The organism is Aneurinibacillus uraniidurans (genome assembly GCF_028471905.1).
GTDB lineage: Bacteria > Bacillota > Bacilli > Aneurinibacillales > Aneurinibacillaceae > Aneurinibacillus > Aneurinibacillus uraniidurans.
Map to the genome: position 1 here is coordinate 3,245,001 of NZ_CP116902.1, position 57,671 is coordinate 3,302,671.

Genomic DNA, 57,671 nt, shown 5'->3' on the forward strand with positions numbered 1-57,671 from the left:
CCGCGAGGGGCCCGCGTCCAATCAGTGCTCTACCTCCAGTACAGGCATCCGAGGCTAGCCCTAAAGCTATTTCGGGGAGAACCAGCTATCTCCGAGTTCGATTGGAATTTCTCCGCTACCCACACCTCATCCCCGCACTTTTCAACGTGCGTGGGTTCGGGCCTCCAGTGCGTGTTACCGCACCTTCACCCTGGACATGGGTAGATCACACGGTTTCGGGTCTACGACCACGTACTCATTCGCCCTATTCAGACTCGCTTTCGCTACGGCTCCGGCCTATCCGCCTTAACCTCGCACGTAATCGTAACTCGCCGGTTCATTCTACAAAAGGCACGCCGTCACACATTAATTGTGCTCCGACTAGTTGTAGGCACACGGTTTCAGGTTCTCTTTCACTCCCCTCCCGGGGTGCTTTTCACCTTTCCCTCACGGTACTGGTTCACTATCGGTCGCTAGGGAGTATTTAGCCTTGGGAGATGGTCCTCCCGGATTCAGACGGGGTTTCACGTGTCCCGCCCTACTCAGGGTACGTCTCGGAGAGACAGTCATTTCGACTACAGGGTTGTTACCTTCTCTGACGGGCCTTTCCAGACCGCTTCATCTATGACTGTCTTTTGTAACTCCATGTGAGACGCCCTACAACCCCAGAAGGCGAACCTTCTGGTTTGGGCTACTCCGCGTTCGCTCGCCGCTACTGACGGAATCACTATTGTTTTCTCTTCCTCAGGGTACTTAGATGTTTCAGTTCCCCTGGTATGCCTCTCCCTGTCCTATGGATTCAGACAGGAGTACTACCCCATTACGAGTAGTGGGTTTCCCCATTCGGACATCTTCGGATCAAAGCTCGCTTACAGCTCCCCGAAGCATTTCGTCGTTCGCCACGTCCTTCATCGGCTCCTAGCGCCAAGGCATCCACCGTGCGCCCTTTGTAGCTTAACCAAAATTGGTTTCACCTTAAAGGTCTTACATTTGGATATAAATCCTTAGCTTACGTTTGTTTCGATTCAGTTTTCAAGGTGCGTTCTTATTCATCAGAATGAATGCATTTTTTGCGCCAGCCTTTTTGCGAAGCAAAACCAGCCAGCAAAAAATTGTATTCATTCAAGCCCGGCGACGTCCTACTCTCCCAGGGAGTTGCCCCCCAAGTACCATCGGCGCTAAAAGACTTAACTTCTGTGTTCGGGATGGGAACAGGTGTGACCCTTTTGCCATCGTCACCGGACATGGTGGAGGTAAGCGGGATCGAACCGCTGACCTCCTGCTTGCAAGGCAGGCGCTCTCCCAGCTGAGCTATACCCCCACATCTCATGTATAACATATGAAGTTTCCAAGTTGTTGTTCCTGGAAAACTGAACAGTGAAATCTCGACATGTGCAAAGTCTCCATAGAAAGGAGGTGATCCATCCGCACCTTCCGGTACGGATACCTTGTTACGACTTCACCCCAATCATCTACCCCACCTTCGGCGGCTGGCTCCTTGCGGTTACCTCACCGACTTCGGGTGTTGCAAACTCTCGTGGTGTGACGGGCGGTGTGTACAAGACCCGGGAACGTATTCACCGCGGCATGCTGATCCGCGATTACTAGCGATTCCGGCTTCATGCAGGCGAGTTGCAGCCTGCAATCCGAACTGAGAATGGTTTTCAGGGATTTGCTCACTCTCGCGAGTTGGCGGCCCGTTGTTCCATCCATTGTAGCACGTGTGTAGCCCAGGACATAAGGGGCATGATGATTTGACGTCATCCCCACCTTCCTCCGTCTTGTCGACGGCAGTCTCCCTAGAGTGCCCAACTAAATGCTGGCAACTAAGGACAAGGGTTGCGCTCGTTGCGGGACTTAACCCAACATCTCACGACACGAGCTGACGACAACCATGCACCACCTGTCACCTCTGCCCCGAAGGGAGCCTCTATCTCTAGAGATTTCAGAGGGATGTCAAGCCCTGGTAAGGTTCTTCGCGTTGCTTCGAATTAAACCACATGCTCCACCGCTTGTGCGGGTCCCCGTCAATTCCTTTGAGTTTCAGCCTTGCGGCCGTACTCCCCAGGCGGAGTGCTTATTGCGTTAGCTGCGGCACTGAGGATTGGAGTCCCCAACACCTAGCACTCATCGTTTACGGCGTGGACTACCAGGGTATCTAATCCTGTTTGCTCCCCACGCTTTCGCGCCTCAGCGTCAGTTACAGGCCAGAGAGCCGCCTTCGCCACGGGTGTTCCTCCACATCTCTACGCATTTCACCGCTACACGTGGAATTCCGCTCTCCTCTCCTGCACTCAAGTCTCCCAGTTTTAGGTGGCCCTCCACGGTTGAGCCGTGGGCTTTCACACCTAACTTAGAAAACCGCCTGCGCGCGCTTTACGCCCAATAATTCCGGACAACGCTTGCCCCCTACGTATTACCGCGGCTGCTGGCACGTAGTTAGCCGGGGCTTTCTCGTAAGGTACCGTCAGACCGGGAGGTCATCCCGGCGGTTCGTCCCTTACAACAGAACTTTACGATCCGAAAACCTTCTTCGTTCACGCGGCGTTGCTCCGTCAGACTTTCGTCCATTGCGGAAGATTCCCTACTGCTGCCTCCCGTAGGAGTCTGGGCCGTGTCTCAGTCCCAGTGTGGCCGATCACCCTCTCAGGTCGGCTACGCATCGTCGCCTTGGTAGGCCTCTACCCCACCAACTAGCTAATGCGCCGCAGGCCCATCCGACAGTGACTCATGGTCTTTCCCAACAAGGAGATGCCTCCTTGCTGCGTATCAGGTATTAGCACCGGTTTCCCGGAGTTATCCCTGTCTGTCGGGCAGGTTGCCTACGTGTTACTCACCCGTCCGCCGCTAACATCAGGAGTGCAAGCACTCCATCCGTCCGCTCGACTTGCATGTATTAGGCACGCCGCCAGCGTTCGTCCTGAGCCAGGATCAAACTCTCCAATAAAGTTGAAAAGATGATTCGCTGAGCTCGAAAGCTAGCTTAAAAATTAAATCGAAATTGATTGAACTCGCACACTCGAGTTTCACTGTTCAGTTTTCAAGGAACTTCGTTGTCATCCGCTTCATCTCAGCGGCGACTTTTATAATATATCACATAGAAAATAGGTGTGCAACTCTTTTTTTATTTTAAATTTATCTCTTTCTTACTCTTAATATTGAAAAAAGCTTACCCTCATTCCATTAAGGAATCAGAAAGTAAGCCTCTTAAAATAACTACTTCGCTTCTATTCGTTCTCTTGATGCAAAGTAGGCTCAACCGTTCCTTGCTTTTGATTTACATAACGGGCTGCTACAAACAAAAAGTCTGACAATCGGTTTAAATAGCGAATAACGATAGGGTTCACCTCTCCACTTGCCTGCACTAAAATCGCCTGTCTCTCCGCTCGGCGTGCCACCGTGCGAGCCAGATGAAAAGCTGCACCGGCAGGAGAACCTCCCGGAAGCACAAAATTCGTCAGTGGGGGTAACATCGCATCCCATTCATCAATTGTTTGCTCCAAAAAGGCTACATCACTCTCTTCAATTTTCCAGCCCACATCTTTCCCCGGGGGTGTAGCTAACTCCGCTCCAATATGGAACAGTTTTGTCTGAACTACATGAAAAACGTGATGAAACATTGCCCACTCCTCATCCCGTGGTACATACGACAACCCAAGGCCGATTGCAGAGTTTGCTTCATCACATGTTCCGTATGCCTCTACTCGCACATCTGTTTTCGGCACTCGAACTCCATATACAAGACTTGTTTCACCTTTATCGCCTGACTTCGTATAGATTTTCATACTAGCCCCCCTTATATGTAAAGAGTGTACGTATATTCAAAGAAAACTGCTCCAAAAATCTAAAAATCAGTAACCACGGCTTGCTTCAACCACATTCATCATCCCCTCTTGTTCCCCTTTATCCCAGAGAGCAAGATTATGATGTAAAATCTCTAACGCTCGTTCCATATACTTAGGGGAACGACCCGATACATGAGGGGTAACAATGCAGTTATCCAACTTCCAGAACGGAGAATCGACCGGTAGTGGTTCCTGCGAAAATACATCCAGTACCGCTAATGACAACCTATCGGCCTTAAGATGCTCCACAAGGGCCACCTCATCAATAACCGGCCCTCGCGCAATGTTAATTAGAACCGCAGACTCTTTCATCTGTTCCAGTTCCGCACGACCAATCAAATGATACGTCTCTTCCGTCAGCGGAACAACGACCACCACGTAGTCACATTGAGGCAGAACAAGCGAAAACTCAGACTGACGATACATCTGATCGCAATGTTCATTTGGTTTTCCGCTCCGGGTTACGCCAAGTACCTTCATGCCAAATACCTGCGCACGACGAGCAATCTCTTCTCCAATCGCTCCAACCCCGATAATACCAAGCGTCTTTCCATATAACTCCTCAACACGCAAGCTTCGATCCCAATCTGATGCCTGCTGCTTGACATACAATTCGTTCATCTTTCGTGTAGCCTGAAGCATAACTCCAATTGTATATTCCGCCATCGGAATTTTGTGAATGCCACTCGCATTTGTTACTTTTACCCCGCGCACTGCAAGCTCTGTAAGCGGCATCATATCGACCCCGGCACTAAGTACTTGAATCCAACGTAGCGAAGACATTGACGCAACTCGTTCTGGCGTTAGATCCTCCCCATACGTTATAAGCAACTCAGCGTCCTTGATCTCATCCCCAGCTTCCTCTATAGAAGAAAAAAAGAAAAACTGCTGATTCGCATATGTTGTTTGCAACCGCTCTTGATGGCGGATACTCATTTTCGCTGTTGAAACTACTTTCATGCCAGTCTCCCTCTCTTCTAGGACAGATGTTCCGCAACGAATGCCAGTGCTGCCTCCACATGACCATCGACTTTAACTTTTCGATATTCTTTAGCAAGCTTTCCGTCTTTATCAATAACAAAGGTCGAACGCTCAATGCCCATGTATTCTTTGCCAAAGTTCTTCTTTAATTTATATACGCCATACTGCTTGCACACATCCGCTTCCGTATCGCTCAGCAGCAGAAAAGGCAGACTATACTTATTAATAAATTTCTCGTGAGAAACAAGACTGTCCGTACTAATTCCTAAAATCACCGTGTTTTTTGCCGTAAATTCTTCGATTTTATCGCGGAAGTCACATGACTCACGCGTGCATCCTGGTGTATTATCCTTCGGGTAAAAATACAAAATAACATTTTTACCTACAAAATCACGCAGTGATACATGCTCCCCATTACTTGCTGGCAGCGTAAAATCCGGTGCTGCCTGTCCAACTACAAACTCAGCCATTCATTCGTCCTCCTCTATTTACATGTATGTAACCCTTCTCATCTTTCATCTTATCAACTTTTCTCAATAAAACAAAGCAAGGAGCCGGTTCAACTACGAACCAGCTCCTCGATATTGCTTTACCCCATAATTCCAAATGGTGATCCCGATCATAAAAAACACAACACCCATGACCGGCGTCAGCATCACGTACGTATAATATTCTTCTCGCTTCAAGAAATATGCCGCTGGATACACACCAACAAATGCAAATGGTAAAATCCAGGTCAGCAAGATGCGAATCGCCTTATTGTAAATATTAACCGGATACCGGCCGTAATTCTGTATGTTCCAGATCATCGGCGATATCCCTGTTTTAGAATCCGAGAAGAAGCCAATCGCTGCAATCCCTGTATAAACTCCCCCATACACAAGCGCACCGGAAGCAACTAACAACAAGAACATCAACGGATCGTACCAGGCAATGTCGAGTCCCATATCCGCACCCGCATACACCATGATGACAATGCCCGTCACTGCCCCGACAAGCGACTGCGGGTCCATCGTTTCAAGCATAACTTGAAACAAATTGTGAGCAGGCCGTGTCAGAACTCGGTCCATCTCCCCACGAATAATGTATCTCTCCTGAAACTCCCACAGGTTGAAAAACGTCGTAAATACAGCATACGGAACCAGAAAGAAACCATAAATAAAAATAATTTCATCGCGCGTCCAACCTTTGAGCACATTCGTATGCTGGAACACAACAAGAATAAAAACCAGATTCGTTGCCTGAAACACAAAATCGGATACGATTCCGTTCACAAAATCCATTCGGTATGCCAGGCGCATCTTGAAATACTGCTTCAAATAATCCCAGAACAGCGATAAATAAAACATGAACAGCTCTCCTTTCGTTTATCATTGTTATGCTTTCTTTTCTCGAAGTCAACATGCGAAACCCCGGTCTACTGTAGCAGACCGGGGTTTCGCATGTTTATTTGATCCCAAGTTTTTCAAGAAGTGGTTTCGTGGCAAACGGCTGAATATCCGACGTATAAATTCGCCATTCATTTGTTGTCGGATCTTTTTTCAGCATGGCTACCCCTTTAAAGTTCCCAACAGCCTTCCACTGATCTCCATCTTTTTTAGCCGTAAGTGTATATTCAACACCACCCACTTCTACAAGTGCAATCCGATTCCATTTACCAAGCACTTTTTCTGTTAGTTGCCCCGTTCTAGTAATGCTCAGCTCATATCCTTGTTCTCTTGCCTTACGCAGCAAAAGAACTTCTACATTTTGGAGCGCCTTATAGTAGCCTGCATACCGTGCGTCAACAATCTCTTTCAGGCGATTTGTGTCCACAGCAAGCAGCGCACGACTTTGTTCCTCCTCAATCGTCCTAATAAGATCAAGAAGTGCCTTATCTGTCGGTACCGCATTTTCTTCTAAATACAGAGCATTGTATAGCATCGTCATCGCTTCGGCGCGTGTGGCATATTCAAATGGCTTGAATACATTCCCGTTATAACCACTAATAATTCCTACTCGACTCGCCTTGTCAACCTCCCGATTTGCCCAGTATGTGCTTCCTACATCTTTAAAGTGCTTAGTCGTCCCTTCATCAAACGCAATCGTATACGCAAACGCCCGTACAATCAAAGCTGCAATCTCGCCACGCGTAATATACCGCTCCGGTCCAAACGATGATTTCGTAGTCCCGCTTACAATTCCAAGTGAACTCGCAATTGTAACGGAATTATAGTACCAGTCACCCGAGTCAACATCTGAAAAGTTTTTCGCTTCATGATCGGGGGACTTTTTTAACCCAAGCGTCTTTACGAGCAGTTCCACAAACTCAGCTCTCGTAATTTTGCGGTCCGGTCGAACGGTTACGGTGCCACTAGCATCTGTGTAACCATTTACATATCCGGCATGCATCATATCGTATATTTTGTTGCGTGCCCAATGCTTTGCAATATCTTCTGGAAGATAGCTATCTAGCACCTGCAATTCTTTTATTTCATGCTTTGGGGCCGCAGATGCAGGAATTGTTACACCTGCTCCAAGTACTGCACCTATAGTCAGCATCATCCCCCATTTTTTCACAGCCCGTTGTATGTCCATATTTCCATTGTTCCTTTCTTGAAATCCTAGCGCCTGCACGCATCATTTGTAAGAAATAATATATATATCCTACAATATCCATAGTTATAAAGGCGGTATGTACAAGTAACCTTATGCTATGCTCTATTGTAAAAGATACTCGAATATGGAACTATGGTTATATTTTAGTAATAAAATTTGATTTTTTTTAAAGTATAGGATCATTTAACCACCTTAACTAAACGAAGGGGTGTCTAGGCAATCATTTCATAAATGCCAATTAAAAATAATAAAACACCACCTATGATCCCTGAGTATTTCCCAAACCATGTACGTGCCATTACATACCCCACTTTAGAGCCGAAACCGATAAAAGCAAGAGAAAACAGGCCCGCAAACATGGTTGTAAGTAACGGAGATACACTAGTCGCACCTGCACCGATCCCAACTGCTAGATTGTTCATTGCCAGTGCTATACCTAATGCGACTGATTCCTTCACTGAAATGATATTGTTTTTATCAACATCAGCAGCGTACGGATTCCGAATCGGATCACTCGATGTCTCATGATTTAAAACTGGGATCTCCGTCCCCCACTTGCGCCAACTATCTACAATTGTCCAAAGACCAATTCCGGAAATTAACACCGCCCCCAGAACATTAGCCACAAGCCCTGACATATAGAAAGCAACAATCTCCCCAATTGTCATAGACAAATACGTTCCTACCATTGTAATTAAAGCAATAATTACATTCGACATAGTGGGTATCCTTGTAGAACGAACTCCAAAAGCGATGCCAATTGCCAGATTATCTAGGTTAGATGCAAATGCAATCGTTAACACTGAAAGCCAATGCATAAAGCCCCTCCCTTTCCGCTTACTAAACGTTCGCCTATCTAACAATATGTAATAATTCGAAAATCAGTGCCGACAGCACATTAAATTTAGTGGAAGAGTACACAGTTAGACAATAAAAACAACCGACCTGTCTCCAGGTCGGTTGTTTTTATTTGCCCCTGTGTTTTTCTTTCGCTTTTTGTACTCTGATCGCACGCTTTTTTTCTTTTATTTCTTCCCGTTTCAAGCGTGATGCGTGCTTACATTCTTTCTTACGATGATCTAGTTCAAGTTTCAACGCTTCCTGTGCTTTTGACGAAATCCCCTTATTCTGCATCTCTCTGGCAACGAGCCTTGCCATTCGTTTCGGATTTATACGTCGTTCCGTCTTTTTCTGCACTTCTGCGGTCCGAACTACTTGATCTAGTAATGACAACATTTTATGATTCACAAACTCTGCTACTTCAGCATCGTTTGGCTCTGAGCCAAATACATACTGAAACGCCTTTATTTTTCCATCACTACATTCTAATCAGGAAGTGGGAGAAAACTTTATTTTCGTTTAGTAGATTTTTTTTCTTCTTTTTCCTTTGTTTGCTTTAAAGTTTTTTTGTCTATATTATTCTCGATTTTTTTAATTGCATTTTCATTTTTTGTTCCATTTTGAAGGGCATTTTCTAATCCTTTTTTCTTTGCTTCTTGTGAATGTACATCCCCGATTTGCAATTCTTTAACAACCCCGTCTTTAACAATAACTTCTACATTTTTCCCTGTTAGCGAACCAACTGGTAACTCAATCGTTTTTTCTCCTGTTTGAATCACAATTTTTGTTCCATCAAAAGAAACGATTTTCCCTTGATATTTTTTTTCTACCGTTTGTGTAGTAGATAAAGGAGATGTCTGGGTATCCTTCGTGACAGTTGTTTGCTCAGTATTTTGTACCACTCCATCTGCATAAACCGCTGTACTAAAGAGCAAAGACATGGCCATAACGCTTGATGCCACCACTTTTTTCATATTCTTTCTCCCCCTTGTAACTAAACTTTATGTACCCTATACCTATCTTCGGTTTTTTTATAGAAAAATGTATGTATATTCACAAAACTACAAATGCAATGATTGCATTTCTTCTATACCCCGTTTGAGTCGTTTCCTCATTAACGTTACATCTTCCTTACTGTCCTTCCTGGACAAAAATAAAGGGACAGCTTAGCTGCCCCACCCGAAATTTCTTCTTATCATGTATATCTCCTGTCACCTATTGTCCACACTGACGACAACGGAGGTAATTCATATGAAGGAAATTCATTTTTTTCTATTATTGCTATTGGCCAGCCTTATCCTAGTTGCTTTCGCTTCTACAAGAGAACCAATAGCTATGACTGATATAAAGTCGTCTGATAGCTATCAATCAGCGAATCAGGTTACTGGTGCCGATACAGTTATTGTACATCTGCCGTAGATTCCAAAATAAAAGCCGATTAATCCACATTGTTTGGGCACAGACAACCTTATCCATCTTTTTTCATATCAGGCCACAGTTCATACTTAGGACGTGATAACTTTTACTTTGCAAAAGTGACTGTGTCTTCAATTTTTAAAAATAGAGACAATTGTTTATTAAATCCCTCCTTTTTTTCTAAAAAGGCAAGATATGCAATGGAATTTGGACCTACGCGAAAACTCATTAATCCCCTGCACTTTTCCTTCTCTATCTCTTCACTCCCTGCGATAAATACTGTGTTTCTGTTCTTAGATATCACAAAAGTACCATCAGGCTTATTCTGAATAGCTTCTATTAACTCTTTATCACTTTTACAAATAACGGTTGCGGATGGATTCTTTTTTTGAAAAGCTTCTGGGTCCTTCAGTATGATAGTGAGAGCTTTAAAAAATTGCCCGTCTTTTTCAACAAAATTTGCTGATGCTACCAAAGGATATTCGGCGTTATTTTCTTTGTTGAGGATAAATCCTGATTCAAACTCCATTTTTCCAACCTGTCCACTTGTTGCAGTAGCACCTTCCCCCATTGCCTTAAGCTCTCCTTTTGAAAGAGGTCTGTTACCTTCTGGAATCTTATAACTATACTTAGACTGATCTTTTCCTACCTCTTTTGTAATCCAAACTTCTTCATTTTTTTTCTGACTCTCAGTTACTGCCTTTGAACTTTCAGTAGAGGTACATCCTACCAAAAATATTAACATAGAAATAATCCCCAAAAATAAAAACCTTAATTTAGCCATTTTAGTAAACATCCCCCTTTTTAGTCACCTTATATAAATTACATGTAGCTAATTTTTCTCCTTCTCTAAAATATATTTTTTTACATATTTGTAATTTATATAATTATAGGGGGGGTGAGGACGATAACTGTACGTGACTATTTATCTAAAAAGAACAAAAAATATACTTTCATATAATAAAGGTGGTCAAAATGTGATCATTTGCTTATCTACACAAAAAAAGAAGAGAGAAACCCTTATATATCAAGGCTTTTCCCTCTTCATAAAAAACGATATAGTTATCCACCCTGTATGATCACATTCCTCCGAGCCTGCCACCACATTAGAGAAATCGGGATCAGAAGTACCACAACCCATACGCCCTGAATAAGCAGCGCATGATACAATTTCTCCCCAGTTAATGCGCCGGTGAATATGACACCCGGTACGTAACTAATCGCCTGAAACGGCAAGTACTGCAAAATATGTTGCGCCCACAGCGGATAAAAGCTGATCGGCAGAATCAAGCCAGAGAATAAATCCACAATTACCCTCTTTGCATGCATCAGCCCTTCGTTGTTATAAAAGAAAAACGTGAGCAATCCCGTAATCAAGTTAATCTGGGTGTTGATAATAAAACTAAACGCAAGACTAATCGCATACCAGCTCCAGATCGAAACATCTGCTGGAAAGCTAATCGGAAAAATGAAGCTGACAATCACCATACCTGGAACCGAAAAGAACACCAAACGAAAAATCCCTTCACCAAGTCCTTGCATCATTTTGACAACGAGATAATTGTAGGGCCGAATCATTTCAATGGCCACTTTACCTTCTTTAATGTCCTGCGCCATCTCTCGGTCAATGTTGTTGAAATAAAACGCACGGGCCATCCAGCTAATCGCCACATACGTCACCATCTGATGCGCAGTTAACCCGCCCATCGTAGATTGTCCGCCATAAATCGCATTCCACAGAAAGTAATAAGCGCCGATATTGATCGCATAAATAATGATGCCGCTGTAGTAATTCACACGGTACGCCAACATCGTCAAAAACCGGATGCGGATGATTTCCGCATACATGCTAAACATGATTGATCCCTTCCTGATAAATATTGCGCACAATCTCTTCCGTACTAACAGCTTCAACAGAGATATCTTTTACTTCATAGTGCGGAATAATTCGAGCCAGCAGATCCGATACAGCTAGATCCCCTTCACTAATCAGAGCCTGGAATCGCACATCATTTTCTTTTTCCCACACAACCGGAAGCGGTCCGGTTAACTGCTGCAATCGCACAACATCCGCCGGGTGAACGAATTCCATCACAATCCGTTTTTGATCCCCCCATGTTGTCCGAAGCTCATTCAGCCCACCATCATAAATAATCTTGCCGCTATCAAGCATCACAACCCGCGAGGACAACGCTTCAATATCAGACAGATCATGAGTCGTGAGCAAGATTGTTGTTCCATACGTTTCATTCATTTCTTTTAAGAAGTCACGGATGTTCAGTTTTACGAGCACATCAAGCCCGATCGTTGGCTCATCTAGAAACAGAAGCGGCGGATTGTGAATCAAGGCCGCCGCCAATTCACAGCGCATCCGCTGCCCAAGACTAAGCTTGCGCACCGGCTTCGTCAGCAGCTCATCAATATGAAGGACATCAATGACGTGGCCCATATGTTTTTTGTACTGCTCATCTGAGATGCGGTATACCTTTTTGAGCAGACTGAATGACTCCTGTACAGCAATATCCCACCAGAGCTGGCTGCGCTGGCCAAACACGACCCCAATCGTCTGCACGAATTTCTCCCGTTCCCGGTGAGGGTCCATGCCGTTTACACGCAAGTAACCGGATGTTGGCATAAGGATTCCTGTAAGCATCTTGATCGTAGTTGATTTTCCCGCTCCATTCTCTCCGATGTAGCCGACAATCTCACCGGGTTCAATCTGTAGATCAATGCCGTCTACTGCCCGCATCGTTTTATATTGACGGTTAAACAAATCACGGAACGCTCCGGAGAGGCCCGGACGGCTTGTATATGATTTAAACTCTTTTGTCAGTCCTTTGCTTTCAATTCGTAACATACAAACTCCCTTTCTCCTACAAATACTTACTGTGCGATAACACACTACTAGCTATCATACCGCTTTTACAACTTCTTTTCATTAGTGGTACAGTAGGAAGGACACATTCAACAAGGAGGAATTACTAGTGAATTTTACACGTTCTGAACAAATATACGACGACGCACTTGATGTTATTGTCGGCGGCGTGAATAGCCCGTCGCGCGCTTTTAAGGCAGTAGGCGGTGGTGCACCGGTTACGATGGAACGAGCGCAAGGTGCTTATTTCTGGGATGTTGACGGCAATAAATATATCGATTACCTTGCTGCATACGGTCCGATCATTACAGGGCATGCTCATCCGCATGTAACAGCAGCGATCACACATGCTGCCGAAAACGGGGTTCTGTACGGAACTCCAACTCCGTGGGAAACAATATTTGCCCGTAAAATACGCGAGGCAATCCCTTCAATGGAAAAGATCCGCTTCAACAACTCCGGTACAGAAGCCGTCATGACTACCATTCGCGTAGCCCGCGCTTACACAGGACGCAACAAGATCATGAAGTTCGCTGGCTGCTATCACGGCCATTCGGACCTTGTACTCGTCGCAGCAGGCTCTGGTCCTTCTACACTTGGTATTCCGGACAGCGCTGGCATCCCACAATCAATCGCAAGTGAAGTGATCACTGTTCCATTTAATGATGTTGCCGCTTTTAAAGATGCCATTGCGAAATGGGGCGCGGAAGTTGCTGCCGTACTCGTTGAACCTATCGTTGGTAACTTCGGCATCGTAGCACCGGAAGAAGGTTTCCTGGAGGAAGTGAAACGTATCACACATGAAGCTGGTGCTCTTGTCATTTTTGATGAGGTAATTACCGGCTTCCGCTTCTTATACGGTGGCGCACAAAACCTGCTTGGCATCGAACCCGATCTGACTGCACTTGGCAAAATCATCGGGGGCGGTCTTCCGATCGGTGCATATGGTGGCCGCAAAGAAATCATGGAGACAGTTGCACCGCTCGGTCCGGCTTATCAGGCAGGTACTCATGCTGGTAATCCAATCTCTATGCAGGCCGGTATCGCCTGCCTAGAAGTGCTCGAGCAACCAGGGGTCTATGAAGAAATGCACCGTCTTGGAAAAATGCTCGGAGACGGGCTGAAACAGGCGGCAGAAGAAGCTGGCGTTGCCGTAACCATTAATCGTGTTGTCGGTGCTCTCGCTATGTACTTCACCGATCAACCAGTAAAAAATTACGAAGACGCCCTCGCTGCTGATGGAGAAGCATTCGCTCGTTTCTTCCGTGCTATTCTCGAAGAAGGCATTTGCCTAGCTCCTTCGAAGTATGAAGCATGGTTTATTACAACAGCTCATACAGAAAACGACATTATTCATACTATAGAAGCAGCAAGAAAATCATTTATAAAAATGCAAAAATAATAGTAAATATACAAATGATTCACCAGTAAAAGGGCGCTAATGCAATAGCGCCCTTTTATATTGGTACAAATATTCCAGGGAAACCTTTTCAATGTTATGCAATATGACATTCAGTATTTCCCGATGTTTGCGCATACAAAAGAATGAAAAATGTAATTTTACATACGAACATTAATTAAATATTATAAAATAATGTTCGTATAAATCGATTAGCACTGTATATTCTAATTTTTTAATTAATTCAAATTTGACTTAAATAAATCGCTTTCATGTGAATATTTAATCATTTTCTATATTGTAGCGTTCGTCATTTCGTGATATTCTATAAATACTTTTCCGACAGTTCAGTTTACTTTCACTTTGTCGAATTGATTCGGAAGTTTGGTTTTCGTACACGAAACGGCATGGATATAAATAGAAAACAGCCGTGAATTTACCTCGATTCCGATACGGACAGCGAGAGATTTATTGTTTATTTAGGAGGTGAAGGTCAGTTTAGCTGACCGAAACGATGAAGAGAGCAGATTTCGGTAATTTTCGCAATCATCTGGCTGAAGAACATGATAGCTGTGGGATTGTCGCCATTATTGAGAAGAACGGACAACCGCATCGTGATAATATTTCTAAGATCATCGATGCGCTAATTAAGATGGAACACCGTTCCGGTTTTATCGACGGTGAAGGTGATGGTTGCGGGATTGTCGGTGATATCCCACGCCAGTTGTGGGCGAAGAAGCTTGCCGCTGCCGACAAATCAGCCGAGTTAGCTTACTCTTCTTCCTTTGCTGTAGGTCATATCTTCATTCCGACTACAGGACATAATGTAGAAGACGTGAAAGCAGGCATTCGTGCCATGTTTGCATCTGCTTCGCTTACCATCGAACTTGAACAAGTGAGTGCAGTGAACAGCCATGTACTTGGCAAGAATGGTCGAGCAGACGAACCTGTATTCTGGCAGATCGCATGCCAATACACAGGAGCAAATAAAATCGAAAACGAACTGTTTGAGCTGCTCATCACGATTGAAGAAACCTACAACGTACATGTTGCTTCCTTAAGCAACTACTCAGCTTCCTATAAAGTCATGGGAGCAGCAAACATTTTGCCAGAATATTTCCAAGATATTCAACAGCCAGAGTTTGCTTCTTCTGTTACGATCGGACATAATCGCTACTCTACCAATACATTATCTAACTTCTTCCGTGTGCAGCCATTTACAATTCTCGGCCATAACGGAGAAATCAATACGATCCGCAAACTTGAAAATGAAGCAGAAATGCTTGGCGTTAGCCTCGTAGAAAGCGGAAGTGATTCACAAAACATGAACCGTACTGTAGAATCACTCATTCACCGCTATGGTCTTTCCTTATTCGAGGCGATGGAAATGATCTTCCCGCCAATTATTAATGAAATGAAAAACCTGCGTCCAGAACTGCAGGATTTATATGTATACTACCGTCAGACATGGGGGCATTATGCACAAGGCCCAGCTGGAATCATCTCCCGCTACGGCAATGAATGTATTTTCAGTGTCGATGCACTCGGACTGCGTCCAGTATGGATGGTTGAAAGCGAAACATCCTTATATTTCTCTTCTGAACAGGGCGTAATCCCGGTTTATGAAATGGTAAGTGAACCAAAAGCGCTGGCTCCGGGTGAGAAAGTCGGCATACAACTGAATCCAGGACAGCCGATTACCGTTCTCTCTCACAGCGATGTACAAAATAGCATTCTAGAACGATCCGGGAAACGCGCAGATTTTACAGGCTTCCGCGCACAACTTTCATTCCCGAAAATAGCTAAAGCAAAGGCACCATTTGATGTTCTTGAATCTGTAAACAATCAACAGTATGCAGCATTTGGTTGGGAGCGCGAGCACATTCAACTCGCTGAACAAATGTCTACTAACGGTGCCGAACCCATTCGTTCTCTCGGTCATGATGCACCGCTTGCAGCCATTTCTAGTGCACGTCAGAATCTGGCTGACTTCATTAAAGAGAGTGTAGCAGTCGTTACCAATCCAGCGATTGACCGTGAACGTGAGATTGAGCATTTCTCGACACGTATGGTACTTGGTGGACGTCCTGATCTGTTCCCGCAAAACGGAACGCTCACTGCCAGCATTGAAGTTCCATCTCCGCTCCTGCTTGAAGGTACAGAAATGCAAGAACTTGCTGATAAGCTGAATACCGTTTCTGTTGAACAATTAATGGAACATTTCGGTGACCATGAGCATATCCTTCCAGTGTTTTTCACAGCAGGCGAAACAATTCCGCAAGCACTCGACCGGATTGCAACCAGTGCGATACAATCCGCACAAATGGGCGCTCGTGTCATTTTACTTGATGATAGTGCTTCTCATCAGGATGAACAGTATTGGATTGATCCACATCTGGTCATCTCCAAAGTAGATCAGGCACTCAAAACAGCTCCATCCACATCTGGCAATTTACGTCGTCAGGTAAGTCTTGTACTTCGTTCTGCTGCGATTCGCAATCTGCATGACCTTGCAATTGCATTTGGTCTAGGAGCTGATGCGGTATCTCCGTACCTCCTGTTTACTGTTGCATATGCAAAAGGAGAAGTACAAGCGGTAGAGAATCTGTATAGCACGCTGACGAAAGGTCTTGAAAAAGTTATTTCAACGATCGGAATTCATGAACTTCGTGGCTATGCCCGCCTGTTCTCCTCCATCGGTCTGCATACAGAAGTGGCGGACGTACTAGGTATCGTAAACTTCTGCGGCAGCAATACATCCGGTACATCATTTGCCGACCTGGAAGCAGACAGCAAAGCACGTTACGAAGAATTCGGCACAGACGAGGCACGACCAGCGAAGGTTTTCCATATGTGGCCGCGCGTCTGGAAATCAATCGGGGAAGTAGCATCCGGTAGCCTTCCATACCGCGAATTCGCTGATAAATTGATCGAGCTGGAAAAAGAAAATCCGCTCTCGATTCGTCATTTAGCCGACTTTGCTATAGAAAAAGCAGAAAAATCCGTCGACTCAACAACGGTAGATACTACGATCGGTGAACACAGTCTGCCGTTCCTCATCTCTTCGATGTCGTTCGGTTCACAAAACGAAACGGCATTCCGCGCTTATGCCGAAGCAGCTGACCAATTAAATATGATCAGCCTCAACGGTGAGGGCGGTGAAATTAAAGATATGCTGGGCAAATATCCACGAACACGCGGACAACAGATTGCATCCGGACGCTTCGGGGTAAACGTCGAGCTTGCTAACTCGACCAACTTGCTTGAGATCAAAATCGGTCAAGGGGCAAAACCAGGTGAAGGCGGTCACTTACCGGGCAGAAAAGTAACAGCAAAAGTTGCCGCAGCTCGTAACGCTACACTCGGTTCTGACTTGATCTCTCCGTCGAATAACCACGATATTTATTCGATCGAAGATCTGGCACAAATTGTAACTGAATTAAAAACAGCGAACCACCAGGCTAAAGTCTGTATCAAAGTACCGATTGTACCAAACATCGGAACCATCGCAGTCGGCGTTGCCAAAGCAGGTGCAGACTACATCACACTCAGCGGATTCGATGGTGGTACCGGGGCAGCCCGTGTCCACGCCATTCAACACGTAGGTCTGCCGGTTGAGATCGGCGTAAAAGCAGCACATACTGCTCTGATCGAAGCCGGATTACGCGATCAAGTAGAACTGTGGGCAGATGGCGGTGTGAAAGGTGCACACGATGTAGCAAAACTGATCTTACTCGGTGCCAACCGCGTTGGCTTCGGTACACTGGCTATGCTGGCTGTTGGCTGTACAACATGCCGCGGTTGTCACCTCGATACTTGTCATGTCGGGATCGCAACACAGATCGAGTCCGTAGAAGAAGCGCAAGAGCACGGCCTGCGTCGATTCGTACCGCGTGTATTTGACGTAGCAGTCGGAAATCTGAAACGCCTATTTACATCAATTGGTGAAGAACTTTGTGCGATTACAGCTGAACTTGGCTTCGACCGTGTACAGGATATGGTTGGTCGTGCAGATATGCTGGTACAAACTCATGGTCTGGCGCAGATGGACCTGTCCGCTATGCTGACAAGCGCTCCATTCGCTCCTGCTGAACCAATTGAAGCTCGTGTACTCGTTGCGCCGAATGGTGAAATTATCGAAGAAGAGGACAGCTACGCCTCACCAAATGCACCGATCAACGAGACGTTCACAAACGTATTAAGTGATCAGCGTGTGCTCGGAAGCCGTTATTCCGGTGCCCGTGTCAAACCATACCTGGATGGCAGCTATGTAAATCTGCCGGAAGTCTCGCTCACATTTGCAAATGGCTGTGTACCAGGCAATGGTCTCGCAGCTTTCAATGCAGAAGGTGTATCCATCCGCGTACAGGGCGGTGCACAAGATGGCGTCGGTAAAACTGGATTCGGTGGACGTGTGGCGATTATGAAATCACCAAATACACGCGGCGAATTCATCAACGGCTCCGTGGGCAAAAGCTTCTGCTATGGCGCACAAAAAGGTTTGTACATTGTACAGGGTAACGCAGATGCACGCGCCTGCATTCGTCTCTCTGGAGCCGATGTCATTATCGGTGGAGAATTAAAACAACCATTAAATGATGCAGCTGGCGGTATTGGCGCACGCGCCAATATCAAAGGTTTTGCGTTTGAATATATGACCAATGGCCGCGCACTCGTAATGGGTGATCCAGGTCCATGGATGTGCTCTGGTATGACTGGCGGTACTGTATACCTTCGCATCCAGCCAGAATTAGGCCTCGACGAAGCAGCCATTAAACGTCGTCTGGCTAAAGCGGCTAAAGTAACGATCCAGCCGCTGAATGCAAAAGGCCAAGAAGACGTAGCTTACTTGCTTGGCGAATATATCGCAGAGCTTGAAGCAAGCGGACAGCCAGAAAAAGCAGCAGACATCGCACGCCTGCTTGCAAATGCAAGCGAGCACTTTATGATGCTGACGCCAGTGAAAGAACAGGCTGATCCATCGATTGCTACTGAATAATTGTGTTTCCTTTTCACCTGCACAGCTCCCAACTTGCAGTGTGAGTTACCACCTTTACCGGCAGCCGCTCTCTCCCAGGAGCGGTTGCCTTTGTTTTTTCATCTAAATAAACTCCTTACTTCTATCCATATTTCGTGGTACTATACATTATTAGACAACTATATAGGGAGGATCTATGCGAGTCGGAGCCCGTATTATCAAAACAGCCATTGCCCTCATCGTCGCTCTGTTCGTCTGCAACTGGTTCGAACTAAAGCCACCAGCCCTTGCTGCAATTGCTGCTACGCTCAGTATTCAGCCGACACTGTACCGCACCTGGAAGCAATTACGTGAACAGTTAGAAGCAAATGCAATCGGAGCTGTGCTCGGTGTGGCTGCTGCGTATTATCTAGGGTCAGAACCGATCATTGTCGGTGTCGTCGTCATGATCGTCATTCTGATTAATTTACGCTTAAAACTCGAAGAGAGTCTTGTTCTTAGTATCGTAACGGTTGTATCTGTTATGGAGACACAGACAGGCAACGATTTGATGTTTGCCTGGAACCGTTTTTCTCTAACTGTCATCGGGATTTTCTCTGCGGCACTCGTGAATGCCGTATTCTTGCCACCTCGCTATGAGAAGCGCCTGCTTGACGAGGTAACAAAACTAAGTGAGAAATTCTCCTTGCTTATGCGAACACTGATCCATAATGAAATGGAAGAAAAAGCGTTCCGGACGGAAAAAATCAAGATTAAAACAGGATTTAAAAGCGTAGAAACACTATATGACTTATACACAGAAGAAGTAACTCGCTTCCGCAAAGTTACATATTCTAGCAGCAAAAAACTGGTCATATTCCGACAGATGCTGGTCGTACTCTATAAGGAAATGGATATGCTTCGCACCTTTGAACGGCATATTTATTCTTCCTTCGAGACGGATCATCATTTGTTCCCACTCATCCAGAAACAGATTGAAGAATTAACTACGTATCACCAGGACATTCTCATGCTGTATGAGGGAGTACTCAAGCCGCGTGATACCGGTCAGATGCCAGAGCCCATTTATGAAGAAAACCAACGTCTCCTGCATGAATTCATGTCCCTCTATCCAAAAGTTAAACATACACCTGAGGAAGAAGATGACGGACACTGGCTCCATTTGTTCCCGGTCGTATCCGAGATGCTCGAGTATGCCAATCAACTCGAACATTTAAACAAGCTTGTATACGCGTATCACACACATACCGGGGAAGAAAATTAAAAAAGATAGTTGACACATTATTCTTTACCACTTAGAATTTGAAATATAATTTCAAATCGTACGAAAACGCTTATCGCGAGAAGGCTGAGGGACTGGCCCTATGACGCCCGGCAACCTGCCAGCTCACCATTCTTGGTGAAAAGGAAAGGTGCTAATTCCTACAGAATGAGTTCATTCTGAAAGATAAGATTGACGCCTTATTTTGTATGTTAGCGCCCTCTTTCTTTCTGAAGGAGGGCGTTTTTTGTATACCATTCCGTGAGAAAGGCTGGTTATAAACTATGAGTGAATTCATTACGGTAACGTATCAGACAGAAGGTAAAGATTTATATAAAAAAGCACAGGGCATCGCGGTCGGTATGACGGTCGGCAGCTGGACTGATCTCCCACTTGCCCGCCAGGAACTGCTCGCACCCTATCTTGGAAGTGTAGCGGATGTTCAGATTGAGCGCGAAGTAAATGGCATCCAGCAAGGAACAATTGCGATCAATTATCCGGCTGGCAACATTACAGCCGATATTCCGGCTCTGCTCACAACCGTGTTCGGCAAACTGTCGATGGATGGAAAAATCAAACTGCTCGATATTGAATTCCCACCTTCCCTGCTTGCTCAATTTCCTGGACCAAAATTCGGCATTACAGGCATCCGAGAGAAACTTGGTGTGTACGATCGTCCACTTCTGATGAGCATCTTTAAATCATGTCTCGGCCTACCGCTTGAAGACCTGGAAACACAGTTCGCCGCGCAAATTGAAGGTGGAGTGGATCTTGTCAAAGACGACGAAATCTTTTTTGTTGATGATCGCGCTCCGCTAAAAGAACGTCTGGCTGCTTATAACCGAATCATCGAACAGGCTGGACGCCCTGTGCTGTACGCAGCCAATCTGACTGGTCCAGTACATGAAATTGTTGACCGTGCCAAATATGCGATTGAGAACGGAGCAAACTGCCTGCTGCTGAATGTGCTGCCATATGGCTTCGAAATTTTGCATCGTCTTGCTGCTGACCCGGATATTACCGTGCCGCTGATGGCGCATCCATCACTTGCAGGTGCTTTCTATCAAGCAGCGGACTACGGCATCGCCTCTCCGCTCCTGCTTGGTAAGCTAAACCGTCTTGCAGGTGCAGACTTCATTCTATATCCATCTCCGTATGGCTCGGTAGCACTCGAACGTGAAGAAGCACTGGCTATCGCTGACCACGCCCGGACTAAACAAAGCGCAGGTGCTCCGGCCTTCCCGGTTCCATCTGCTGGCATTCACCCGGGTCTTGTGCCGCAACTATATGAAGATTTCGGCACAGATGTCATCATTAATGCAGGCGGCGGTGTACATGGTCATCCGAATGGAGCGGCTGACGGTGGTCGAGCGTTCCGTGCTGCCATCGACGCAGTCGTAAATGGGCAGACATTGCGAGAAGCAGCTGCAAATAACGCTCCGCTTGCAGTTGCGCTCGATAAGTGGGGTGGCGCATAACATGAGTAAAAAAATTGTGATCTTTTGCGACTTTGACGGCACGATTACTGAGAAAGACAACATTATTGATATCATGGCTGAATTCGCTCCGCCAGAATGGAAAAGTATCGTAGATGATATGTTTGCTAAAAAACAAAGTCTGCGTGCTGGCGTCCATGCGCTTTTCGCTCTGATCTCCAGTGAGAAGCGTCAGGAGATGACTGACTTCGTATTACAGCGCGCCGTCGTTCGACCTGGTTTCGGAGAATTCGTCGACTTCTGTCATACGCATGAAATCGAACTGCTTGTGACAAGCAACGGCATCGACTTCTTCATTGAACCGATTCTTGCTCCGTATGCAGATCGTATTCCGAAAATTTATTGCAATAAGGCAGACTTCACAGGCGAATATGTTAACATCATCTATCCATATACATGTGATGAGCACTGTGATGTGGACTGCGGCATGTGTAAAACAACTGTGAATCGCAGCTATCGTAGCGATGACTATTTCAAAGTCGTGATCGGAGACAGCATTACCGACCTAGAAGGGGCAAAAATTGCTGATGCGGTGATCGCTCGTGCGTATCTGGAAGAAAAGTGCGAAGAGCTTGGTATTGCATACGACCGCTTTGCTGATTTTTATGACTGTATCGACGCACTGAAACGACTTCACGTAAAAACGGAGGGAGCATCATGAGCACATTCACACATGAAGCCCGCCAACTTGCATTTCAACAGTTGGATCAGGCCAAACTTACCTTCGCCGCCCGAGGCTGGTTCCCCGGTACAAGTGGCAATCTATCAGTCAAAATCAGCTCTTCTCCCCTGCTAGTTGCCGTAACAGCCAGCGGAAAGGATAAAACCCTCTCGACGCCAAATGATTACCTTGTCGTCGATGCTGAAAACAAGCCGTACGAAACGACGTCGCTTAAACCGTCGGCTGAAACACAAATTCATACCGCAATCTATCGTAACATTCCGAAAGCAGGAGCTGTATTCCATGTTCATACGATTGCAAACAATCTCATCTCTGAGCTATACGGCGATGTCGGCTATGTAACCTTGCGTGATCAGGAGCTGATCAAAGGTCTCGGAATTTGGGAAGAAGGTGCCGAGATTCGCATCCCGATCGTCGAAAACTATGCGGATATCCCAAAACTTGCGAATGCTGTGGAAAATGTTCTCGATCCACGCATCCCTGGAGTCTTAATTCGCAACCATGGCATTTATGCCTGGGGCGGCAATGACTTCGAAGCAAAACGTCACCTTGAATCATTTGAATTTTTGTTCTCGTATCATCTTCAGTGGCTGCAAGTGCGCCACTTAGCCGTACAGGCATAATCCTATTACTTTTATACAGGGGGTAGTAACGATGGCATACATTACATTCCGTGATACACAGGAGCAAATCGTAAAAGGACACGAAGTTGCTCAGTATCTGCAAACACAAGATGTTATTTATGAAAATTGGGGTGTGGAGCGTCTAACTGGTGAACTGAAAGAAAACTACACGCTCACTGATGAACAAAAACAACAAATCATCGAATCATTCCGCCCAGAAATCGCTGAACTGAGCGCACGCCGTGGCTATCAAACCGAAGACATTATCGTGCTTTCTGATGCTACTCCGAACCTTGATGCCCTCCTCGATAAATTTAAAGCCGAGCATCATCATACAGACGACGAAGTACGCTTCTGCGTGGATGGGCACGGCATCTTTACACTGAAAGCTACGGATGGTCGCTACTTCGATGTTGTCATGGAGCCAGGCGATCTGATTTCGGTTCCAGCCTATGCACGTCACTGGTTCACGCTATGCGACGACCGTAAAATCAAATGTATCCGAATTTTCGTTACACCAGCAGGCTGGGAAGCGATCTATGAGGAGCCGAGCACTCAAGCATAACATTTGTACAACAAAAAAACAGGAGGATTCTTCTTTACGAAGAGCCCTCCTGTTTTCATTTCCTCAATAGAATTCTCATCTTAATCCGGGAAGTTACCCGATTTTCCGCCGACACGATATGGAGTACTGACCCCTTCATAGTTCATCATCGTACTCATGCCGTATGTGGCATGCGGCAGGTTGTGGCAGTGCAACATCCATAGACCTGGATTTTCCGCTTTGAGCATAATTTCATACGTTTCACCCGGACGTACGAGGATATTATCCATATACAACGGGCTTCCGCTGATTGGCTTCCCGTTCCGGGTTAATACTTTGAATGCATGGCCATGTAGATGCATCGGATGGTCAAGCTTACTCGGATTGCGGAATGTCATTTTAACTACATCGCCTTTTCTCACCATCAGATGCGGAATGTCCATACCCGCCTTCCCGTTGATTGTATACACAAGCTTCGGATTGCCGTTCTCATCTTTTACGATCGCATCTCCTAGCGTCATATCATACGAGCGGGTGGGCTTGATTGTGGAGAGCGCATCGGCTTTTGGTTTTCCATATGCATAAATATCAACCACCGGGTATGAGGCAATCTTCTCCGCAGGAGGTCCTGCATTTCCCTCACCACTACCAAAATTCATGCGCAGCAACTGCCGCGCTTTCTCTTCCGTATCTCCGCTTACGACTTGTACAGACCCACTAGCTGGCATGCGAAACAAGAAGTCCATTCGCTGGCCTGCACCAATGGCAACCAGCTTATTTTCAATTTTGGTTGGTTCATTCAAGTCGAACCCATCAATGGAAAGAAGCTGATACGGAGCACCAACGACTGTCATGTTATGTGTGAAATTATCGGCATTGATGAGACGAACACGAACCATTTCACCTGGCTTCGCCGCAAATGTCTGAACTTTTTCTTTTCCATCTACCATGTAGTACGTATCTAAAAGCTTTAGCAGCATGACCGCATAATCACGGTCATATTTCCTTTCTTTTGGCTCGATGATTAACTTGCCTGCCAACCCTTTTTTTGCCTGTTCAGCACTATACTGATGCGAATGATACCAGAATGTTCCGGCACGTTGCGCGACAAACTCGTATGTGTAACTCTCTCCTTGCTTCACTGCATCCTGTGTAATGCCTGCTACCCCATCCTGAGAGCATGGAAGTTCTACACCATGCCAGTGAATCGCTGTTGATTCTTTCATTTCATTTTTCAGATGAACGCGAACACGATCCCCCACCTGTACACGTAACTCCGGTCCAGGAACTGTGCCATTGTACGTCATCACTTCTACTTTTTCACCGGAAGCAAGCTGAATGGTCTTTGTCTGCGCGACCAGTGTAAATTCTTTTATCGGACGCTTCACGGTATCCGGCACAAATTCTGTACACGGTGTAACGTGCTCCATCCCTTCATGCTCTCCACTCTCTGAATGTGCTGACGCGTGTGTACCCGACATGTCCATGCCTTCTTCTGGCATTCCACCGGACTTGGCTGTGTACATGTACATCCAGTATCCACCGACAGCAATCAGGACAGCACATAAAGCAGCGCCTAGCCACATGCGTGTTGTGCTGCTGAATCGTTTCATTTTACCTATACCCCCCAGACCATATATACTCGTCATTCTATGGAATTGGCTAGAATAGGTCAAGTTATAATCCTGTGAACACTGTTTCCAGGCTACTTTCTTCTATGTTCTTCATATCCTAAAACAAAGTGTGTTCTTGACCATTTAGATTTTTGTAAAAAGTTTTTGACATTATTTATCGTTTACTTCTATAATGGGAATGTAAAAAGTTTTTTACATAAGGGTGGTGAACAATGGAGAACCACATTCGTGAACTTCGCAAAGCAAAAGGAATCTCACAAGATGAGTTAGCGCGACTTTGCAGCGTCTCTCGCCAAACCATTAACGCAATTGAAAACAATAAGTATGACCCGACGCTAAAACTAGCTTTTGAATTGGCTCATACACTCGCCGTGACAGTCGATGATTTATTTATTCCAGAAAGATAAGGAGCAACCTAATGACTACTGCACAAAAAAAGCTCATTATTACTGTGCTTTGGCTATCCGTCATTGCCGTTTGTGGCCATATTATTTATACATATCTTATGAAACAAACAATAAATCCGTATGGCATTTTCGCTCTCAGTATTTTCATCGCTTCTTTGTTTGAATTTCATACTTTTGGTCGCACAAGCTACTTGAGGAGTCATTACGATAATGAGCCTAGAGATGAGCTAGAAGAACACATTGTGAAGACAAGCAGCAAGATCGGATACTTTGCTTTGATGGTTATTCTTTTACTTATTTATGGAATTTCAGAGTTTAAAAACGAAAATACCGCTAATTTGCCTTTGATGCTTGCACTTTGTGCTTCTATTGTTACATTGCCCATCATTCAATTCATCGTCGCACAGAAGTATAAGTAACCTGGACTCATAATTACAACAAGAAGAAGCTGTCCTTTATCATGCAGGACAGCTTCTTCCTTTTTGCTTGATATTCTTATTATTTCTTCGGCAATTTAAAAGAGCTCTTCAGCGATACGATCAGATTGAATACAAGGTTGTCTGCTGTCGTATCTTTCGGGTCAACATTGAAATAACCGTGGCGGAAGAATTGGAACTTATCATGTGCTCTCACATCTTTCATGTTCGGCTCCACAAATCCTTGTACCACTTCAAGCGAGTTCGGATTGACGTTCTCCAAGAACGACTTCTCCTCATCTTCCTGTTCATCGAGAATAAGCGGCTCGTATAGACGGAATTCAGCCGGGACAGCCTGTGTCGCTTCTACCCAGTGAATCGTACCTTTCACTTTACGAGCATTAAAATCTGATCCGCTTTTTGTTTCCGGGTCGTATGTGCAATGCAGTTCCACTACATTGCCATTCTCGTCCTTAACGAAGTCGTTACACTTAATAAAGTATGCATGCTTCAGGCGCACCTCATTTCCAGGGAACAGGCGGTGGTATTTGCTCGGTGGCACTTCCATGAAATCATCTTGCTCGACATAAATCTCACGGGAGAATGGAATCTGACGAATACCCATCTCTGGATTTTCCGGGTTGATCTCCGCATCCAGCATCTCAACCTGTCCTTCTGGATAGTTCGTGATGACCACTTTAAGCGGACGGAGTACACCCATCGTACGCGGTGCTTTAAGTTTCAAGTCTTCACGAATGAAATGCTCAAGCAATTTTTCATCTACTGTACTGTTGCTGCGAGCGACACCAATCTCCCGGCAGAATGTGCGAATCGCTTCCGGCGTATACCCGCGACGGCGCAGACCCGAAATCGTTGGCATGCGCGGGTCGTCCCAGCCATCAACATGCTTCTCGTCTACGAGAAGTTTAAGTTTACGCTTGCTCATTACCGTATTCGTCACGTTTAAACGGGCAAATTCGTACTGACGCGGGCGAGCTTCCATCTCGCATTCTTCGATAACCCAGTCATACAATGGACGGTGGTCTTCGAATTCCAGCGTACAGATCGAATGCGTTACACCTTCAATCGCATCTTCAAGTGGGTGCGCGAAATCATACATCGGATAGATGCACCATTTATCGCCTGTATTATGATGTTCCGCATGAGAAATACGGTACAGAACCGGGTCACGCATGTTCATATTCGGAGAACTCATATCGATTTTGGCACGAAGCACTTTCTCGCCGTCTTTGAATTCGCCTTTACGCATCCGCTCGAACAAATCAAGATTTTCTTCCACAGTACGATTGCGATACGGGCTCTCTTTACCTGGCTCTGTCAGCGTGCCACGCATTTCACGCATTTGCTCTGGTGTAAGCTCACATACGTACGCTTTCCCTTTTTTGATCAGCAGCACTGCACGATTATACATTTCTTCGAAGTAGTCAGAAGCAAAGAACATGCCGTCCCATTCAAAACCGAGCCACTTCACATCTTCCTTAATCGATTCCACATATTCTACATCTTCTTTCAGCGGGTTCGTATCATCAAAGCGCAAATTCGTTTTGCCCTTGAATTCATCAGCCAGCTCAAAGTTTAGGCAGATAGACTTAGCGTGTCCGATATGTAAATAGCCGTTTGGCTCCGGCGGAAAGCGAGTTACAACCGTATCGACCTTACCTGATTTCAGGTCGTCGGTGACAATGTTCTTAATAAAATTCGATGTCCCTGGATTCGTTTCCAATTGAATCACCTTTCTCCATACAATGTAAAATAACATACGTTTTTTTATCTATCATAGCGTCTACGCTATAAGACTTCAACCATATGAGAAAAGATACAGCAAGCTGTATTAACTCTCATCTAGATTTTGTACCGTGAACAACTTATAGTACGCTCCTTGCAGCGCCATAAGCTCCGCATGAGTTCCCTGCTCGCGGATTTGTCCGTTTTCGATCAACACAATTGTATCAGCATGTGTAATCGTAGATAAGCGATGTGCCACAATAAAGGTTGTGCGATTATGAGCAAGCTGTTCAAGTGCCTGCTGGATAAGATGCTCGGATTCGAGGTCGAGTGCAGACGTCGCTTCATCGAGAATAAGAATGCGTGGATTTTTGAGAAACACACGCGCAATCGCGATGCGCTGCTTCTGCCCACCGGACAGCTTAACACCGCGCTCCCCAATCTCCGTATCGTAGCCGTCTGAGAGCTCCATAATGAAATCATGCGCATTGGCTGCTTTAGCAGCTGCGATGACTTCCTCCTCGCTTGCCTCCGGGTTGCCCATCAGAATGTTTTGGCGGATTGAATCACTAAACAAAATATTATCCTGAAGGACCATCCCAATCTGGCTGCGCAGGCTCTTCATCGTTACATCTCGTACATCATATTCATCAATCCGAATGCTACCGCTCTCTACATCATAGAAGCGTGGAATCAGACTGATCAGCGATGATTTCCCTCCACCGCTCATCCCGACAAGCGCCACTGTTTTTCCCGGCTCTACGGTCAAGTTGACACCGCGCAGCACATCTTCCCCCTCAGCCGTATAACGGAAGCGTACATCGTCGAACTCTACCCGACCATCAATGCGCGGCAATTCACGTGCCCTCGGCTTATCGGTAACATCATACTTCTCATCGAAAAACTCAAATACACGATCCATCGATGCATACGCCTGCGTCATGGTAGTTGAGGCATTCACCAGACGACGAAGCGGTGCATACAGTCGATCTAAGTACGCATAGAACGCGACCAGTTCTCCGACGGTCAGCGTTCCGTTCACAACTCGATAGCTTGCTACCATAATGACAAGCAGCGGCGCAATATCGGTAATCGTATTCACCGTCGCAAATGTTTTCGCATTCCAGCTCGTATGGTCAAGTGCTCGGGTCAGGAAATTTTGATTGCGTTCATCGAACTGTCCCTGCTCGTGCTCTTCTAATGCGAAGCTTTTAATAACCGGGACCCCCTGAACACGCTCATGCAGATGCGCCTGCAGTGTCGCAAGTGCCTGTGAGCGTGTACGGGTTAAGCTGCGCAGCCGCGAATAAAAATATTTGATCGAAAATCCATACAACGGGAACATACAGATCGAGACAAGCGTCAGCCACCCATCCATCGATGTCATAAGGGCTACAGCGATCAGCAATGTGACAAGATCAAGCCAAATATTCATCAGCCCCGTGTCTACGAAGCTTTTTGTTTGCTCAACGTCATTAATAACCCGGGAAATGACCTCACCTGCGCGATGGTTATGAAAATACCGGAGTGACAGCTTCTGAATATGGTCAAAGGCTCGACTGCGGATATCGTACAGCACGCGATTCGATACAGACTGCGCCAAATACTGCCGCCAATATTCAATCGGCCAACGCACAACCGTAAAAATAAAAAACACCCCGGCCATGATCCAGCCAAGCTGCGTAAGCTTAGCATTCACATCACCCGGTTTAATCAAAATATCATCTACCACATATTTAAGCAGCAGCGGCATAATAAGCGGGATGCCAAATTTTATGATCCCTACGGCAATCGTGGCGATAATGCGCGTCCAGTATGGTTTTACGAACAGCAAATATCTCTTGATGCTTTCCATGCTTCTCCTCCTTACTTTTACAGCTAAAATGATAAAAAACTCCTTTCCACAAAGAAAAGGAGTCTTACTGATTCTTCAGCTGCAAATACCGTTCATACCAGCGTTCAACAAACCCAGGATGAAACGGTCCCCTCCGTTCCTGTATCCAGGTTACAACTTCCTGAACACCTTTGTGTACAAGCTGAATTACATCCTGCGGATACTGCATGCGGCGGCTATGTAGCGCGAACTCTTCCTTATCCAGAATGTTATAGCTCATATCCGGATACACCTTCACATCAAGATCGTAGTCGATGTAGGTTAGCAGATCATTGCGGAATAAAAACGGTGAGCCAATGTTGCAGTAGTAATAGATGCCATCTGTCCGAATCATCGCAATCGTATTAAACCACTGCCCCCGTCCAAATGTGCAGATCGCCGGTTCACGCGTCCGCCACTCCCGCCCGTCCGATTCTGTTACGCGGACGTTGTCATTGCCGCCAATCAGCACGGTGTCACTTCTGTGTAGGAGGATCGTTTTGTCCCACGAACGGTGGAACAACTGGTCGTGCTTATAGCTTTCAATGCGAAATGGAGTGCCGGGTGATGTCATCACGCTCTCCTTCCTTCTTCATAATATATGAGCTGTATGGTTTACTCATTCAGCCCGCGTCGGATTCCGGATCAATTTTCTTGGATAACGTGATGTATTCCTTTATTTCATATCCTAACGAACTGTAGAAAGGAAGCACCTTTTTATTATCCTGATTTACCATAATAAATACTCTCGTAACGCCGCGCTGGCGGAATCGCTTCTCAAGCGCCTCGACAAGTTTACGCCCCAACCCGTGCCCCTGAAGCTTCGGGTCCACCGCCAATCGGTAGAAATAACCGCGCGTGCCGTCGATCGTTCCAACGATAACGCCAGCTACCTGGCCTTCGTATTCAGCAATCATAACAAGGTCACTGTCCCATGCTAACTGCCTAGCCAATGCGTCAAGTGTTTCGGTTTCCGTTTGTTCGAGCCCTGTTTCTTCCCAGATGCGAGTGATAAATGCATAATCCCCTAAGCGAAACGACCGTATTAACACGCCTATGTCCTCCCTGCCTTTTATCTTTTCTTATTTTACACTACCTGTAGAAAAATGTCCCGTGCGAAAACGTACAGGCTATGAGTCCACAAAAAAGCCTGCCCTATACCAGGCAGGCTCCTTACTATACTTCACAGGATTGAAGAGCATTCCATCCACTGTACAGGCGACGAACCTCTTCTTCCTGCTCATTCATCTGTATACAAGTCACTTCAATCATTTGCTCAATTCGCAATAACGCTTCATCCACTTGGTGCAGGGCCAATGTATCAATCTGTTCTCCTCCAAGAAGTATTGTACGGCGATCCGTTAAATCCATTCTCATCCATCTATAGACAGATAGCATTTGGCGATGCTCCGCCAGACGATCAGACATTTCCGCTTCCCAGGTCAATACTTCTTCTAGAGGGTACATGATTCATTGCCCCTTTCATTATTCTGTTTTTTTACCTATTCCACTAATCAAATTGAAAACCCTTTCATAAAATAAGGTATTTGTGAACATTCCTTGAAAATTCATCCATATATTTGGTTAGTATATGTAGCACAATAGCAGAAAAGAATGGGGGGCGAACGAGATAGTTTTTGTAGTATCGACAACGTGTGGTGGCGGGAGTGGGAGAAGAAAGGAGCCGTTCACTTCGGTATGCTTGCAGGAAAGTGATAACTGTCCGCTCCAGGAGCCCAGCGAACGTGCCCGCAAAGAAAAGCCTCCGATGCTAATTCACTGAAAGATTACGGGCCAAGGCTCGTTCGCCGTTCTCCTTCCGCTAAGTAGGCGCATACAGGCGCTCTCTTACTCCTTCCTTCTCCCACTCCCCGCACAACGTTTCGGTTTACAAAAAACTCTCGTCGCTACAATGGATTTGCTCGGGTCGTAACTGGCTTTTCGAAAGACAGCTTTCTTATTTTTTATCTACATAGCAAAGCTCAGCCTCTTATACTGCTTGATGATTTTTATCCAAAGTGCGCTAGGAGCGGGATCGGGTGGGGCAGCGGAACGCCTGTACGCGACTCCCCAGCGGAAGGGGCCAGGTGAACGGGCTTTTGCCCACAATACTTCAATGCGCATACATCGTAGATCCTCTTTTGTGGGCGAGTTCACCTAGCTCCTAGAGCGGACAGTCCCAACTTCTCCGTAAGCGTACAAAAGTGACGAGGTCCCACCCGATCTCGCTCCTCCACCACACTTTGAAGAAAAACGCATCACACCAATCTATAAAAGAACTGAGATCCCCCCATCTACAACAAGCGTCTGCCCACGAATCATGGATGCCTGATCAGAAAGCAGGAACATAACGGCATTGGCCAAATCTTCCGGTTCAACCATACGACCGGCCGGAGTACGAACTGCCGCGTCCTTAATGATTTCTTCCCGGTTTGGGAAATGTTTAAGTGCATCCGTGTCGACCGCTCCGCCCGATACAGCATTCACAGAAATATTCATCGGCGCAAGCTCAATGGCCAGATAGCGTGTCAGTGATTCAAGTGCTGCTTTTGATACGCCTACCGTTGTGTAATTCGGAATTACAAACTGAGAGCCAAGACTTGAAAGACCAACGATTTTACCGCCGCCTGTTTTCTCCATCAGCTTCGCAGCTTGCTGCGCACAGAACAAATACGCACGGCTGTTAATGTTCATCGTCCAATCCCAGTGCGACTCTTCAATTTCCATCAAGGGACGGAGCACGCCGGATGCTGCATTGCTAACAAAATAATCTAGCCGCCCAAATTCCTGATCGATTTCTTCGAACATTTTTTTACTGTTATCTTTATCTGCGATATTTCCCTTACTAAGATGTACACGCACACCTTTCGCTTCCAGTTCAGCAGCAGTCTCACGTGCTGCTGTGCGGTTGCGCAAATAAGTAATCACAAGATCGCATCCCTGCTCAGCCAGACGCAGGGCAATGACTTTACCAATCCCCCGCGTGCCGCCGGTAATAAGCGCTACTTTGCGTTTATTCATATAGATAGCTCACCCTTCCTTTCGTTCATTCCCTTTTCCTATGTATGCTCTCGAGTATATCATACGTTTTCCGTCATGTTTAACTGCTGTCTGACAGGGAACGTTAGTAAGAGAATCCGCCTTAGGAGGTGAGCAACCGTGTACATTGGGCGAAAACTTGATGAACTTGATAACATCCCCCTTGCTGAATGGGATATGAAGGAGCTTCTGTATCATCACGATATGATGGACAACCTTGTTTCATACTTGAACACGCAGGGAAATAGTCGCCACAAGCAAATCATTACTGAAATCGAAAAACGCGGCGGACGCGGCGGTGACCACGGGGCCTGGGATCACAGCTCGCGCATTATTTACGATTAGCACACTATTTATTATACTTTTTTATTTGTATTGTATTGAAATATGGAATGAGTACGCTATAATAAATATGAAAAACAAACTCGTTACCAAATTTTGAAGGAGGAATTTATCATGGCTAAATTCGAATTACCAGCTCTTCCTTATTCTTTTGATGCTCTTGAACCGCATATCGATGCGCAAACAATGGAGATCCACCACGATCGCCATCATGCAACATACGTGAACAACCTGAACGCAGCACTCGAAGGCCACGCTGACCTGCAAGGCAAATCAATCGAAGAACTGCAAAACCTTAATAACGTACCAGAAAGCATCCGCACAGCGGTTCGCAACAATGGTGGCGGTCACTACAACCACAGCCTGTTCTGGGAAATCATGTCTCCGAACGGTGGCGGCGCGCCAACAGGCGAAGTAGCAAAAGCAATCGACGCTTCTTTCGGCAGCTTCGACAAAATGAAAGAAGAATTCGCAAAAGCAGCGGCAACTCGTTTCGGCAGCGGTTGGGCATGGGTTGTTGTTGACGGCGACAAACTGGCTATTACAAGCACTCCGAACCAAGATAACCCGCTGATGGAAGGTAAAACACCAATCCTCGGCCTCGATGTTTGGGAGCATGCTTATTACCTGAAATACCAAAACAAACGCCCAGATTACGTTGGTGCATGGTGGAACGTAGTAAACTGGGATGAAGTAAATAAACGCTACGCGCAAGCGAAGTAATTGTACTTCTTTTGTTCAAGAGTAAGAGGACAGTCATTGTGGCTGTCCTCTTTCTTTTCTTGGGGGCTGTTTTCTCCAAAGTGTGGTGGAGGAGCCGGGATCGGGCGGGGCCTCGTCACTTCGGTACGCTTACGAAGAAGTTAGGACTGTCCGCTCCAGGTGCCAGGCGAACTCGCCCACAAAAGAGGACCCACGATGTATTCGCATCGAAGTATTGTGGGCAAAGGCCCGTTCGCCTGACCACTTCCGCTGGGGATCGCGTACAGGCGTTCCGTTCCCCCGCCCGATCCCGCTCCTAGCACGCTTTTGGTAAACACCATCAAGCAAGATCAAGATGCTAAGCGTTGCTATGTAGATAAAAATAAAGGAAGTAGACTTTTAGCAAGCGTACCGAAGCGAACGGCTCCTCCCTTCCCCTACTCCCTCATCACCAAATGTTGTCGATATCACAAAAAAGCTATCCCCGCCGCATCATCCGTTCCAAACACCGATTTATTTGTTCGATTGTTGGAACATTAAGATGGGGTGGAAAGATGAAAAAATCTACTGTACTTACTATATGTATTGTTTATTTTGATTATGAATATATCTCACTTCGTTATCGCTAAAGAAATAGATAAAAATAAGGAAGAACGACAAAAATGTTCAAAATATGAACATCATGGCTGGAATGAAGGATACGATATTGGACTTACGAGTGGAAAAATGATTGAAAAAAATGAGACAATTAGACGTTTACTCCATGCAGGTTTTACAGACAAGGACATAATGAAATATGCAGATGTATCGGCAAAAGAATTAGAAAATATGAAACGTGTATTAGAAGAAACAAATGGAAAATTACCAGAAGACCCTGATTATAGTCGTTGGTTGGAAAAACATTGGTGGAAATGGAAATACGGGATTGATGTTGAAGTTAGATGGCCACGAACAGCGCGAGAAGTAAAATTGGAGCGAGTGATTATGTCCAATCTATCTTCTGCGATTCAGGGTGCTATACAAGAGTATTATGGGGAACCCAAGCCATTTGAGTGCCCACAGCTTATCGAATTAGAGCCTCTTCCCGAATACGGAACTAAAGATGGAACATTCAAATTCAAACTCAAGGTACGTGTACGGGTTAAACAGGATGAAGTTATGATGTGGTTTGACAACGTACATTCCAATTATTATAAATTATTGAGTATCCAAACACGACATTTAAAAGAGCAAGAACCTCTTCCATGTGATTGATAAAAATCATGAAACTAGAAATCTTTGGATAACGTATACTATACTATAGAAGAGAAGTAAAAACTTATAGTGAGGTGACTGAATATGGACTTAACTGGTGTTATAACAGAACAACGTCGCTATATGCAGCGCGTTTTTTCGTGGATGTTTGCCGGGCTGCTTATGACAGCAATTGTGGCATATGCATTAAGCCTCAATGATAATGTCTTAGCCTATTTCTCTGCGAATCCATTTGCACTGTTTGGTATTATTATTGCTGAACTCGTTATGGTCTTTTTCCTTTCTGCCCGCGTTCAGAAGCTGTCTGTTACTACAGCAATGCTGTTATTCTTCGTCTATGCGGCATTGAATGGGATTACCTTCTCTCTTGTGTTTGCCGTCTATACGACAGCATCCATTGCTACGACTTTTCTCGTAACAGCCGGAATGTTTGGGGCAGCTGCCCTGTATGGGTATGTGACAAAACGTGATCTGTCCCGCATGGGTTCGATTCTGTTCATGATGCTGATCGGCCTGCTGCTGGCGACTCTGGTGAACTTTTTTCTTGCCAGCTCCACGCTGTACTGGCTTACAACGTATGCAGGAGTTATTATTTTTACAGGCCTGACTGCGTATGATATCCAGGCGATTCGTGAAGCAAATGTTATCGGAAACGAAGGCTCAGATGACGATACAAAAGAAGCAATTATGGGTGCGCTCATTCTGTATCTCGACTTCATAAACCTGTTCCTTTATCTGCTTCGTATTTTTGGAAATCGCGATTAAGCAACGACAAGAAAAGGCAGGCGATCCTCAACATGGATCACCTGCCTTTTTCATTTATCTCCCTGCCTGTGTTCTTTGTGATATTCTTTCAGTTCACTCAGCAGCTCCGATTCACGGTAACTGTCCGCAAGGAACGTCATCCCATACACTTGCCGCCCCATCTTTTCCTGCTGCCATTTCAAAATTCCCCGGATGTCGAATGGTTCATGATGCAGAGTAAAGTGCAGGCTAACCTCAAGCTCTCCTCGATAAAGCGGGAGATCAAGAGCGGTTGAAAATTTGGCACCTTTGGGACTAATATCGTGAATGAGAGCGTCCCCATCCCTACTATTCACATGTCTCTCTTCCAGGCGCAAAATACGGAATGTCCCGGCGAGTCCGTCTGGAAACGCTAGCCGAAATCCTTCGTTTCGTTTGTACTGCATATTCTCACCTCTGCATCAAAATTGTTAAAGCAAACTTCCCTGGAATCCTTCGCGAAGCCCGTCCGCAATTTTTTTGTGAGATACCGGGAACGGATACTTATCCATCTCCTCCGGTCGTACCCACTTCATACGCTGCTTCTCTTCCTCCACTCCCGCATCTGGCACTTCTCCCTCATACGTGCATATATATGTCTGCATATTCCATTGCAGATGAGAGAAAATATGGCTATGCTCCATTACTCGTTCATGCGGGATGGCACGGATACCAGACGTCTTATATACGTATACACTCAGCTCTTCCTGCACATGAGCCTCATTCGTATATTCGACATGTGGAAACTCCCATAAGTCCGCAAGCAATCCCGTATCAGGTCTGCGGCGAATTAGCCATGTCCCGTCTGGTCTACCAATAAGAGCAATCGCACGCTGTTCCACTCGACTCTGCTTTGCTTTTGACTTAACAGGCAACTCCTGCTGTACACCTGCCGCCCGTGCTCGACAGTGAACCGCCACCGGACAGCTTTCACAGCGCGGTGATCGTGGAATACAGATGAGCGCTCCTAACTCCATCAATGCCTGATTGAAGAAAGAAGGATTATGCACAGCAATAATAACCCGGATAATGGCTTCAAATAGCTTGCGCGTAGCTGGCTTTGCAATGTCGTCTTCAATTAATAAAATACGTGACAGCACCCGCATTACATTGCCATCCACAGCCGGTTCCGGCAGCCCGTATGCAATGCTGAGAATAGCTCCAGCCGTATACGGCCCAACCCCTTTAAGTGTGTGTATCTCCTCAGGTGTATTCGGTACGTCCCCTTCGTATTTCTCCTGCACCTCTTGTACAGCCGAATGCAGATTGCGCGCACGAGAGTAGTAACCCAATCCTTCCCAGTATTTATACACTTCCTCAAGCTCTGCCCCGGCTAAGTCACCTACCGTCGGGAATCGTTCCATAAACCGTTCATAATACGGGATCACCGTTTCCACCCGCGTCTGCTGCAGCATAATCTCTGAAACCCAAACGCGGTACGCATCACGATTTTGCCGCCATGGCAGAATGCGCTGCTCACGTTCAAACCAGTATAGCAAATCATTTTGAAACGCGTCTATTACAAAATCCCCAATAATCCCCAGATGTCTGTCATGTTGTTTTTTCGCCATGTATTATACGCCCTCTCTACGTACCGGAGCAAAAGCCCACATATGAAGCTTCTCAGTCCCACCGATAATACAATCATTGATTGTCTGCCAGAACACACCTGGTGCGGCATTCTCGTCACAACGCTTCCGCTTGATCTTCTCATACGCGGCTACTGTCGGCACATGAAACATCTCCACAAACAAATTCGGCTGATCTACTCCTTCATATACATCGAAGTCATGAACGCCAATCTGCTCCATGGCGATTCTTACCTGCTCAATTTTATCCAGATAATCTTGACGTTTGTCGGGAATAATTTTATACTCAGCAAACACTTGAATTTGACTCATTGTTGCACGCTCCCACTATAATACAAATCATAAATTTTATGTTAAGTAGCTACACTTCTTCGCAATTTTCTTTTATAATAATAAATGATAGTACGTTCCACCATCCATGAAAAGGATATTTCATACTATAATATTGGGGGAATTTATTTTTGGATACTGCTACCCACATTGCTATGGGGTTTGGTCTTGCAGGTCTCGCGTTTTTGGACCCGGCGGTAGCGGCGAACCCGCATCTTGCGGACGCTGTGCTGTTCGGCACGTTACTTGGTTCTCATGCACCTGACTTTGACACTGTGTTGAAGCTACGCGGCAATGCCACGTATATTCGCAACCATCGTGGGCGCTCTCATTCCATTCCCGCCATCCTTCTCTGGGCTGGATTAATCAGCGGCGGTGTATACGCATTTTTCCCGGGCGTATCGTTCCTGCATCTGATGCTGTGGACGCTCTTAGCGGTTGCTGTTCACGTTACGATTGATTTATTCAACTCATATGGAACACAAGCTGCACGTCCCTTTACGAAACGATGGGTTTCGTTTAATGCACTCAACATTTTTGACCCATTTATTATGGGGATTCATATGATTGGCTTCCTGCTCTGGAACGCCGGAGCGAATCCAGGTTATGTATTTGCCGCCGTATATAGTGTCATGATTACGTATGTAATTCAGCGTGTACTGACATACCAAAGTCTTGTTATACAAGCGAAACAAAGTCTAGGTCAGGATGGACAGTTTATCCTCCTACCGACGATTCGCTGGACGCGCTGGGGCGTTGTCGCTCATACCGAGATCGCTTCGTATGTTGGTGAGATCCGCAATGGTGAATTCATCTGGCATGATACGTTCTACAAGAAAGAGATAAACGAAGTCATTGCCAAGGCGATGAAGGATGACAATGTGCAAGCATTCCTATCGTTCACTCGCCATCCGCACGTTTATACAACGAAGCGTGAATTCGGCCATGAAGTACGTTGGATTGACCTGCGTTACCGAACCAAAACACACTACGCGTTTATTGCCATTGTCCATCTTGATGAAGATCTGAACATTATCGATTCTTACACCGGCTGGGAATACCGGGAGCATAAGATCGAAGAGAAGCTTACCCCATCAGAATGGATGCTTGAACGAACACACTAAAAAAGCAATGCGAACATGCCGCATTGCTTTTTCTTATTTCTTCTTTTTTCCCGCGCCGGACTTCGGCTGCGTTTGCATTTTACGAGATAACTGGTTCATTTGTTTTTGGTTCAGATTCATCCCCATTGAACGGGCGATTTGCTGAATTTGTTTTTCATCCATCTGCATGTTTGTCATCTGATTTTTCAGGTACCATACTCCAAGTGCGAAGCCTCCAGCTAACCCGAGAATCAGCGTTAGAACAGGGGTAATATACTGCCACATAACGATCTTCCCTTCCCTACGTAATTTTCCGGCAATCAAGTCATATTTTACTTTGCTTGTACATGCATGTCAAAGAATTCTTAGCAGTATTATGGAGCATAAAAGTGTTGTGTATAGTATGTACCGTATACACCGACTCCAATTTTCTTGAATTTTGGATTTAGGAGACTTTTGCGATGCCCTGGGCTATTCATCCAACCGAATACGGCTTCGATGCTGTCTGTGTAACCCATCGCAATATTTTCTGCCGCAATCGTGTACCGAATATTTTCTGCTGCCATCAAATCAAACGGAGATTTGCCGCTGTGAGTAGAATGAGAGAAATACTTATATACACTCATGTCCTTACTATGCTTATAGGCAGATGTAGCCGCTTTATCGCTCCAGGCAAGTTCACCAAGTTTGTGCTTCGTTCGCTCACCATTAGAAAGCAAATACACGCCGCGTGCCGCATCTTTATTAACCTGCGCTGTATCGGTTGTATATGTCGGAATAGACGGCTTTTGATAATACACATAGCGATAGCTAAAGTAACGCTTATATACGAGTTCCGCTGGATTGACAATCCGAATTCCAAGCAATTTCTTATGATCGAGCGTATCATAATACGCAATGATAGCCTGTGATCCGCTTTTGTAGAGGACTTTTTCCTGCCCCTTGTTCTCAAATGTAAACTTCGCACCAAACAAGTCCCACTGTGGTGCAGCCTCGTAGCGCAGCTTCTTCTCAACTGCACTGCGCGTACTGCCAATGTTCACACCACCTAGCGACATAGACGGATGACTTGTAAAGATCTCGATAACCTTACCATCACGAAATCCAATCCAATATGTATCATAAATCCACCATTTTGTCTGGTTGACCCCGACAAGTGTGGAACGGTACGCCCCAAGCTTCTTCTTTACCGAATCCCAGCGCTCGCCCAGACTAACCTTAAAGCCGCTTGATGTAGCGGTGGCAACACTTGCACCCGGCGCCTCTGCTTCCGCGACTTTCTCTGGCATCGCGTTAGGCTGTATGAGCGAGGAAACCTGTCTTTTCCACTCGTCTGCATTCCATACTCCAGCGGCAGCTCCGAACATAAAAGCTACTGTCAGAGCAAGTGCTGTCAATCCAGCCTGTTTGATGTGTCCCATCGTGTGTTCACTCCTTCTTGCTTTTTGCGTTCTGCATACGGCAGTCACACGGAGAAAAAAAGCGTCCATTCCTTACACAAAGATAAGGATACAGGACGCTTGCTACATCAAAATGGTACCACTCCAAAGCGGGAATGTCCATCAGACACGAGATTTATTTTGCAAATTCAGGAGCAAAGTCACGCGCTTTTTGCTCGGCTTCTGCCAGAATGTCTTCCGCTTTATCCGGTGCTGCCGCCATACCTTCTACAACAAGATGGTTGTAATCAGTAATGCCGATGAAGCCCATCACACCACGCAGATATTTGTCTGCGAACTCGAATGCAGCCGCTGGACCTTGTGAATAAACGCCACCTGTTGATTGAATGTGCAGGACGCGCTTGCCGCCCGCAAGACCTTTTGGACCTTCTGCCGTATACGCAAATGTTTTGCCTGCGATTACGATGTTATCGATGTATGCTTTAAGCATTGGTGGGTAGCTCAAATTCCACATCGGTGTCACGAAGATGATTTTATCCGCAGCCAGGAACTGCTCAAGCAGCTCATTCATGCGAGCCAGTACTTTTTTGTCTTCTGCTTCCAGTTCGATATTTTGTGCAGAACGACCCCATGCACTTAATACACGCTCGTCAATTAACGGGATGTCTTCTTTATACAAATCAAGGTATTGAACCGTATCATTCGGTGCCTGTGTTTGATACGCATCAAGAAAAGTTCGACCAAGGCGCAGGCCATATGAAAGTTCCACTGGTTTCGGGTTAGCAGTTACGTAAAGAACAGTTGCCATCGTTGATTCTCTCCTTTTATTTCAAATCATTATTACTAACTTAATAATATATCATTATCTTTAGTAAGTAAAGAAGAATTTATTATCCCTTCACTTCTTTAATACTGTACCCAATTTTCCCACTCGTCATTTCATTTACTGCCGTGATCCAACGATTCTAACCCGCTTCCAGCTCCCCAACCGATAATACAATACCGCGAAGCCTGCACTTAGTAAGAAACTTACCCCCATGCCGTATGCAATTCCCGACTCTCCCAACCAACGGGAGAAAAGGGCACTTAACGGATAGCGAAGAACCCAAAACGAAATAAAGTTCAGGACAAGTACCGCAAGCATCGCCCCCGCTCCTCGAATGACACCGTTCAACACAAAATTAATGCCGAGGAACGGATAGAACAGACAGACTGTGCGCAAGTAAGCAGCGCCGAAATGAATAGCGGCTGGGTTCTCCACAAACCATCCCAGCATAGCAGGAGCAAATACATACACTACAACAGCGATAATTGCTGAAATACTCATAATCAGCCCAATCCCACTGCGTGTCACACCATTCACCCGCTCCCATTTGCCTGCACCAATATTCTGGCCTGCCATACTAGTAACAGCTGAGCCGAGTGTAAGAATCGGCAGCATAATCAGGCTATCCATCCGCTGTGCCGCACCGAATCCAGCTACCACATCCTCACCAAAGCTGTTTACGATACTAATCACCGCCATCATCCCGCCCGAGATGAGCATCATCTGAAGGCCAGCGGGAATACCCAATCGAAAAATGGTGGCTGCATATTGTTTATCCGGACGATGAGGCTTCGTAAACGGTATTTTCCCCGTACGCTTTGTGTAAATAAGGGCATACACGAATGACAACCCCTGCGATAAAATCGTCGCAGCCGCCGCACCGACAACGCCCATATGGAAGCCTGCAATAAACAACGGGTCAAGTACAGTATTCAAAATAACTGCTGCAAGTACAAATCGGATCGGTGTCCGACTGTCCCCAAGCGCACGTAACACAGTCCCGATGAAATTGTAACCAAATAGAAAAACAATCCCGAGTGCATTCACCTGAAGATACTCGGTGGCTAGCTTATGAATCGTATCCGGTGTCCCAATCCATGTCAGGATATATGGAGACAACACATACCCGATAAGACCAAGGCTAATCGCCAGAAGCGCAAATACGACAACAAACGCATTCAGTGATTCTTGCAGGCCGCGTTCATCTCCTGCTCCCTTGCGCTGTGCCAGAATGGTCAGCGTTGCCCCGTTCATCCCGATAATAAAGGATAAAATCGTAAAAATAATTGTCCCCGATACTGAAACGGAAGCAAGCGCATTAGAACCAAGCAGATTCCCCACCCATAGACTATCAACAAACTGATACGATGCTTGTAGAACATTCGTTAAAAAAATCGGCAAAGAATACGCCACCATCTGGCATAAAATATTTCCTTCTGTAAAATCAAACCGGCGTACCGCCATGCATTCCCCTCTCCTTCTCTCACACCCCCATCTTATCATGTTTAGTATGTATTCAACATTTCAGAAGCTCACTTCCCGTTCATTAAAAAACACCACCCTTTATCTAACAGCAAGATAAAGGATGATGTTTTTTCGCTTAAGAAATACCAAACAATTAACTCGATAAGGTACATTCGCTCTCACTTTGTTTAATATATACTATTCTTTGTTCTAGAAGGGTCAATAATATCCGATACAGCAAGATAAATATTTGGCGGATATTCAGCAATCCGATGACACAAGTACAAGTACCACTCCTCCCCATAAGTTAAGTATACCCTTGTTTTATAACCATCGTCTTTTAACTGTTTTATCAAATCCGGTCTAATTCCATAAAGCATTTCCACTTCAACATTAGGGCTGTTAAGATAACCCAATTCCCTTAGTTGACTAATCAGCTTTTCATCATGGGTAGCAATTGAAATGGGTTGATTAGCTTTAACACAGGTTTCCACGAATTGTAGATATCTTTTATCTAATTCCTCAGACCGCGGATAAGCAATTTCTGAAGGCTCCTGGTAAGCTCCTTTAACAATCCGTATTCTCCCTTGATAATTCAGCAATTCATTTATATCCTCAACAGATCGCTTTAAGTGGACTTGCAGGGTAATCCCTACATTAGAATGAGATTTAGCAATACGCTTATAAATATCCAAAATTTGATCTGTCTTTGCAGATTCCTCCATACTTATCATAAGATAAAGTCCCTTTTGCTCAGCCTCTTTTGCTATTTCATCCAAATACTCAAAGGCAATATCAGGATTCATACATAAACCAATATGAGATAAATCAAAAGATATAGTGGATTGAAAGCCATTTGAATCTACTTCCTTCATAAGTTCAATAAATTCATCCTTAGCTTTACGACATTCCTCTTCTGTTGTCGTGTTTTCACCTATGTATTCAAGAGACACGAGGTATTCTTTAGATAATAGCTCGTTTGCTTTTACTATCGCCTCTTTTCTTGTTTCCCCTGTTACAAAACGTTGAGAGGCTCGAAGAAATAACGAATACAGGTCTTTTGATTGTTCAATATAAGCCTTTATTTTCTCGTTCCTGGCAATGGATTTTAGAGCCTGCACAAATTCTTTTTCTCCTGTGGAAATCATTTAGAAACACACCTTCCGCTTGAATTTTATGAACTTTCTTTTTATAAACTATCATGTTAAAGTGGTTTCAAGTAGAACCATTTCTAATCAGTTTTTATAGGTCCACTTTCTTGTGAAAAGGAGTTTATTATGCTTTGGCTTTCTATTGATAGAAACTTAGATGCATCCCTGACAAGGCAAGTTTATGAGCAAATACGATTTCAAATTTTAAATGGGATTATACATGTAGGAGAGAAATTACCATCAACAAGAGAGTTGGCTTCTGAATTGAAAATATCGCGAAATGTTATTTTGGATGCCTATGACCAACTGTTCGCTGAAGGTTTTATCGAAGGAAGTCGCGGTTCAGGAACCTATGTTTCTGAAGGGACATTTTTAGAGGACACAAGTAAGTATGAACTTGTTGTACCTCAGCAGGAGGAAAGCAGCGAGGAAAAGACAAGCGATTTGATTGACTTTCGCTCGGGGATTCCAGCATTAAACCTTTTTCCGAAGAAAAAATGGTCGCAACTTACCCAACGAATGCTAGCCGACCATAACGACTTTATTTTTGGTTATGGTCATCCAGAAGGACGAATGGAGCTTCGAGTGGCGCTATGTAATTATCTTCATAAAACAAGGGGGATTCGTTGCTCTCCAGAACAACTCGTTATCACATCTGGTGCGACTCAAGCATTGTCCCTTGTGTCAAAGCTTCTTCTTACTAAAGGTGATGAAGTATGTATTGAAGATCCTATTACTCATGATATTCAAACCATTTTTCAACAGCCTGGTGTATCTCTTTACCCTGTACCAGTAGATGAATTTGGCATGATTACCGATATGCTACCTTCTAATAAAAAACCAAAGTTTATTTTCGTTACCCCTTCTCATCAGTTTCCACTTGGAGGTACATTGCCCATTCAAAGAAGAATCCAATTGATTCAGTATGCGAGAGAATCCGGGGCTTATATTGTAGAAGATGATTATGATAGCGAATTCCGTTACGCAGGACCTCCCGTTAGTTCATTACAAAGCTTGGAGCCGGAACGCGTGATTTATATCGGAACAGTTAGTAAAATATTATCCCCCGCACTACGAATCGGATATTTGATTCTGCCACAAAATTTAATTCACCATTGTCGAGAACTGAAATGGTTTAATGATCTTCATTCTCCAACTTTCGAACAACTAACGCTGGCTGTGTTTGTTAAAGAAGGTCATTTAGAACAACATATTAGAAAGATGAAAAAAGTATATCGAAAACGCCGTGATTTCCTTATTACTTGTTTACATGATTCTTTTTCAAAAGGGCTAAAAATTTATGGAGATTCGACAGGATTGCATATGGTTGCGGCATTTGATAATGTTCATTTTTCTGAGGAAACTGTACGTAAAGTAGAGGAAAGTAACATTCGTATTTACCCAGTTGAAAAGCATTCTATACGCAAAGGAAGACACCAAAATAAAATTATACTAGGATATAGCAATTTATCGCCTGATGAAATTAAAGAAGGAATACGCAGGCTTGCTATGTATGTTTAGTCTTTTAGAAAAACATAGGCAGCAAAGATAAGAGAAGGGATGAGCATATTACTTCATTATGCTCATCCCTTCTCTATACTGTTAAATTACTCCGCTACGTTCTAGATAAGCAATCACCTGATCAACTGATTGCTCCAGCGTCTGTCCAGTGGTCTCAACAATCAGCTCAGGCTGATCCGGCTCCTCATACGGGGAAGAGATACCCGTGAACTCCGGAATCTCACCTGCACGCGCCTTTTTATACAATCCCTTTGGATCACGTGCTTCACATTCTTCTAACGCACAACGTACATAAATCTCAATAAACTCTCCTTCTTCTACCAGCTGGCGAGCAAGCGCCCGATCTGATAAATACGGAGAGATAAAAGCCGTTAACACGATTGCCCCTGCATCAACAAACAGCTTTGCAACCTCCCCGATACGGCGAATGTTTTCTGTCCGATCCTCCGGGCTAAAGCCAAGATCACGATTGATCCCATGTCGAATGTTATCCCCATCAAGCAGGTACGTACGTAAATTTCGCTCATACAAACGCTGCTCTACCGCATTCGCAAGCGTCGATTTACCTGCACCAGACAAACCGGTAAACCACAATACCGCACTTCCGTGTCCATTCAACTTCCTCCGGTCTTGTTTGGTTACGGCTGCTGTGTGCCAGATGATATTCTGATTATGTTCAGCCACCTTTATACCTCCCCATGTGATGCTACTGCAATTTTCATACCGCGAATCAGCACATCGACAACTTCCCGGCGGCTAAATTCTGGTGGTGGTGCTTCACCATTACTGAGCATCTCACGCACTTTCGTACCGGAGAGAATCAGGCGGTCTTCCGCACCGTGCGGACATGTTTTCGTAGAAGCCATGTTCCCGCACTTTTTGCAATAAAAGCTATGTTCAAAGAAGAGCGGCGTAATACCGAGTTCTTCCGCTGTAAAATTACTAAAAATAAGCTGGGCATCATATGTGCCATAGTAGTTTCCAACACCAGCATGATCGCGTCCCACAATGAAATGTGTGCAGCCATAGTTTTTGCGAACCATCGCATGGAAGATCGCTTCACGTGGTCCTGCGTAACGCATAGCTGCCGGGAATACCGCTAAGAACACACGGTCAAGCGGATAATAATTCTCAAGCAGCACCTGATAGCTTTCCATGCGGATATCTGCCGGAATATCATCCGATTTGGTTTCCCCAACCAGCGGGTTCAAGAATAGACCATCGACAATTTCAAGTGCCGTTTTCTGAATGTACTCATGGGCGCGGTGCACCGGGTTGCGCGTCTGGAATCCCACTACCGTTTTCCAGCCACGCTCGGCAAATGCAGCTCGCGTCTCAGTCGGATTAAGATAGAACGAAGCGAACTGGTCTTTCTCCGGGCGATTCACAAGAGTAATCGAGCCCGCCACATATACATCCGGGCGCTCAAGCAGTTTCGCTACGCCTGGGTGAGCGGTATCAGCTGTGCCATATACATGTTCCGCTTCTTTTTGTTTATCCGGTGTGTACAATTCAGAAATCTCGATTACACCATATACCGTACCATTGTAGACGAGCTTTGCTTTTTCACCTGCTTGTAAACTTTGTGCTTTGTCCTCCGTAACAGGAAGTGTGATCGGTATGCTCCACACCGTTCCGTCCGCTAAGCGCATCTCCTGCACAACTCGCTCATAATCGGCTTTGTTCAGAAAGCCTGTTAGCGGGCTGAAAGCTCCGATTGCCAACAATTCCAGATCAGATAGCGCAAATGCATCCAGTTCAATTTCTTGTGTAATGGCTGTTGTGTTGTAAGAAAGATCAACTCGGTTTATCAGTTGACCTCCATGTGGTTGACTTGTGCTCATATTCTCCGCTCCTTCTTCCTTTATAAATGCAATCCGCATTCGGTCTTGCCTGTGCCGCTCCAACGTCCATCGCGGGAGTCTCCCCTGCCTTCTACTTGTTGCGTACACGGAGCGCATCCGATGCTCGGGTAATTTTGATCGTGCAATTTGTTGTACGGAAGCTCATATAATCGAATATAGTTCCATACGTCTTCCCATGTCCAATGAATCAATGGGCAGATCTTAACAGAATGAAAGCGATGATCCTGATTAATAAACTGTGTGTTTGCCCGTGTCGGTGACTGCTCGCGGCGCAAACCGGACAGCCAGGCGATAGCACCTGTCAGCACGTCTTCTAACGGTTTAATCTTGCGCAGACGACAGCACACATCAGGGCTGCTCTTCCACAATTCAGCTCCATGCTGTTCTTCCTGCTCAGCAAGGGTCAGATCCGGCTGCTTCATTTCAATCTGCAGCTTCGGATACTTCGCCCGCACTTCTGCAATCACGTCATACGTTTCAGCAAAATGAAGATTCGTATCAAGGAACACAATACGCGCATCCGGTTTAACCCGGCTGATCAGGTCAATCAGCACCATTCCTTCTGCACCGAAGCTACAGGCATACACCAGATCATCCTGGAACTGCCCATATGCCCATTTCAAAACATCAAGTGCGTCTTTGCTTTGAAGCTGATCATTCAGCTCCTTATACTGCTCCTCCGTAAGCGTTTCATACGATACACTCATTCTCAAATTCCCCCTCCCTGATCATGAACAGCACTTTTCTCCTGTCGGATGGTACGGGACAGACTGAGCAACCCAATCGTAGCCACAAATACGCTTACGATTACGATCAGCACGTATGGATTCGGCTGTAATAGCAGATTTACCATCGCATACGATACGACAAGCGATGTCACAGGGGACACGACCCATACCTTGATAATCTGGCGGATCACATTTTTCTGCCATAGACGGAATCCATTCTCCGCCGTGCCAACACCAAGAATAGCGCACGTCGTTGCCTGGACAAGCGGCACTGGAATACCAAATACAGACGCAATAATAACCAGCAGTCCACCTGTGAACGAGACGACACTTCCTTGAAGAAGAGAGAGCGATGTAATTTTCTTGCCGTTCGTCTCCAGTACTTTTCCACCGAGCAAAATTGCTCCCAATGCTACGAACAGGCCACCAATCCAGATACCTGCTTCCGTCGTCATAATTTTGGCACCGACAAGCGGACCGACGGCATTCGCTACATTGTTCATCCCGGCTGAGAATGCTTCAACCGCACCACCTGTTACCAGCAGATAACTAAGCCAACGCCGCCAGCTTCCCTGCCCCTGCAAAGCCGGCCACTTCTGCTCCGCTCGCCCAATCAGCTTGCCAAGTGTAAAGGCAATCCCAAATGCTACGATTGGAACGAGAATCCAGAACGAAATGATAACCGCTAGCTTGGCGACGAACACCTCCCGATAAGCAAGCCCAACTCCTACAATCGAGCCAACCGTTACTTCACTAGTCGAGAGCGGTATTCCCATCATATTGGCGAAAAACAGCGTTAGCGTAGCCGACGCAAGAATTACGATCACCGTCTGCACACTAAGCAGATGGGTCGGAACGATGCCGCCGCCAATCGTCTTCACCACTTCTCCGCCGCCAATCACGGCACCTAACAGCGCAGCTACGGCCACAATCACCATCGCCAGACGCTTATTCCGAATCGCCCCACCACCATACGCAGCGCCCATCGAAGCGGCGGTTCCGCTCGCTCCGATGTTCATAGCAAAAAACAGTCCGACTCCGATAGCAATATACGTAAGCATTATGCTTCCACCACGTAGCCGCGTCCCGGCCCTGCTAGTTTCTTCTCAATAATCGCAAGCTCTGCCACTGGCTTGTTCGGAATAAAGTAGCGCTCTAGCTCATTCTGTGCACTTTGAAATGCCTTTTCTTCATTTTCATGCAGGATGACAAGCCCCGCTGTTGTTCGATCCTCAAAGATTACTTCAAATTTGTACAGAAACACGGTTCTTCCCCCTTTTTCACCATCCGCGCTACCCGATCAGGTTACGCCAGCTGCTGAAGCACAGCTTCTACTCGCTCGGAGAAGGTTTGCGTTCCAACTCGCTGCGCGAAATGGAAGAAACTTTCCCCATCCTGCTTCTCTTCTTTATAGAACGCTACAAGCTGTAAGACGACATGCGGCAATTTATCCGCCAGAATACGTCCTTTTAGCTTCTCATTAAACTTAGCTTCCAGCCCTAATGTACCGCCAACAAAAACATCGAACGCCGCCTGCATACCATCGTCTGTCTTCACCAGCGCACCCTGGAATCCAATATCAGCAATATTCCGTTGACCGCAGGAATTCGGGCAGCCGATCATATGCATACGGATCGGTTCATCCAGCTCAATGTTTTCATCCAGGAAGGAAGCAAGCTGACGCATTCTTTCTTTCGTCTCCACAAGTGCAAGATTACAAAACTCGTTGCCCGTACAAGAAACCGCAAAGGCTGTGAACTGCTTCGGTTCCGGAGTTAGACGCTCAAGTGCACGTTCTTCCAAAAGTGCCGCCACATTCGCATCCGGAATATCTGTAAGCACAATGTTCTGGGAATTACATGTGCGAAGCGAGCCGTTACCGTACTCATCTGCCAGACGTGCCAGTTCTTCTAATTCATTTGCATCCAGACGGCCAACCGGAACGGAAAGTCCAACATAGTTCAGCCCTTCCTGACGCTGTTTGTGAACACCTGTGAAATACCCTGCATTCCAGCCGATTGTCCGGTCGTCTCCGGCTGTTTCCAGCTCACCTGTTTTCTCTTTCAATACAGACAGGAATTTCTCAGCTCCCCAATCTGCGACAAGAAACTTAAGTCGCGCATGATGGCGCTTCTCACGGTAGCCATAGTCACGGAAAACTTCCGTAACCGCAACCGATACGTTGACCACTTCCTCTGGACGGATAAAGGCGTCCAGCTTTTGTGCCAAATACGGGCGTGCTGACAATCCACCGCCGACCCAAATATGAAAGCCGATCACTTCTTCCCCATCGATCACTTTCGAAGCCGGAGTAAACGCCAGGTCATTAATTTCAGCGTGACCTGCATTGTACACATTAGATGAAATAGAAATCTTATATTTACGCGGCAGATTCGAGAAATCACGATTCCCAAGGAATGTATCACTCAACTGCTGTACAAGCGTTGTTGTATCAATCAACTCATACGGATCGATTCCTGCCAGCGGATTGCCGACAATCGTCCGCGGACAGTCTCCACATGCTTCAAAGGAAGACAACCCAACCGCCGCCAGTCGGTCAAAAATGTCCGGTAACTGCTCTACTGTCAGCCAGTGAAACTGGATCGCCTGCCGCGTTGTGATATCAACGAGATCACGTCCATAATCACGGGCAATGCCTGCAAGCGTACGCGCCTGCTCCGCAGACAAAATGCCAGATGGAATTCGGACCCGCATCATGAAGTACCCATCGCTTTTTGGCTTCTGCTGATAAACCCCTGCCCATTTAAACAAATCCATGTCTTCTGCTGGAATGGAGTCAAATCCATTTTTGGAAAAGTTGTTTCGGATATCCTCAATAATATCCAAGCCATCTTTTTGAAGCTTCACAAGTTCCATCTTGTTCAGCTTCTCCTTATTCGCTTCCCATACTGGTGTGTATCCCATCGTCATCTCCCTTTCTTCTATTGAATATGTGCCGAGCCAGCTGCGGCTGCGACTTGCGGCAGGCGGCGTATCAGCCCCTGCCCGCTACTACTATTGCGAACGATGTGCTGCTTCGATTCGAACCAAGCCAACTTCTCACGTAGTTTGACTACATCACCCACGATAATAATGGCCGGGGATGTAAAGCCCGTGCGCTTCACATCATCCACAATGGTCGCAAGCGTGCCAACGAGCGTATCCTGCTGATCGATATATGTCCCCCAGCGAACCAGTGCCACGGGGGTATCATCCCTACGGCCATGAAACACCAATGCGTTTACAATCTCCGGCAGATTCCCTACTCCCATATAAAAAACGAGCGTATCAACCGCTGTCGCCAGCTTTTCCCACTCAATCGTTGGCGACTTTCCTGCTTTTGCATGACCGGTGACGATAGCAAACGATGAGCCATGCTCCCGATGTGTCACCGGAATACCTGCATATGCCGGAGCAGCAATGCCTGCTGTCACACCCGGAACAACTTCAAACGAAATGTTTGCTTCTACACAAGCTTCCGCCTCTTCTCCCCCTCGCCCGAATACGAACGGATCTCCTCCCTTCAGTCGTACGACTTGTCGGCCTGCTTGTGCATAACGCACCAGTTCCTGATTGATCTGCTCCTGCGGCATACTGTGATTGCCTGATAATTTTCCACAGTACACAAGCTCGGCTCCGTCCCGTGCATATGTCAGCAGATGAGGATGGACGAGTCGGTCATATACAATCACATCTGCCTCTCTAATCAACTCTGCACCTCGTACCGTGATTAACTTTGGATCTCCAGGGCCAGCTCCTACCAGATATACTTTTCCTTTCCGCATCTGTCTCCCTCAATTCTTCAAGTATTTTTATGAGATTAATCAGCTTATAACGTACAAAAAGCCCTTCCTCGTAAGAGAAGAAGGGCGTAATCACCATAATGGCGTTCCCTTCTTCCTCATCTTCAAGCGTACGCTACTGGAATTGGCACCGTTCAAACCACTGCGGTTTAATGGTTGCCGAGGCATCATCGGGCCAGTCCCTCTGCCTCTCTGGATAAGAAAGAAGAATTCGTATTCGTTTAGTTGGTTTTATAATTGAATCTGATTATATACGCACTTTTTAGAAACATCAAGACTTTTATTTAATTCATAATTGATAATATTTAAGTCATATTAGACTTAAAATCTGCGTTTTTTGCGTGAAAACTCTTTGTTTTTCTTCTTTTTTAAGTTTGGCATCATTATTGCATAGTTTTATATTGCAATTACACATATAGGAGGTCCTTACCCATGTCTTATAAATTTGCCAATGTAAAAACACCAGTGCCAGGCCCAAAAGCACAAGAGCTTCTCAACCGTCGCCTACAGTACGTTCCAAAAGGCGTTAGCTATGGCATTCCTACATTTGTAGAACGCGCGGAAGGCGCACTCCTTACTGACGTAGACGGCAACACATTCATCGATTTCGCAGGCGCAATCGGTACAATTAACGTTGGTCACTGTGCACCAGAGGTAGTTGAAGCCCTGCATGATCAAGTTGATAAATACATTCACACAGGCTTCAACGTAATGATGTACGAACCATACATCGAACTCGCAGAACGCCTGGCAAAACTTGCACCAGGAGATCATGACAAACAAGTTATGTTCCTTAACAGTGGCGCAGAAGCAGTAGAAAACGCGGTTAAAATCGCTCGTAAATATACAAAACGCCCGGCTGTTATCGTATTCTCACGCGGTTTCCACGGTCGTACACTGCTGACCATGTCCATGACAAGCAAAGTAAAACCGTACAAATACGAATTCGGTCCGTTCGCATCTGAAATCTATAAAGCACCATACCACTACTCCTACCGTCGTCCAGAAGGCATGACAGAGGAAGATTATGACACATACATCCTCGACGAATTCAAAACATTCCTGAAAGGCGACGTTGCACCAGAAATGGTTGCAGCCGTTGTAATGGAGCCTGTACAAGGTGAAGGCGGCTTCGTCGTTCCATCTAAAAAATTCGTACAAGGCGTAGCAAAAATTTGTAAAGAGCACGGCATGTTATTCGTAGCCGATGAAATTCAAACTGGCTTCTGCCGTACAGGTAAAACATTCGCGATTGATCATTTCGATGTTGTACCAGATCTGATGACGATCTCTAAATCATTAGGTGCAGGTCTACCAATCAGTGGTGTTATCGGTCGCAAAGAAATCATGGACGCAGCAAACCCAGGCGAACTCGGCGGCACATACGCAGGAAGCCCACTCGGTTGCCGCGCAGCACTGGCTGTACTTGATATGATTGAAAAGCACGACTTGAATGCACGTTCTAACGCAGTTGGCGCTAAAGTTATGGATCGCTTCAACCGTCTTGCTGAGAAATACGATATAATTGGAGATGTGCGTGGCCTCGGCTCGATGTGTGCCATTGAATTTGTTACGGACCGTGCAACACGCGAACCAAACAAAGACGTTGTCACTCATCTCGTTGCTGAAGCTAACAAACGTGGACTTATTACATTAAACGCTGGTCTGTTTGGCAATGTGCTTCGCGTATTAATGCCAATCGTGATCACAGATGAGCAGCTCGAAGAAGGTCTCGATATCATCGAAGAATCACTCGAAGCCGCTGTGTCCGCGCTACAAACTCGCTAATCGATCAGACGAAAAGGAGCCTAAATCATGACTCAAAACGTAGAAAAGAAACACCTGTATCTTGCAGGCCAAAAGCAAGAAGCCTCTTCCTACAAACAGCTCCGCTCCCCACATACTGGGGAGGTCGTTGCTGACGTGGCCGTTGGAACGCGCGCGGACATGAAAAAAGCGATCGACCATGCAGCAGAAGCAGCAAAAGTAATGGCAAAAATGCCGGCTCACCGTCGCGCTGCCATTCTTCAGGAAGTATCCCGTCTGCTCGCTGAGCGCAAAGAAGAAGCTGCACGCATTCTTTGTCTGGAAGCCGCAAAACCTATTACTGTTGCACGTGGTGAAATTGCTCGTACAATCGAAACGTATCAGTTTGCAGCAGACGAAGCACGCCGCCTGCATGGCGAAACCATTCCACTTGATGCATCTGCTATGGGGGAAAATCGTGTAGCGTATACCGTTCGTGAACCACTTGGTATCGTCGGTGCGATTACACCATTTAACTTCCCGTTCAATCTGGTTGCACATAAGCTTGGACCTGCATTCGCAGCCGGTAACGTTGTTGTTTTAAAACCAGCCGATCAAACTCCGCTGTCTTCTTACTTCATCGCGGATTTGTTTGAAGAGGCAGGTCTGCCAGCAGGTGCTCTCCAGGTCATTCCTGGACCAGGTAGCGAAGTAGGCGATGAGCTGACAATTGACCCACGTGTGAAGCTCGTTACGTTCACAGGCAGTCCAGAAGTCGGTACACTAATTCGCCAAAAAGCGGGCCTAAAACGCGTTGTGCTTGAGCTCGGTTCGAACTCCGGTCTCATTATCGACGAAGGCTATGATATCGATCGCATTGTGAAACGTACTGTAACAGGTGCCTTTACATTCATGGGACAGGTGTGTATTTCCCTGCAGCGCATCTACGTACATCGTTCACTGTATGATGGCTTTGTCGAAAAGTTCGTAGCGGAAACAAACAACCTTCGCATCGGCGACCCGCTTGATGAGAGCACAGACATCTCTGCACTGATCTCACAACGCGACGTAGACCGGATTGCTGAATGGGTAGAGGAAGCTAAAAAACTTGGCGCACGCGTGCTAACAGGCGGTACAGAAGGCAACATCGTGAAGCCAACCACTATCGTCGATGTTCCACCTCATGCTAAAGTAAGCTGCCAGGAAACTTTTGCACCGGTTGTTGTCATCAGCCCATATGATGAGCTAGATGAAGCAATCGATGCAGTGAACGATTCCCGTTTCGGATTGCAAGCTGGCTTCTATACGAATGATATCGAACGTGCTTTCTATGCATCGGATCGTCTTGAAGTAGGCGGCGTAATGATTAACGACTTCCCTACTTTCCGCGTTGACCAAATGCCATATGGCGGTGTAAAAGAAAGTGGAATGGGACGCGAAGGCATTAAATATGCAACAGAAGAAATGACCGAAATGAAGCTGATCTGCTTTAACCGCAACCGCTAATCGCGAAGCGCTTGTCAATGACGGCGCCCTGCACATAAAGGAGACGTCTCATGACAACAAAGTTTGACCCTGCACCATTTCTTGACCAATTCGCTCTAGGATTTTGTCACCTTAACCAGGATGTCCTTCAGTACAATGATCGGATCAAGGAATGGTATCTGATGAATGGCTGGACGGTGGATACGCTTGCCGGGCATATCCATCGCCGTCTGGCACATGGTGATACGCAGTTTGCACTGGATGGATATCTCTGGGAAGGGCGAGTTTCTGCTGAAACTCACACTTCTGTATGGGTCGTATTTCCACATGAAGCAAAAATCTTACATGAATCAGAAGAATACGCACATTTATATGCTGAGTTACAAAGCGTATTCGATGCTTCGTATGACGAGATTTTCGTAACGGATGGTGCAGGCTACACTGTTCGGGTTAACAGTGCGTGCGAACGTAATTATGGACTTACGGCCGAGGATATTATTGGCCGACATGTAAACGAACTTGTCGCGGACGGTATTTTTTCACGCTCTGCAACCCTTGATGTTATCAAGAAACGAGAGCGTATTAACCTCATTCAAGAGACCCAGAACGGACGGAAATTGCTGGTTACCGCAACGCCGGTATTTTCATCAGACGGTGAAGTCATTCGTGTCGTTAGTAACTCGCGTGACATTACCGAGCTTTTGCACCTGCGTGAACAGCTAGACCAGCTGCAAGAGAGGGTCGAAAGTTACGAGGAAGCACTACACAACCAGGAAGCGTCGGTTGGCATGACACTAACCGTACGCAGTCCAGCGATGTTGAAAATTCTAGCCAAGGTAGAAAAAGTGGCGCGAGTAGACAGCACGATTCTTCTGCTAGGTGAATCCGGTGTCGGTAAAACACATCTTGTTCACTATCTGCATAACTTGAGTGCACGCCGAACCGCACCACTTCTTTCAATCAACTGCAGTGCCCTACCGGAATCACTCATTGAATCCGAACTGTTCGGCTATGAGTCCGGTGCATTCTCGGGCGCACTGCAGAAAGGCAAAAAAGGATTGTTTGAGGCGGCAAACGGGGGTACACTGTTTCTTGACGAAATCGGAGAACTGCCATTAACTGTACAGGCTAAGCTGCTTACCGCCCTGCAGGAACGAAAGTTTTTCCGCGTTGGAGGAACGACCCCTGTTCATGTAGACGTACGTATTATCGCCGCTACGAATCAGGATTTAAAACAAAAAGTGGAGGCCAAGACGTTCCGCAGCGATCTCTACTATCGGTTAAATGTGATTCCGATCACAGTTCCCCCGCTGCGTGAACGACGGGAAGACATTGTCCCGCTAGCCTTAAGCTTCCTAAACGAATTCAAGGAGCAATACGGCATCGCCAAGCGTCTTACTCACACAGGTGCTGAAGAACTTAGGCGAGCATCCTGGCAGGGAAACATTCGGGAGCTGCGTAATTTTCTTGAGCGCCTGGTCGTCACTGTCGACGAGGATGAACTAACAGCGGCACATATCTCAGGTGCCTTAGCCGATGAACGCAACGAAGAGCCACTTGCTCCGGTAGCCACCCTGCCGTTGAAAGAGCAGCTTGACTGGTACGAAGGCCAGATTGTGCGGCGAGCGTATGAGACATGTCGCAGTACGTATGAACTCGCCGAGCTGCTGGGCATTAGTCAGTCCAGTGCGGTACGAAAAGTGAATAAATACGTAAAGGAACTATAAGATGCGCGTCACAATACACGGGAAACAAGCATCGGAAACGATGGACATACATGTAGACCGCTCCCATACGGTCGGCTCCATTATTCAGATTATCCTTGCGATACATCCATGGTTGTATCAAGAGATTCCACCCGGTCGGGATCGGAACTCTCTTGAACAGATTATGACCGTTCGGACATCTGATCAGCCCACTCTTATGTTTGATGATTCTGTGGAAAATGATGTTGAGTTAGAAATAACCTTTCATGATATTGTAGAACCATAATCATCACCGGGCGGATACATTCCGGTTCATGATAAACGAATAATTGCCGATTATAAAAGCACCGGGGAATCCCGGTGCTTTTACTTTATTGTCACTACTTTATACCCATAACTTATGCTATAATTTAATTAGACAGAAAATTTAGTTATTATATAAGGGGGAGTTTTATGAAGTTTTCAAGCATTAAACTACGTACGATGTTTTCTATTCTTCCGTTAACCATCCTCACACTTATTGCTCTTGTTTTCATCTCTTATTTTTATTCCCGCTCCCTCATTGAACATGAAATTTCCCAGAAAATGAATTATGAACTAGACAGCGTCAGTACAGCTTTGCAAAACCGGATTACGGCTCACAGCAAGGTAACAGAAGGACTAGCTCGTTCTATCGAAGTAAGCACTACCACCCTCACGCCAGATCAGTACATCGCGATGCTTAAAAATAATGTAGGGATAAATGAAGATACATTCGGTCTTGGTGTTTTCTTTGAACCATACCGATACCGTCCCAACCTTAAATACTTCTCGTACTATGCGTATCGCAATAACGGCTCGATCTCTCATACGGACGAGTACAATACAGAAGCATACAATTACCCTAATCAAGAATGGTACAAAACAGGTAAGACCTCTAAAGATTCTGTTGCTTATACCACCCCCTTTTTTGATCCTGTAACCAAGTCTTCCGTGGTCACCGCATCCGTTCCGCTTTATGATCGCAACAAAAACTTTATCGGTGTAGCAACAGGTGATATTCATTTAACGAACTTGCAAAAAATCGTAACCGAAACAAAAGTCGGGGCTACCGGATGGGCATTTCTTCTCGATGAAACCGGTACTTATCTCGCACAACCTGATGCAACGAAAGTAATGAAAACAAAATTAAATCAGGATACAAATACGTCGCTAGCCAAGCTATCCAACAGCATGCTTACCGAACAAAGAGGTCGGGCTTC

Annotated in this window: 54 protein-coding genes, 1 tRNA gene, 3 rRNA genes and 2 riboswitches (2 of these 60 cut by a window edge); of the genes, 21 read left to right on the forward strand and 37 right to left on the reverse strand. The window is 45.8% G+C overall.

Annotation, left to right across the window (positions count from 1 at the left end):
- The 12 genes from PO771_RS16220 to PO771_RS16275 all read right to left on the reverse strand — a co-directional run.
- A 23S ribosomal RNA gene (locus PO771_RS16220) occupies positions 1 to 939 on the reverse strand; it reaches 1,998 nt to the left of the window's first position.
- 166 nt (positions 940 to 1,105) lie between these two features.
- Positions 1,106 to 1,222 (reverse strand): 5S ribosomal RNA (gene rrf, locus PO771_RS16225).
- A gap of 2 nt (positions 1,223 to 1,224) precedes the next feature.
- Positions 1,225 to 1,300: transfer RNA gene (locus tag PO771_RS16230), tRNA-Ala, on the reverse strand.
- Between the two features lie 88 nt (positions 1,301 to 1,388).
- Positions 1,389 to 2,926, reverse strand: a 16S ribosomal RNA gene (locus PO771_RS16235).
- Together the 16S, 23S and 5S rRNA genes with 1 tRNA gene alongside form the textbook arrangement of a ribosomal RNA operon.
- Positions 2,927 to 3,206: 280 nt before the next feature.
- Positions 3,207 to 3,764, reverse strand: a complete 558-nt coding sequence (locus tag PO771_RS16240) for a cob(I)yrinic acid a,c-diamide adenosyltransferase (protein ID WP_272560681.1) — start codon at positions 3,762 to 3,764, stop codon at positions 3,207 to 3,209.
- 66 nt (positions 3,765 to 3,830) lie between these two features.
- Positions 3,831 to 4,784 carry a D-2-hydroxyacid dehydrogenase gene (locus PO771_RS16245; RefSeq protein ID WP_272560682.1) on the reverse strand — a complete coding sequence of 318 codons (954 nt, stop codon included), beginning with the start codon at positions 4,782 to 4,784 and terminating at the stop codon, positions 3,831 to 3,833.
- A 17-nt stretch (positions 4,785 to 4,801) separates the two neighbouring features.
- The gene (gene bcp, locus PO771_RS16250) at positions 4,802 to 5,275 is read right to left on the reverse strand and encodes a thioredoxin-dependent thiol peroxidase (RefSeq protein ID WP_272560683.1); all 474 of its coding nucleotides are present in this window, start codon (positions 5,273 to 5,275) and stop codon (positions 4,802 to 4,804) included.
- A gap of 93 nt (positions 5,276 to 5,368) precedes the next feature.
- Entirely contained in the window at positions 5,369 to 6,154 is a 786-nt protein-coding gene (locus PO771_RS16255; protein WP_272560684.1) for an ABC transporter permease, read from the reverse strand.
- A gap of 97 nt (positions 6,155 to 6,251) precedes the next feature.
- The gene (locus PO771_RS16260; protein ID WP_272560685.1) at positions 6,252 to 7,382 is read right to left on the reverse strand and encodes an S-layer homology domain-containing protein; all 1,131 of its coding nucleotides are present in this window, start codon (positions 7,380 to 7,382) and stop codon (positions 6,252 to 6,254) included.
- 233 nt (positions 7,383 to 7,615) lie between these two features.
- Complete coding sequence (gene ytaF, locus PO771_RS16265; RefSeq protein WP_272560686.1) at positions 7,616 to 8,221, reverse strand: sporulation membrane protein YtaF; 606 nt, start codon at positions 8,219 to 8,221, stop codon at positions 7,616 to 7,618.
- 148 nt (positions 8,222 to 8,369) lie between these two features.
- On the reverse strand, positions 8,370 to 8,711 hold the full coding sequence (locus tag PO771_RS16270; protein WP_272563194.1) for a YjdF family protein: 342 nt from the start codon (positions 8,709 to 8,711) through the stop codon (positions 8,370 to 8,372).
- A gap of 41 nt (positions 8,712 to 8,752) precedes the next feature.
- The gene (locus PO771_RS16275) at positions 8,753 to 9,217 is read right to left on the reverse strand and encodes a hypothetical protein (protein WP_272560687.1); all 465 of its coding nucleotides are present in this window, start codon (positions 9,215 to 9,217) and stop codon (positions 8,753 to 8,755) included.
- Positions 9,218 to 9,494: 277 nt separating this feature from the next.
- Here PO771_RS16275 and PO771_RS16280 point away from each other — a divergent pair, with 277 nt between their 5' ends.
- The gene (locus PO771_RS16280) at positions 9,495 to 9,662 is read left to right on the forward strand and encodes a hypothetical protein (RefSeq protein WP_272560688.1); all 168 of its coding nucleotides are present in this window, start codon (positions 9,495 to 9,497) and stop codon (positions 9,660 to 9,662) included.
- 103 nt (positions 9,663 to 9,765) lie between these two features.
- Here the strand turns inward: PO771_RS16280 and PO771_RS16285 are convergent, their stop codons facing one another.
- The 3 genes from PO771_RS16285 to PO771_RS16295 all read right to left on the reverse strand — a co-directional run bounded on the left by PO771_RS16285 (position 9,766) and on the right by PO771_RS16295 (position 12,516).
- Positions 9,766 to 10,443 carry a hypothetical protein gene (locus tag PO771_RS16285; protein WP_272560689.1) on the reverse strand — a complete coding sequence of 226 codons (678 nt, stop codon included), beginning with the start codon at positions 10,441 to 10,443 and terminating at the stop codon, positions 9,766 to 9,768.
- A gap of 278 nt (positions 10,444 to 10,721) precedes the next feature.
- On the reverse strand, positions 10,722 to 11,507 hold the full coding sequence (locus tag PO771_RS16290; protein WP_336297959.1) for an ABC transporter permease: 786 nt from the start codon (positions 11,505 to 11,507) through the stop codon (positions 10,722 to 10,724).
- A gap of 1 nt (position 11,508) precedes the next feature.
- On the reverse strand, positions 11,509 to 12,516 hold the full coding sequence (locus PO771_RS16295; RefSeq protein ID WP_272560691.1) for an ABC transporter ATP-binding protein: 1,008 nt from the start codon (positions 12,514 to 12,516) through the stop codon (positions 11,509 to 11,511).
- Between the two features lie 127 nt (positions 12,517 to 12,643).
- Here PO771_RS16295 and PO771_RS16300 point away from each other — a divergent pair, with 127 nt between their 5' ends.
- The 7 genes from PO771_RS16300 (at position 12,644) to PO771_RS16330 (ending at position 23,538) form a co-directional block, all read left to right on the forward strand.
- Positions 12,644 to 13,936 (forward strand): glutamate-1-semialdehyde 2,1-aminomutase, encoded by a 1,293-nt coding sequence (locus PO771_RS16300; RefSeq protein WP_272560692.1) that lies wholly within the window; start codon positions 12,644 to 12,646, stop codon positions 13,934 to 13,936.
- A 511-nt stretch (positions 13,937 to 14,447) separates the two neighbouring features.
- Entirely contained in the window at positions 14,448 to 18,932 is a 4,485-nt protein-coding gene (locus PO771_RS16305; protein WP_272560693.1) for a glutamate synthase-related protein, read from the forward strand.
- Positions 18,933 to 19,107: 175 nt separating this feature from the next.
- Complete coding sequence (locus tag PO771_RS16310) at positions 19,108 to 20,175, forward strand: FUSC family protein (RefSeq protein WP_272560694.1); 1,068 nt, start codon at positions 19,108 to 19,110, stop codon at positions 20,173 to 20,175.
- Between the two features lie 67 nt (positions 20,176 to 20,242).
- Positions 20,243 to 20,365: riboswitch (SAM riboswitch) on the forward strand.
- A gap of 91 nt (positions 20,366 to 20,456) precedes the next feature.
- Positions 20,457 to 21,650 (forward strand): 2,3-diketo-5-methylthiopentyl-1-phosphate enolase, encoded by a 1,194-nt coding sequence (locus tag PO771_RS16315; protein ID WP_272560695.1) that lies wholly within the window; start codon positions 20,457 to 20,459, stop codon positions 21,648 to 21,650.
- A 1-nt stretch (position 21,651) separates the two neighbouring features.
- A complete protein-coding gene (locus PO771_RS16320) occupies positions 21,652 to 22,329 on the forward strand; it encodes an MtnX-like HAD-IB family phosphatase (protein ID WP_272560696.1) in 678 nt (225 codons plus the stop codon).
- A complete protein-coding gene (locus tag PO771_RS16325) occupies positions 22,326 to 22,973 on the forward strand; it encodes a methylthioribulose 1-phosphate dehydratase (RefSeq protein WP_272560697.1) in 648 nt (215 codons plus the stop codon). The genes PO771_RS16320 and PO771_RS16325 overlap by 4 nt, the downstream gene beginning before the upstream one ends.
- 31 nt (positions 22,974 to 23,004) lie before the next feature.
- Positions 23,005 to 23,538: a 1,2-dihydroxy-3-keto-5-methylthiopentene dioxygenase gene (locus tag PO771_RS16330; RefSeq protein WP_272560698.1), complete on the forward strand. Its 534-nt coding sequence runs from the start codon at positions 23,005 to 23,007 to the stop codon at positions 23,536 to 23,538.
- An 80-nt stretch (positions 23,539 to 23,618) separates the two neighbouring features.
- Here the strand turns inward: PO771_RS16330 and PO771_RS16335 are convergent, their stop codons facing one another.
- On the reverse strand, positions 23,619 to 25,130 hold the full coding sequence (locus PO771_RS16335; RefSeq protein WP_272560699.1) for a multicopper oxidase family protein: 1,512 nt from the start codon (positions 25,128 to 25,130) through the stop codon (positions 23,619 to 23,621).
- Between the two features lie 233 nt (positions 25,131 to 25,363).
- On the opposite strand from PO771_RS16335, the gene PO771_RS16340 reads away from it, so the two are divergent.
- Positions 25,364 to 25,558: a helix-turn-helix transcriptional regulator gene (locus PO771_RS16340; RefSeq protein ID WP_272560700.1), complete on the forward strand. Its 195-nt coding sequence runs from the start codon at positions 25,364 to 25,366 to the stop codon at positions 25,556 to 25,558.
- 11 nt (positions 25,559 to 25,569) lie between these two features.
- Complete coding sequence (locus tag PO771_RS16345; protein ID WP_272560701.1) at positions 25,570 to 25,977, forward strand: DUF6442 family protein; 408 nt, start codon at positions 25,570 to 25,572, stop codon at positions 25,975 to 25,977.
- A gap of 79 nt (positions 25,978 to 26,056) precedes the next feature.
- Here PO771_RS16345 and PO771_RS16350 read toward each other — a convergent pair whose 3' ends face one another.
- The 6 genes from PO771_RS16350 to fabL all read right to left on the reverse strand — a co-directional run bounded on the left by PO771_RS16350 (position 26,057) and on the right by fabL (position 32,614).
- Positions 26,057 to 27,727, reverse strand: a complete 1,671-nt coding sequence (locus PO771_RS16350; protein WP_422664960.1) for a glutamine--tRNA ligase/YqeY domain fusion protein — start codon at positions 27,725 to 27,727, stop codon at positions 26,057 to 26,059.
- Positions 27,728 to 27,826: 99 nt separating this feature from the next.
- Complete coding sequence (locus PO771_RS16355; RefSeq protein WP_272560702.1) at positions 27,827 to 29,575, reverse strand: ABC transporter ATP-binding protein; 1,749 nt, start codon at positions 29,573 to 29,575, stop codon at positions 27,827 to 27,829.
- Positions 29,576 to 29,639: 64 nt separating this feature from the next.
- Entirely contained in the window at positions 29,640 to 30,170 is a 531-nt protein-coding gene (locus PO771_RS16360) for a DUF402 domain-containing protein (RefSeq protein ID WP_373681351.1), read from the reverse strand.
- 46 nt (positions 30,171 to 30,216) lie between these two features.
- Positions 30,217 to 30,645, reverse strand: coding sequence for a GNAT family N-acetyltransferase (locus PO771_RS16365; RefSeq protein ID WP_272560703.1), 429 nt, complete (start codon positions 30,643 to 30,645; stop codon positions 30,217 to 30,219).
- A 124-nt stretch (positions 30,646 to 30,769) separates the two neighbouring features.
- Positions 30,770 to 31,060: a hypothetical protein gene (locus PO771_RS16370; protein ID WP_272560704.1), complete on the reverse strand. Its 291-nt coding sequence runs from the start codon at positions 31,058 to 31,060 to the stop codon at positions 30,770 to 30,772.
- An 801-nt stretch (positions 31,061 to 31,861) separates the two neighbouring features.
- On the reverse strand, positions 31,862 to 32,614 hold the full coding sequence (fabL, locus tag PO771_RS16375; protein ID WP_272560705.1) for an enoyl-[acyl-carrier-protein] reductase FabL: 753 nt from the start codon (positions 32,612 to 32,614) through the stop codon (positions 31,862 to 31,864).
- A 138-nt stretch (positions 32,615 to 32,752) separates the two neighbouring features.
- On the opposite strand from fabL, the gene PO771_RS16380 reads away from it, so the two are divergent.
- From PO771_RS16380 to PO771_RS16395, 4 genes are all read left to right on the forward strand, one after another.
- A complete protein-coding gene (locus PO771_RS16380; RefSeq protein ID WP_272560706.1) occupies positions 32,753 to 32,977 on the forward strand; it encodes a hypothetical protein in 225 nt (74 codons plus the stop codon).
- Positions 32,978 to 33,088: 111 nt separating this feature from the next.
- Positions 33,089 to 33,697 (forward strand): superoxide dismutase, encoded by a 609-nt coding sequence (locus tag PO771_RS16385; protein ID WP_272560707.1) that lies wholly within the window; start codon positions 33,089 to 33,091, stop codon positions 33,695 to 33,697.
- 573 nt (positions 33,698 to 34,270) lie between these two features.
- On the forward strand, positions 34,271 to 34,930 hold the full coding sequence (locus tag PO771_RS16390; RefSeq protein ID WP_272560708.1) for a hypothetical protein: 660 nt from the start codon (positions 34,271 to 34,273) through the stop codon (positions 34,928 to 34,930).
- A gap of 84 nt (positions 34,931 to 35,014) precedes the next feature.
- On the forward strand, positions 35,015 to 35,695 hold the full coding sequence (locus PO771_RS16395) for a Bax inhibitor-1/YccA family protein (protein WP_272560709.1): 681 nt from the start codon (positions 35,015 to 35,017) through the stop codon (positions 35,693 to 35,695).
- A 50-nt stretch (positions 35,696 to 35,745) separates the two neighbouring features.
- Here the strand turns inward: PO771_RS16395 and PO771_RS16400 are convergent, their stop codons facing one another.
- From PO771_RS16400 to PO771_RS16410, 3 genes are read right to left on the reverse strand one after another with little or no spacing between them, the layout of a single operon-like run.
- The gene (locus PO771_RS16400; RefSeq protein WP_272560710.1) at positions 35,746 to 36,120 is read right to left on the reverse strand and encodes a PilZ domain-containing protein; all 375 of its coding nucleotides are present in this window, start codon (positions 36,118 to 36,120) and stop codon (positions 35,746 to 35,748) included.
- A 24-nt stretch (positions 36,121 to 36,144) separates the two neighbouring features.
- Positions 36,145 to 37,284 (reverse strand): A/G-specific adenine glycosylase, encoded by a 1,140-nt coding sequence (gene mutY / locus PO771_RS16405; RefSeq protein WP_272560711.1) that lies wholly within the window; start codon positions 37,282 to 37,284, stop codon positions 36,145 to 36,147.
- Between the two features lie 3 nt (positions 37,285 to 37,287).
- Entirely contained in the window at positions 37,288 to 37,614 is a 327-nt protein-coding gene (locus tag PO771_RS16410) for an MFS transporter (protein ID WP_272560712.1), read from the reverse strand.
- A gap of 149 nt (positions 37,615 to 37,763) precedes the next feature.
- Between PO771_RS16410 and PO771_RS16415 the strand changes: the two genes are divergently transcribed.
- Positions 37,764 to 38,756, forward strand: coding sequence for a metal-dependent hydrolase (locus PO771_RS16415; RefSeq protein ID WP_272560713.1), 993 nt, complete (start codon positions 37,764 to 37,766; stop codon positions 38,754 to 38,756).
- Positions 38,757 to 38,789: 33 nt separating this feature from the next.
- Here PO771_RS16415 and PO771_RS16420 read toward each other — a convergent pair whose 3' ends face one another.
- The 5 genes from PO771_RS16420 to PO771_RS16440 form a co-directional block, all read right to left on the reverse strand.
- Positions 38,790 to 39,020, reverse strand: a complete 231-nt coding sequence (locus tag PO771_RS16420; RefSeq protein ID WP_272560714.1) for a YneF family protein — start codon at positions 39,018 to 39,020, stop codon at positions 38,790 to 38,792.
- An 89-nt stretch (positions 39,021 to 39,109) separates the two neighbouring features.
- Complete coding sequence (locus PO771_RS16425; protein ID WP_272560715.1) at positions 39,110 to 40,156, reverse strand: CAP domain-containing protein; 1,047 nt, start codon at positions 40,154 to 40,156, stop codon at positions 39,110 to 39,112.
- A gap of 154 nt (positions 40,157 to 40,310) precedes the next feature.
- The gene (locus PO771_RS16430) at positions 40,311 to 40,943 is read right to left on the reverse strand and encodes an FMN-dependent NADH-azoreductase (protein ID WP_272560716.1); all 633 of its coding nucleotides are present in this window, start codon (positions 40,941 to 40,943) and stop codon (positions 40,311 to 40,313) included.
- A 135-nt stretch (positions 40,944 to 41,078) separates the two neighbouring features.
- Positions 41,079 to 42,425 carry an MATE family efflux transporter gene (locus PO771_RS16435; protein WP_272560717.1) on the reverse strand — a complete coding sequence of 449 codons (1,347 nt, stop codon included), beginning with the start codon at positions 42,423 to 42,425 and terminating at the stop codon, positions 41,079 to 41,081.
- 188 nt (positions 42,426 to 42,613) lie between these two features.
- Positions 42,614 to 43,573, reverse strand: a complete 960-nt coding sequence (locus tag PO771_RS16440; protein ID WP_272560718.1) for a proline dehydrogenase family protein — start codon at positions 43,571 to 43,573, stop codon at positions 42,614 to 42,616.
- A gap of 129 nt (positions 43,574 to 43,702) precedes the next feature.
- On the opposite strand from PO771_RS16440, the gene pdxR reads away from it, so the two are divergent.
- Positions 43,703 to 45,097, forward strand: coding sequence for a MocR-like pyridoxine biosynthesis transcription factor PdxR (gene pdxR / locus PO771_RS16445; RefSeq protein WP_272560719.1), 1,395 nt, complete (start codon positions 43,703 to 43,705; stop codon positions 45,095 to 45,097).
- A gap of 81 nt (positions 45,098 to 45,178) precedes the next feature.
- Here pdxR and cysC read toward each other — a convergent pair whose 3' ends face one another.
- Genes cysC through cobA form a run of 7 tightly spaced genes read right to left on the reverse strand, consistent with a single transcriptional unit; the run spans position 45,179 to position 51,475 of the window.
- Positions 45,179 to 45,781, reverse strand: coding sequence for an adenylyl-sulfate kinase (gene cysC, locus PO771_RS16450; protein WP_272560720.1), 603 nt, complete (start codon positions 45,779 to 45,781; stop codon positions 45,179 to 45,181).
- A gap of 2 nt (positions 45,782 to 45,783) precedes the next feature.
- Positions 45,784 to 46,941: a sulfate adenylyltransferase gene (gene sat / locus PO771_RS16455; RefSeq protein WP_272560721.1), complete on the reverse strand. Its 1,158-nt coding sequence runs from the start codon at positions 46,939 to 46,941 to the stop codon at positions 45,784 to 45,786.
- A 20-nt stretch (positions 46,942 to 46,961) separates the two neighbouring features.
- Positions 46,962 to 47,669, reverse strand: coding sequence for a phosphoadenylyl-sulfate reductase (locus PO771_RS16460; protein WP_272560722.1), 708 nt, complete (start codon positions 47,667 to 47,669; stop codon positions 46,962 to 46,964).
- A gap of 2 nt (positions 47,670 to 47,671) precedes the next feature.
- Positions 47,672 to 48,751, reverse strand: a complete 1,080-nt coding sequence (locus PO771_RS16465) for a sulfate permease (protein WP_272560723.1) — start codon at positions 48,749 to 48,751, stop codon at positions 47,672 to 47,674.
- A complete protein-coding gene (locus PO771_RS16470) occupies positions 48,751 to 48,954 on the reverse strand; it encodes a DUF3906 family protein (RefSeq protein WP_272560724.1) in 204 nt (67 codons plus the stop codon). Before PO771_RS16470 ends, PO771_RS16465 begins: the two co-directional genes overlap by 1 nt.
- Before the next feature lie 41 nt (positions 48,955 to 48,995).
- Entirely contained in the window at positions 48,996 to 50,615 is a 1,620-nt protein-coding gene (locus tag PO771_RS16475) for a nitrite/sulfite reductase (RefSeq protein WP_272560725.1), read from the reverse strand.
- 17 nt (positions 50,616 to 50,632) lie between these two features.
- Entirely contained in the window at positions 50,633 to 51,475 is an 843-nt protein-coding gene (cobA, locus tag PO771_RS16480; RefSeq protein ID WP_272560726.1) for a uroporphyrinogen-III C-methyltransferase, read from the reverse strand.
- A gap of 113 nt (positions 51,476 to 51,588) precedes the next feature.
- Positions 51,589 to 51,696, reverse strand: a riboswitch (SAM riboswitch).
- A gap of 229 nt (positions 51,697 to 51,925) precedes the next feature.
- Between cobA and gabT the strand changes: the two genes are divergently transcribed.
- From gabT to PO771_RS16505, 5 genes are all read left to right on the forward strand, one after another.
- Complete coding sequence (gene gabT, locus PO771_RS16485) at positions 51,926 to 53,281, forward strand: 4-aminobutyrate--2-oxoglutarate transaminase (protein WP_272560727.1); 1,356 nt, start codon at positions 51,926 to 51,928, stop codon at positions 53,279 to 53,281.
- Positions 53,282 to 53,308: 27 nt separating this feature from the next.
- Complete coding sequence (locus tag PO771_RS16490) at positions 53,309 to 54,745, forward strand: aldehyde dehydrogenase family protein (RefSeq protein ID WP_272560728.1); 1,437 nt, start codon at positions 53,309 to 53,311, stop codon at positions 54,743 to 54,745.
- 50 nt (positions 54,746 to 54,795) lie between these two features.
- Positions 54,796 to 56,451: a sigma-54 interaction domain-containing protein gene (locus PO771_RS16495; protein ID WP_272560729.1), complete on the forward strand. Its 1,656-nt coding sequence runs from the start codon at positions 54,796 to 54,798 to the stop codon at positions 56,449 to 56,451.
- 1 nt (position 56,452) lies between these two features.
- Positions 56,453 to 56,716 carry a hypothetical protein gene (locus tag PO771_RS16500; protein ID WP_272560730.1) on the forward strand — a complete coding sequence of 88 codons (264 nt, stop codon included), beginning with the start codon at positions 56,453 to 56,455 and terminating at the stop codon, positions 56,714 to 56,716.
- Between the two features lie 167 nt (positions 56,717 to 56,883).
- Positions 56,884 to 57,671, forward strand: partial view of a methyl-accepting chemotaxis protein gene (locus tag PO771_RS16505; protein ID WP_272560731.1) — the start only. It continues 1,261 nt past the right edge of the window; 788 of the gene's 2,049 nt are visible here — the first part of the coding sequence; the start codon lies at positions 56,884 to 56,886; its stop codon lies beyond the right edge, outside the window.

Bases quoted from the DNA above. Each gene is read 5' to 3' on its own strand.
- PO771_RS16240 (WP_272560681.1), bottom strand. From the start codon at position 3,764: ATGAAAATCTATACGAAGTCAGGCGATAAAGGTGAAACAAGTCTTGTA.
- PO771_RS16245 (WP_272560682.1), bottom strand. From the start codon at position 4,784: ATGAAAGTAGTTTCAACAGCGAAAATGAGTATCCGCCATCAAGAGCGG.
- bcp (WP_272560683.1), bottom strand. From the start codon at position 5,275: ATGGCTGAGTTTGTAGTTGGACAGGCAGCACCGGATTTTACGCTGCCA.
- PO771_RS16255 (WP_272560684.1), bottom strand. From the start codon at position 6,154: ATGTTTTATTTATCGCTGTTCTGGGATTATTTGAAGCAGTATTTCAAG.
- PO771_RS16260 (WP_272560685.1), bottom strand. From the start codon at position 7,382: ATGGACATACAACGGGCTGTGAAAAAATGGGGGATGATGCTGACTATA.
- ytaF (WP_272560686.1), bottom strand. From the start codon at position 8,221: ATGCATTGGCTTTCAGTGTTAACGATTGCATTTGCATCTAACCTAGAT.
- PO771_RS16275 (WP_272560687.1), bottom strand. From the start codon at position 9,217: ATGAAAAAAGTGGTGGCATCAAGCGTTATGGCCATGTCTTTGCTCTTT.
- PO771_RS16280 (WP_272560688.1), top strand. From the start codon at position 9,495: ATGAAGGAAATTCATTTTTTTCTATTATTGCTATTGGCCAGCCTTATC.
- PO771_RS16285 (WP_272560689.1), bottom strand. From the start codon at position 10,443: ATGGCTAAATTAAGGTTTTTATTTTTGGGGATTATTTCTATGTTAATA.
- PO771_RS16290 (WP_336297959.1), bottom strand. From the start codon at position 11,507: ATGTATGCGGAAATCATCCGCATCCGGTTTTTGACGATGTTGGCGTAC.
- PO771_RS16295 (WP_272560691.1), bottom strand. From the start codon at position 12,516: ATGTTACGAATTGAAAGCAAAGGACTGACAAAAGAGTTTAAATCATAT.
- PO771_RS16305 (WP_272560693.1), top strand. From the start codon at position 14,448: ATGAAGAGAGCAGATTTCGGTAATTTTCGCAATCATCTGGCTGAAGAA.
- PO771_RS16310 (WP_272560694.1), top strand. From the start codon at position 19,108: ATGCGAGTCGGAGCCCGTATTATCAAAACAGCCATTGCCCTCATCGTC.
- PO771_RS16315 (WP_272560695.1), top strand. From the start codon at position 20,457: ATGAGTGAATTCATTACGGTAACGTATCAGACAGAAGGTAAAGATTTA.
- PO771_RS16320 (WP_272560696.1), top strand. From the start codon at position 21,652: ATGAGTAAAAAAATTGTGATCTTTTGCGACTTTGACGGCACGATTACT.
- PO771_RS16325 (WP_272560697.1), top strand. From the start codon at position 22,326: ATGAGCACATTCACACATGAAGCCCGCCAACTTGCATTTCAACAGTTG.
- PO771_RS16330 (WP_272560698.1), top strand. From the start codon at position 23,005: ATGGCATACATTACATTCCGTGATACACAGGAGCAAATCGTAAAAGGA.
- PO771_RS16335 (WP_272560699.1), bottom strand. From the start codon at position 25,130: ATGAAACGATTCAGCAGCACAACACGCATGTGGCTAGGCGCTGCTTTA.
- PO771_RS16340 (WP_272560700.1), top strand. From the start codon at position 25,364: ATGGAGAACCACATTCGTGAACTTCGCAAAGCAAAAGGAATCTCACAA.
- PO771_RS16345 (WP_272560701.1), top strand. From the start codon at position 25,570: ATGACTACTGCACAAAAAAAGCTCATTATTACTGTGCTTTGGCTATCC.
- PO771_RS16355 (WP_272560702.1), bottom strand. From the start codon at position 29,575: ATGGAAAGCATCAAGAGATATTTGCTGTTCGTAAAACCATACTGGACG.
- PO771_RS16370 (WP_272560704.1), bottom strand. From the start codon at position 31,060: ATGTACCCTCTAGAAGAAGTATTGACCTGGGAAGCGGAAATGTCTGAT.
- fabL (WP_272560705.1), bottom strand. From the start codon at position 32,614: ATGAATAAACGCAAAGTAGCGCTTATTACCGGCGGCACGCGGGGGATT.
- PO771_RS16385 (WP_272560707.1), top strand. From the start codon at position 33,089: ATGGCTAAATTCGAATTACCAGCTCTTCCTTATTCTTTTGATGCTCTT.
- PO771_RS16395 (WP_272560709.1), top strand. From the start codon at position 35,015: ATGGACTTAACTGGTGTTATAACAGAACAACGTCGCTATATGCAGCGC.
- PO771_RS16400 (WP_272560710.1), bottom strand. From the start codon at position 36,120: ATGCAGTACAAACGAAACGAAGGATTTCGGCTAGCGTTTCCAGACGGA.
- mutY (WP_272560711.1), bottom strand. From the start codon at position 37,284: ATGGCGAAAAAACAACATGACAGACATCTGGGGATTATTGGGGATTTT.
- PO771_RS16410 (WP_272560712.1), bottom strand. From the start codon at position 37,614: ATGAGTCAAATTCAAGTGTTTGCTGAGTATAAAATTATTCCCGACAAA.
- PO771_RS16420 (WP_272560714.1), bottom strand. From the start codon at position 39,020: ATGTGGCAGTATATTACCCCTGTTCTAACGCTGATTCTCGGGTTAGCT.
- PO771_RS16425 (WP_272560715.1), bottom strand. From the start codon at position 40,156: ATGGGACACATCAAACAGGCTGGATTGACAGCACTTGCTCTGACAGTA.
- PO771_RS16430 (WP_272560716.1), bottom strand. From the start codon at position 40,943: ATGGCAACTGTTCTTTACGTAACTGCTAACCCGAAACCAGTGGAACTT.
- PO771_RS16435 (WP_272560717.1), bottom strand. From the start codon at position 42,425: ATGGCGGTACGCCGGTTTGATTTTACAGAAGGAAATATTTTATGCCAG.
- PO771_RS16440 (WP_272560718.1), bottom strand. From the start codon at position 43,573: ATGATTTCCACAGGAGAAAAAGAATTTGTGCAGGCTCTAAAATCCATT.
- pdxR (WP_272560719.1), top strand. From the start codon at position 43,703: ATGCTTTGGCTTTCTATTGATAGAAACTTAGATGCATCCCTGACAAGG.
- sat (WP_272560721.1), bottom strand. From the start codon at position 46,941: ATGAGCACAAGTCAACCACATGGAGGTCAACTGATAAACCGAGTTGAT.
- PO771_RS16460 (WP_272560722.1), bottom strand. From the start codon at position 47,669: ATGAGTGTATCGTATGAAACGCTTACGGAGGAGCAGTATAAGGAGCTG.
- PO771_RS16465 (WP_272560723.1), bottom strand. From the start codon at position 48,751: ATGCTTACGTATATTGCTATCGGAGTCGGACTGTTTTTTGCTATGAAC.
- PO771_RS16475 (WP_272560725.1), bottom strand. From the start codon at position 50,615: ATGGGATACACACCAGTATGGGAAGCGAATAAGGAGAAGCTGAACAAG.
- cobA (WP_272560726.1), bottom strand. From the start codon at position 51,475: ATGCGGAAAGGAAAAGTATATCTGGTAGGAGCTGGCCCTGGAGATCCA.
- gabT (WP_272560727.1), top strand. From the start codon at position 51,926: ATGTCTTATAAATTTGCCAATGTAAAAACACCAGTGCCAGGCCCAAAA.
- PO771_RS16490 (WP_272560728.1), top strand. From the start codon at position 53,309: ATGACTCAAAACGTAGAAAAGAAACACCTGTATCTTGCAGGCCAAAAG.
- PO771_RS16495 (WP_272560729.1), top strand. From the start codon at position 54,796: ATGACAACAAAGTTTGACCCTGCACCATTTCTTGACCAATTCGCTCTA.
- PO771_RS16500 (WP_272560730.1), top strand. From the start codon at position 56,453: ATGCGCGTCACAATACACGGGAAACAAGCATCGGAAACGATGGACATA.